Origin of the sequence: Paraburkholderia sp. GAS32 (assembly GCF_050434225.1) — a bacterium.
GTDB classification, from domain to species: domain Bacteria; phylum Pseudomonadota; class Gammaproteobacteria; order Burkholderiales; family Burkholderiaceae; genus Paraburkholderia; species Paraburkholderia madseniana.
In genome coordinates this window covers 1-57,671 of sequence record NZ_JBNPVS010000005.1, presented here as the reverse complement: position 1 = coordinate 57,671, position 57,671 = coordinate 1, and the positions used below count along the sequence as shown (strand labels likewise).

The following is a 57,671-nucleotide window of genomic DNA, read 5'->3' as shown; positions in this document are numbered from 1 at the left end:
CCGTGCGCGGACTGGCACTGCTGCAAGCGGTGGGCTCACTCCCCATACCGCTGCTGGTAGCCCTGGTGTTGTGGCTATCCATCATTTTCGGCGCGTTTGGCATGCTCACCCCCGCCAACGCTACGGTCATTGCAGCATTGTTTATGAGCGCGTTATCCACTTCGGTGGCAATTTTCCTGATACTGGAAATGACCAAGCCGCTCGATGGACTGTTTACAGTCTCATTTGCCCCTCTGCGCGCCGCGCTCGCCATACTTGCTCAGTAGCGCTGATCGCCGGGCAGTGGTCGCTGTCGCGCGCAAACTTGTCGTCATTCTGCACAGGATGTGGATCGGCGGTTCCGGCTTACACGCCCACGTTGTTGAGCCGTCTGCCAGATTGCACATATACTGAAGTGACGCGCGGCCATGCGAATATTGGTTGCGCAGTTCTAGTGCCAGCGGGCCTGAGCGCGAGCATCGCGGCCGCTACTCTTATTGGAGTATGGTCCAATACCGCAGGTGGCAGTTGCGCCAATTGTCAGCGTCGCGTGAGCCTTGAGGTACCGTACCATGGAGGCAGAGATGCAGAGCGAACAGGTGTACTGGGTTTTCACCGTTACCGTCGATCAGATGGACAAGTTCAAGCCGCTAATACCAAAGCTTGTGGCCGCAACAGAGAAGGAGCCGGGCGCGCTGCAGTTTGAGCTCAACATCGCAGACGACCAGAAGACGGTTGACATCTTCGAACGCTACTCGGATTCGAAGGCGGCGCTGTTCCACCAAACGGAAAGCTTCGCCCCATTGTCGACGGAGTTCTTCGCTGTGGCCAAGCTCACTCGCTGGGTGATCTATGGCACGCCCTCGGACGAGTTCAAGAAGGCGAACGCCGACTTTCACCCGATTTATATGACGCGATCCGATGGTTTTGTCAGGTGACGGGATCGGCTCCTGAGCTTAAGGTCGCGAGTTTGGTAGTGGAAATCAAACTGGCCCGAGTTACGTTCGGCGCGCAGCCGTAGCAATATCTCTTTTCGGTCCCGGCCGTGCATACTTGCAACGGCCGACGGCTGTTTTGGCCAAGAACGTGCAGGCCGGCATGACTGCACTAATGTCCGTTTCACTTCGGAAAAACACGGAAAAAAACATCATCGGGTTCCCGGAATACTGTACAGCAGATCGGGCTCGTCAACGGTCAGCTGCGGACTAGCCAGCTCACCCATTAAAATTGGGTGACCTACCACCCGTACTTGAGCTCAATGCCGGCGTAGTCAGCATTGCGCCCACCCGCCTGACGGATCGAGTTCCCCACCTGGAAGTGCACGGCTTCGATCGAACCAATGAGGTTCGCCGCAATCGTCCAGTCCGCGCGCAACTGCACATACATCCCCGTCCACAGGCTGCCTCTACCCGCCGTGCCCGGTACAGCCTGATTCGCCTGCTGATACACGGCGTCGCCGGTCGTCTCGCGCCACTGGAAGCCCAGCGCGCCGAGCAGCGCCAGATTGGTCGTCGGCTTGAGCGTAATGGATGGTTTGATATGAATGAGGTTCGAATAGCCCGTATAGCCCGCGAGCGTGAAGTAGTAGCCGTTCGGAAACAGCGTATTGAAGGTCTCGATTCTGCCGTCGTGCGGGTGCCGATCGCCTGAAGCCGCGTCGACCTGCACAGCAACTTGCGGCGACCAGGGCATGTCGAGCTTGTAGGCCGCGATCGAGCCCATCGCCCACGCGAATATCGTGCTGTTACCGACCGTTCCCGTCTGCAGCATCCCTTCGACATCCCAATTGAAACGACCACGTGTGCCGGAGTAGCGCAAATCCCAGACATCGCGGCGCTCGACGCCGCTTGCATCCAGGTACCGCGCGTTGCTGCGGTTATATCGCGACCAGTAGCCGGACAGATCGCCCGGCCCTACCGACTGCCGCTCGAAACGCACGCCGCTGAACGTGAGGTCGCGATTCGATACGTCGTCGAACGCGGTTGCGTCGCGGTTCTGCACGGGTTGCGTCGCGTAGGCGATAAAGCGCCACTTCTGGTATTCGTAATCAGCCCAGAGCGCGTCGTACGTCTGGCGCACGTTCGGGCCGTCGCGCACAGAGATGAAACGCTGCAGGTCGAATGCCATCTCCTGGCGGCCGACACGAAACTTGAAGGTGCCGCCGCCGAGCGCGCCGGTGTAGGTGACAAACGCCTGTTCGAGATCGAGCGGATTCTTGTCCACCGGGGTGACCACGTTCTTGCCCCACACGCGTGCATCCTCGATCTGCACGAAGAACTGCCAGTGCTCGCCGAGATGCGCATCGGCATGGACTTCGACGCGCTGGATCAGATACGTATCCGATTGCGTGCCGATGCCGAACAGCGGTGCGTTATTGCTTTCGACGCGCTCGCGCATATTCACGCCGAGCGACAGATACGATGCCGGGTCGCCGCCGAACGGAATGTACTTGAGGCCGTCGAGCGGCTCGCGCGGCACGCACGGATTCGCGAGCACCGACCAGTCTTCCTGCCAGCGGTTGAACATGACGACGGGCCGCTTTGCATTGCAGGTGCCTGCCGATGTGCTGCCGCTCGCAGGCGCTACCGTATCGGCGGCATCCGCCGCGAGGCTCATCCCGGTTGCGGGTTGCGCGACCGTATCCGCGAAGCTCGCGTCTGCACCCGTCAGCAGCAGACCCGCGAAGGTCATGACACTGGCGGCCTTTTCGAATCGACTCCCCCGCATTGCAGTCGACACCATGGTTCCCCTCGCCATTGTCCGCGTGGGCTTATGTCAGGCCACCGCTCCGACTAAGAATGCAACGCGTCATTGCGCCGATTTCGCGTGAATCTCGGCGATATAGCCGCCCGGGAACTCGACGATCGCGGCGTCGCGCCCGTCCGAAGTAAACGGCGGCACGAGCACCTGCACGCTCGCGGCCTTCGCTTTCTCCAGCGTCGCGGCGAGATTCGGCACTTCGTAGCCGGTCACTTCCCGCCCAAACGGATAGGGCAGACGGCCATCAGTCACGAGCACGGTCATCTTGCCGAAGCCCGACTCGATACGAATGCGGCGATACGTGTCGTTCGGCCGGCCGATTTCGATACCGGGCGCGTTGCCCACATCGGACACCACCCGGCCGTGCGAGAACTTCACGAAAGCGTGAACCAGCTTGCGCATGTTTTGCGGCGACACATAAACACGGTTCTCGGGAATGGTCTGCAGCGCATCGTAGTGCGGCGCCTGGGTATGCCAGTAGAGCTGCATCTTAAGGCCGCCTGGCCACGAGATGATGGCGTCGCGGCCGATCGGATCGGGGAACGTGTCGACGATCACGTCGGCGCCGAGCGCGCGCGCGGACTTCATCGCCGCGTCCATGTTGGTCACGAGGTAGCCCGTGCGCTCCTCGCCGAAAGGATACGGAATGGGCGTCTTGAAGCCGAACACGGAGATCGTGCCCGACGGCGTAAACACGAGCTGCGACATCGTCTGGCTCGGCGTTGGCGTGACCTGGAATACGCCCTGCTTCGACTTGTTGCCGCCAAACGTCGCGACGAAGCTATCGGTGAAGCGATCGAAGTCTTCCGCCGCAACGTACACGTGCGTCGTATCGTACTGCGGACCGACGGCGACGTACGGCGGCAAGACGGCCGGTGGGGGTGGCGTCGCGAACGCAACCGGCGCGGCGACAAGACCGCTCGCGATCAGCACGGCGAGCAACGCAGAGCGAATCGTTTTCATGACGGAATTTCCTTGTTGTTTCATCGTTCTGTCTGATCAATCAGGTGCGGCTGCCGCCGGCCGCACCTTTCGTATCGCCGAGCATGGTCGCGAGCACAAGCGCCGCGATCAGTCCCAGATGCTCGAAAAAACTGTTGAGCGCCATGAAGCGCGCGGCGCCGGTCTGGTTCCAGAAGTCGTTGGCGACCAGCATGGCGACGACAGTCAGCACACCGAGGCCGCCCGCGCCAATCCACGTGAAGCGGCGAAATACGACGCATAGCGATGCGCCTATCTCGACCGCGACCGCCAGCGCTGCCCAGAGCGCGGGCGGGTGCAGGCCGAAATGCGCCTGCTCCGCGATTGCACTGTCGAAATGCAGCGCCTTGTTAAAGCCGCCGATCAGCCAGGCCGATACGAGCGCGAGGCGCACGAGCGGCCCGACCCATGCCTGCGCAAGCAGCGTGCGGACCCATGCCGGGTCGCTGCGGCCGGAGAATGCCGTCACGTCAGATGGCCCAGCAGGAGCAACCGAGCGCGCCCCAGAAGCCCTTCGCATCCGCGGTCGGCAACGCGCGGCCCCATGCGCGCGCGTGTGCGTGGCCGTGCACATTGCACGCGCTCGCGCATCCGCACATCGCCGCGGTGGCCGCGCGCTGAAGCGGCGCGCCTTCGCGCTGCTGACTTACATCCCCACGACCCCAGCCGCCAAAGCCGCCGTACTGCCGCACCGGCGACCAGTCCGGCATCGCGGCCGGAATCGGCGCATCGTGCTGCGAGAACGGGCCCGCGCCCCAGACAATCTTGCCTCCCACCACCGTGAGCAACGCGGTGGTGCCGGCGATGTCGTCCTCGGCGCATGCGAAAAAGTCGCGGTCCGGCACCATCAGGTCCGCGAGCTGGCCGACTGCGATGCGGCCTTTCCTGCCTTCTTCGTTCGAGAACCACGTGACGTACTCAGTCCACATGCGCAGGGCCGTCTCACGGTCGAGCAGGTTGCGCTGCGGATACATCCGCAGACCCGCGACCGTCTTGCCGGTCACCAGCCACGCAAGCGACACCCAAGGGTTGTACGACGCCACGCGCGTCGCATCGGTGCCGGCCGAGACCTTGATGCCCTTCTCCAGCATCTTCGCGACGGGCGGTGTGGCTTGCGCCGCCTCTGCGCCATAGCGCTCGACGAAGTACTCGCCCTGGTAAGCCATCCGGTGCTGCACCGCGATGCCGCCGCCGAGCGCCGCGATACGATCCATCGAACGCTCGGAGACGGTTTCCGCGTGATCGAAGAACCAGTTGAGGCCGGCGAGCGGAATGTCCTTGTCGACCTTCTCGAACACGTCGAGCGCGCGGCTGATGGTTTCGTCGTAGGTGGCGTGCAACCGCCACGGCCAGCGATTCTGCGCGAGCACGCGCACCACGCCTTCCAGTTCGCCCTCCATCTCGGGCGCCATGTCGGGTCGCGCCACGCGAAAGTCCTCGAAGTCGGCAGCCGAAAAGACCAGCATCTCGCCTGCGCCGTTGTGGCGGAAGTAATCCGTGCCGTCGTGATACCGGGACATGCTGGTCCAGTTCACAAAGTCTTCCTTCTCGGCCTTCGGCTTTTGCGTAAACAGGTTGTATGCGACTCGAACCGTCATCTCGCCCGCGTCGTGCAGCTTGCGGATGACTTCGTAATCCTCCGGGAAGTTCTGCGAGCCGCCGCCCGCATCGATCGCGCCGGTCACGCCAAGGCGGTTGAGTTCGCGCATGAAATGGCGCGTCGAGTTGTACTGGTACTCAGGCGGCAGCTTCGGTCCTTTGGCGAGCGTCGCGTAGAGAATCGATGCATTCGGATTCGCAAGCAGGAGGCCGGTGGGATTGCCCGCGCCATCGCGCAGGATCTTGCCTCCAGGCGGCTCCGGCGTGTCCTTCGTATAGCCGACCACACGCAGCGCGGCTGCGTTGAGCAGCGCTCGGTCGTACAAATGCAGGATGAACACGGGCGTATTGGGCGCCACCGCGTTGAGTTCCTCGATGCTCGGCAGGCGCTTCTCCTCGAACTGGTGCTCGGTAAAGCCGCCCACCACGCGCACCCATTGTGGCGCGGGTGTGATCGCGACCTGCTGCTTGAGCATTTCCATCGCCACGGCGAGCGAGCTCACGCCGTCCCAGCGCAGCTCCATGTTGTAGTTGAGGCCGCCGCGGATCAGATGCAGGTGATTGTCGATCAGGCCGGGCAGCGCGGGCCGGCCGCCCAGGTCGATGACCCGGGTCGCGCCGCCCGCGAGCGGCATCACGTCGGCATCGCTGCCGACCGCGACGAAGCGGCCATCGGTCATTGCCACCGCGGTGGCGACCGGGTTCGAACGGTCCAGCGTCGTGAACCGTCCGTTATGCAGAATGAGATCGGGTTGGGTGCCGGTAGCGCTCATGTGCGTCTCCTCACTTCGCTCAATTCGCAAAATTCGTTTGATTCAATCAAAGACCGAGCAACTGCTTGAGCGTCGGGACGGCCAGAGCGCCGATCAACATGCCGAGCAAGCCGATGAGGGCAATCAGCGGCGGCGCCGGCGAGCGGACCTTGATCACGCTATAGATCACGCCTATCAGCACGCCCGCACCCAGTGACACCAGATACGGTTTCATATGATCACTCTCTGTGACAAATTAACGTGCAGAACCGGGCGGTTCAGCTGTCCGGCGAAGCCAGGGCCGGCGCAAGCGAGGCGTCTGTGCTCAGGTGCTCGAGCCGCACGGCGTCGTGCGCATGAACACCCCGATGTCGTTCGGGTTGGACATGTCGCACTGCGCGCGTCACGGCGTTGCTCGACCTTCTCGTCGAGCATCTCGCTCACGTTCCGCAGACGGTGCGTGAGCGCGTCTTACTTCGCCGGCACGGCCGGCAGCGCCTCATGCGGCGTAGCCGTGCGCTGCGGCGCCTTGTGGACCATCGTGTAGGCATAGTCGATGCCCATGCCGTATGCGCCCGAGTGCTCCCTCGCGATTGCCATGATTTCGTCATAGGTCTCGCGGCGTGCCCAGTCGCGCTGCCATTCGAGCATGACCTGTTGCCACGTGACCGGCACGACGCCGGCCTGGGCCATGCGCTGCATTGCGAAATCGTGCGAATCCTTCGACATACCGCCCGACGCATCGGCCACCATGTAGATCTCGTAGTCGCCTTCGAGCATCGCGCAGAGCGCAAATGTCGTATTGCAGACTTCCGTCCACAGACCCGACACGATCACCTTCTTGCGCCCGTTCGCGGCCAGCGCGTCACGCACTTTCTGGTCATCCCACGAGTTCATCGACGTGCGCTCGAGCAGCTTCATGCCCGGAAACACGTCGAGCAGTTCGGGATAGGTAAACCCCGAGAAGCCTTCCGACTCGACGGTCGTGATCGTGGTCGGAATCTTGAACACCTTTGCCGCCTTGGCCAGCCCGACGACGTTGTTCTTCAGCATCTGGCGGTCGATCGAATGTACGCCGAAGGCCATCTGTGGCTGCTGATCGATGAAGATGAGCTGGCTGTTCTGCGGGGTGAGTACTTCAAGCTTCGGATTGCTCATGACATGCATCTCCTTCGGTGCGGAGAAAACAAAACCTCGCCTCGCCGGCGTGACCGCGAGGAGTCCGATATCCATTGCGCTGGGGCATGCGTCGTCCAGCGTTAACATTTAATACTAAACCCGGCAAAAGAACACCCCGAAAAATGAGTGCGATTCCGAGAATTGCACCTTTAAGTGAACTTAACTACTCTTCCCTTACTGGATCAGACCCGAAACGCTTGTGAACAATCTGTTGCGCAGTGCCTGTCGCCGGCCGACCGTCAAGGAGACTCGCATCATGAAGCCGTATATCCTCTCGTTCCTTGCCGGAATTCTTGCCGGTATCGTTTACAGCGCGATCGGCGTGCAGTCGCCGGCGCCGCCCACCGTGGCACTGGCGGGCCTGCTCGGCATTCTGGCCGGCGAGCAGATCCTTCCCGTCGCACGTCGAATGCTATTGGGCGTCAAGCTCAAAGCGGCATGGAGCGAAGCGAAGTGCAGCCAGCACATGTTCGGCCCACTGCCCGGCGGCCACGTTTCCGATGTAGCCGCAAAGGACAAGCAACCATCGTGACCCGTCATCCTTCACACAATTCCGTGCTGCACAATCTGCCTGCACGCGGATGAGCAACGTCGAGCTCTTTCATTACCTGCTGTTGTTGATCTGCGGCGCGGGCGCACTCACCTGGCTCGCCGAGCGCGTTGCGATCCCGCCCGCCGTCGTGCTGCTGCTCGGTGGCTGCGTGATCGCGGTCGCGGGCAAGCGCGTGCCCGACATGGACCCGAACCTGATGCTCGCGGCCGTGTTGCCGCCGCTCTTGATGTCGAGTTCGTTCTACACGGCATGGAAGGAATTCCGCGAGGAACTCGGCACGATCGTTTCTCTTGTGCTGGGCGCAGTGACGGTCACGACCGCTGCGGTCGCCGTTGCCGTGCATGCGTTCAACCCAGGTCTGCCCTGGGCCGCATGCTTCGCGCTCGACGCGCTCGTCTTCATCCTGATCGGCCTCGCGCTGCACGGCATTCTGGCGCGCGTGAATTACGACGTCGCCGTCTTGATGGCCGGCTTGCGTGTCGCGCTGCCTGCAACAGCGGCTGCGATTGCGGTCCGCCTCCTGTGGGTGTGTGCTGCGATCTGGTTGCCGAGCCGCATGCTCGCGAAGCTTACGGGCAACCCGCCGTGGTCGGCCGGCGAAGCCGTCGTGCTGGGATGGTCGGGCATGCGCGGCGTCGTGAGTCTCGCGGCCGCTCTCGCGTTGCCAGGCAATTTCCCGGGCCGCGACCTGATCGTCTTCAGTACCTTCCTGCTCATCATTGCGACGCTCGTCGTGCAGGGCGGCAGTCTCGCGCCGCTCATCCGTCTGCTGAAGCTGCGCCCGGTCGCGCGACAGACCATGTCCGAGCACGAGACGCGTGCGCGCACCTTTGGGGCTTCGCTCGCCGTACTCGAAGAGATGGGCAAGCACGCGTCCGGTATCGAACGCGCAGCGCTCGAGCGGCTGCTCGCCGAATACCGGATCCGCGTCGCGGCGAACGAAAACGCGCATGCGCTGGGAGTGGAACGGATCGAAGACCGCGCGCACTTTCTGCGTATCGAACTCAAGCCGGTCAGTGTGTCGCGCGAGGCGCTCCTTGGCCTGCATCGCGACGGCAAGGTCGACGATGGGGTCTTGCATCGCATCGCATCGAATCCGAACTCGATCTCGAAGAGCTTCGCCTGTTGCGCCTGCTCGAACCGTAAAGGCTGCGCGCCGGGCGCGTCGCCTTCGAAGCTTCAATTCACGGCATCCCGATCGATGCGCGATCCGCCACCCGTTCAACTCGCCGCACCTGATTCGAATCACCTGAAGCGAGAAACAAAGCAGCTTTGGCAACTTCGTCGGCTTCCCTCATGCGTCCCATCGGGATGGTAAATAAAATCCTCGCAATAGCGTCCGCAGGCTGCTGGCCAATGATCGGCGTATCAATTGGCCCCGATGGCCCTCACGGCTTCGTCGAGCTCTTTCTGGCGACGGCCGGTGATGAAGACGTAGGCGCCCTCGGCGACAAGGAGCTTCGCGTGGGTAAAGGAAATCGCCTCAATGAAACGGGCGAGCCTGGGAGCCGCGAATATCCGCTTGTCATATCGGTCACATCGTTAAAATAACTTTGCCAAACGGCCGATCCTCTATCAGGTGACGCAAGGCTTCGCGTGCTTCAGCGAGGGGATAGACCCGCTCGACGATCGGCTTGACTGATCCGCTTACGACTAACGGAATGATGTGCTGCCACGCAGTGGCGATCGCGGCCGGTGACTGGGCGAACAGGGAGAAGCCGGCCATCCGCGCGCGCTTCCAGATGAGGTCCGTGACATCGATCGTGGTTTTACGTCCTGCGGAGTAGCCCAACGTGATCAGGACACCGCCGTGACCCAGGCTGCTCAACGCCTCACTCGTCACAGCGCTGCCGATGCTCTCGATGACGATATCGACGCCCTTGCCGGCCGTTATTCGACGAACGCCGTCAGCGAGACCTTCCTCGGTGAGGTCAATCACGTCCTCGAAGCCAAGTTCGCGCGCTCTCGCGGCTTTCGCCGCGCTGCCCGCCGTGGAGATCACCTTGCCGGCGCCCTGCGCCCGTGCGAGCTGATAGGTCGCGTTGCCGACCGACCCGCCGATTCCTGGAGCCAGCACCGTCATGCCCGGCTTGAACCCGGCGTCGGTGAGGCTGATCTGTGCGGTCAGATAAGCCACCGGCATGCTGGCCGCGATGACGTCGCCGATCGAGTCAGGCGACGCCAGATGTTCCGGTCTCACCAGCAGCCATTCCTGCCATGCGCCATTCTCGCCAACGCCGTAGGGCCCGGTGAACATCACGCGGCTTCCCACCGCGAGCCCGGAGTCGCCTGCGTCCTCGACGACACCGACGCCCTCGTTGCCGAGCACCAGCGGCGCCTTGGCTCGAGGATGTCCACCCGACAGGAGCGTGTATTCGAGGGGCGTGACACCAGCAGCCGTCACACGAACCAGCACCCTGCCCTTCGCCGGTTGCGGCTTGGGTAATTCAATCTGCCGCAACCCGTCATAGCCCGAAAAGGTTTCCGCTTCGATCACACGCATTGGTATATCCTATAAAGTAACAGACCTGTAACTTTCATACCAGGTACCGATCTGTTACTTTGTCAACCAGAAAATCGAATCAAAGGAGTTTGCGGATATGAAGGCAGGAGCCAGACCTCGGCGGGGAGCCCCGCCCAAGGGCGAAGTAAGCGCGCGCGAGCGGATCCTCGCGACGGCAAGCGATCTGTTCTACCGCGAGGGCATACGTGCCATCGGCGTCGACACGGTCGTCGAGCAATCCGGCGTGTCGAAGACGAGCCTCTATCGCGTATTCGACTCCAAGGACGCTTTGATCTGCGCTTTCGCCGCCGAGAAAGATCGGCTGTTCTGGGCGTGGTGGGATGACGTTGAAAAGAAGCACGCCGATGACCCGCGCGCTTTGCTGCAGGCGCTGCTATCTGGAATCGCGAAACGGATTGCGCACCCCGCCTTTCGTGGCTGCCCCTTTCTTAATCTGATGGCGGAGTTTCCCGACGACAACCATCCTGGCCGGGTTATCGCCCGAGACAACAAAGAGGAAATGCAGGCGAGGCTCGCAGCGATCGTCGCCAAGCTGGGTGTTAGTAATCCCAACCGCACCGCGTCTCAGATAGCACTGGTCATCAACGGCGCGTATGTCACTGGTTCGATAGCGGAGTCGGCCAATCTGAAGGGCGACCTTATTGATGCCGCCACGAAGTTGTTGGCCTAGTCGAACGCGATCACTTGCTGGAATCGGTTCTTGCCTCGAATGCTTGGACGACGGCCGCCATGTCGGATTGCCCGTGCCCCAACGCCAACGTCTCGCCGAATAGCGCGTAGCAGACATCCAGTAGCGGTGACGCGACTCCGCCTGCTCTGGCCGCATCCGCAATCAAGCGATTATTCTCCAGCACATTGACGATCGACGCCTGCACTTCTTCGAAATCGCGTGTCACCAGCTTGTGTATTTTTACGCGCGAGATGCCGCTCGCCATCTGACCGGCGTCGACGATAGTGCGGAACTGCTGCATGTCGAGGCCATGCCGTTCGGCAAAATGAGCCGCTTCCGCAAGGCCGGTGACTGTTGTCATGAGAAACAGGTTCACCGCGAGCTTCATGAGAAGCCCGTTCGGAACCGGGCCGCACATCATCGTCTGCTGGCACATTGGCTCGAGCAAAGGGCGGACGCTTTCGACGGCCGCGTCTTCTCCCGCCAGCATCGCCACGAGCTGCCCCGCTTCGGCGGGCTTGCGCGAGCCCGAGACGGGCGCTTCCACGTAGCTGCCGCCGGCTTTGCGAATGTCGGCGTCGAGTCCGCGCGAGTAGTCGGGCGAGGTCGTCCCCATGTGGACGATCGTGTGGTGCGCAACGTTCGCGCCGAACTGCGATGTGCCGCGGCCGAGGACGGCGTCGATTGCATCGCCGTCGACCAGCATCAGGAATACCACCCGGGTCCGTTTAAATATCTCGGCAGGAGTCGTCGCGACGGTTGCGCCCGCGGCTCGCAAAGATTCGCATCTGTCTGCGGAGCGATTCCAGACAATGAGTTGCGTGCCTGCGCGGGCCAGATTGAGCGCCATGGGCTGTCCCATGACGCCTAAGCCGATGAAACCGACGTCCATGAATATCCCGCCTTCCGGTATCAAGACGAATGGTGTTTCCGGCGCGGCACAACCATGTTCACGACATGCACGAGCACGGCCTCGTCGTCCTGGTTCAGCGTGGTCGTTCGGAGCTTGATCAGGCCCTGCTCCGGACGAGACTTTGACGGTCGCACCTCGATCACCTCGCACTCGACGCGCAACTCGTCACCTGGGCGCACGGGCCGGGGCCAGCGGCACTCGTCGAGGCCGGCGCCAATGAAGCCGCCAGCCGGCTTGAGTTCGGTCTCGATCATCAACCGCATCGTCACGGCGGCGGTGTGCCAGCCGCTGGCGGCCAGACCACCGAAAATCGAGTGGCGCGCCGCCGCCTCGTCGAGATGGAAGGGCTGCGGATCGAACTCGGCAGCGAACGCGAGGACCCGCTCCTTGTCGATGCGTAGCCGCCCTGAGCCGAACGTCTGCCCCACTGCAAAATCTTCCAGATAGCGCTGCTCGTTCAACTGATCCATGACCTGCTCACAATAAAGTGACTAACCTGTAACTAATTTTAATATTACGGACAGGTCTGTCACTTTGTCAAGCGAGAAATCGGAACGAGGGAGCATGCAGGCATGCCCTCTCCTGCCATGCCCAAAACGCATGCCGCCCTGCTTACAAGGTCTTTGTCGCACCCATCACGGAAACCTACAATCGTTGCAGCAACATACATCGAACATTTGTACTGCAAATCTATTTTTTGATTCAGTGACGCGGTGAATCGCTCACGCATACTCCAGGAAATCAAATGTCTGAATTAGCCCAAAAAGTAGCACTCGTTACCGGTGGCTCACGCGGCATCGGTGCGGCAATCGCGAAACGTCTGGCCGCAGATGGAGCGAGTGTGGCCTTTACATATGCGAAGGACGCCAGCGCGGCATCGGCGGTGGTCAAAGAGATCGAACTTAATGGCGGAACGGCTATCGCGATCCAGGCGGACGCTACTGACGTCAAAGCTGTCGAAGCCGCGGTCGAAAAAACTTTTTCGACCTTCGGCCGGCTGGATGTGCTGGTGAACAATGCCGGCACGGCCATTCCGAAACCGTTCGAAGACACGACGCTGGAGGAGATGGATAGAGTAATCGACATCAACATCCGCGGCGTGTTCGCTACGACCAAGGCGGCGCTGAAGCACCTGAGTGATGGTGGGCGCATCATCATGATCGGTTCGGCGGCGGGCGAGCGCGCTATTGCGCCCGGGCTGGTGCCCTACGCAGCCACGAAAGCGGCCGTCAGGATGTTCACTCAGGCGCTGTCCAGAGAGTTGGGAGGCCGGGGCATCACGGTCAACAACGTCCAGCCGGGACCGATCGATACAGACCTGAATCCCGCCTCAGGCGATTGGGCGGTGCCGCAGAAGGCCGCCACAGCGCTCGGCCGCTACGGGCGCGCTGAGGAGATCGCCGCAATGGTAGCGTTCGTCGCCGGGCCGACGGCCTCGTACATTACCGGAGCGAATCTTACGGTGGATGGCGGGATGAATGCCTGAGCGCAATCAATTACTCGACCTACGGATTTGAAGAAGGTCAACGTCCGTGTGGACGCAACGGAGAGTTGATGAGCTAACGCAGTTGGCTCTCCGTTAAAGATCCCGCAAAGTGACCAGGCCGCGCCGATGCAGGTCGCAGGCGCGACCTGTGTCTGAGTCGCTTATCGCGAGACATGAGTTGGACTCAACTAGCGAGCACCGTGTTTGTTCACCCGGAAGATATCATTGTGGCCTTGCGGGGGTGCACGCCAGTATGACGGCGGTGCGTCGACCGACCCACCAAGAGCAAAGGCGGCGTGCCATGGCCATCGCGGATCGTAGAGCATCCCCCTTGCAAGTGCCACAAAGTCTGCCTCGCCATTACTAATGATTTGGGTGGCCGAATGAGGATCTGTGATAAGGCCAACTGCGATCGTAGCTATCCCGACCTCGCGTCTTATCCGCTCAGCGAAAGATGCCTGATAGTTCGGCCCTACCGGGATCTTCTGCTTCGGCGAGATCCCGCCAGGAGAGGCTGTGATCCAATCTGCGCCGCGCTCTTTAAGGCGCTTGCCAAGCTCGATGGTTTCGTCGACGCGCCAGCCACCCTCTACCCAATCTGTCGCCGAAACTTTAACGCCGACAGGTTTTTCGTCTGGAAAGGCAGCACGGACCGACTCGAATACCTCAAGTGGAAATCTCAGCCGATTGACAAGCGCCCCGCCATAAATATCTTCGCGTCGATTGGATACCGGAGATAGAAATTCATGCAACAGATAACCGTGCGCGGCGTGAATCTCCAGTCCGTCGACACCGATCTCGGCGGCGCGTCTGGCCGAATCGGCGAAAGCGCGCGCAATCCTCTCGAGCCCCTCAGGACTCAGTGCGTCTGGCACTTCTTCGCCGTCGATCTGCGGCAACGCAGAGGGCGCAAAGGTCGCCCAGCCGCTGTCAGCCTTCGATATCTGCTGACCGCCGTTCCACGGCTCACGGCTTGAGCCCTTTCTTCCTGCATGGCCAATCTGGAGGACGATCTTCGTATCGAAGGTTTTCCTGACGAACGAGACGACTTCTTCAAGAGAAGCCTGTGTTCTGTCGTCCCAGAGACCCAGGTCGCCGGGAGTGATACGTCCGGCTGGTTCGACAGCGGTGGCCTCTAAAAACAACAGGCCCGCGCCAGAGGCCGCCATAGTGGCGTAATGAGCCTGGTGCCACTCGGTGGCCTGCCCGTCCTTTGCGACGTACTGGCACATCGGCGAAACAGCAATGCGGTTGCTGGTCAACACCCGTCTGAATTGATATTTGGAGAACAATGACGTCATAGCCATTCCTTTTCAAAGACTCAAAGCGACTTACGCCTGGTAGCCACTCGCTCAATCCGCTCGCCGTTCTGCATACCTGCGGAACACCGGAAATGGGCGCGAGGCAGAGAGCCAGAAACTAACGAACCCGAGCGCGACGATGGTGAACGACGCCGTTGTAACAGCCTCGGCGAGTCCCCAGGTCCTCGCCATCCCGCCCAATACAAGGGCGAACATACCCATCGAGAGATACCCGATCAGATAAAACGCGGAAAGAATGCCGCCGCGATGCTCGGCCGGCGCGGAAGAGTTCAATACAGAAAGCGCTCCCATGAACAGGAGTGCATAACCGCCTCCGGCGAGCGACGTAGAGGCGAGGAGCATCGACAAGCTGACCCAGGTCACCGCGAGCCACAACAGGAGTAGCCCAAGTGAAGCCGTTATCGCCCCCAGAAGGAGCAGCAGCCTGGGGGACAGCTTTCTGCAGAGAACTGTGATTACAGCAGATACGATTGCGAAGCTTGCCAGGATCGCACCGTTCGTGAATGCGTTGACGGACCCTACCAGGTCATGCGCCATCTGGCCACCGAGGGATAGCAGAATCGCGCCCGATGCGAACGCAATGACAGCAGCAAGCGATGCGATAGCGAAAGCGTTCCGGCAATCTGCGGGAACGCGCGGCATGCGCACGGACCATCGCGTGTCTTGTCCGCCATGACGTGGCATGAACCAGACTCCGACGATCAGAACGACGATGACGACAGCAAGCACAAGGAAGTTCAACTGCAGAGGCCACGGCGCATACTGAATCAGCGCTCCCCCGAGAAGCAGGCCCGTCGCGAAGCCAATACCCTGAGCGATGTTGGTCGCCGCAGCCGAGCGCTCCGGATCTTCGTCAGAACTGAACTCTAAAATGGCTGCAGTTGACGAACCACTGCCAAGTCCGACACCGATCCCCATCAGCGCGCGTCCAACGAGAAGCCATCGGATATCGGACGCGACGGTCATCACGAGCACACCGACGAGCGAACATGTGAGGGCAATCAACATCGTCATGCGACGACCGACCTGGTCGGACAAGCCACCTAGCAGAACGAGCGTACTAACAACGAAAATGGGATAGATGGCGAATACCCCGGCGGTGTCCACCGGTGAGAGATTCCACTTTTGCGCGTAGAGCCGATAGCTAAGCGCGGGTGCTGCGCTCGTCCATAGCGTATGAGTGCTGACGCCAAACGATACCCAGAAACTCGCCCTGCGACCCAGAGTTCGGCTACGTCGAGCTGCGGTGTTCTGCACATGTCCGTCACTGGCCTTTGATCTGATCACTCGAATCATCCTATTCACTCGCACTGAAGCTTGTTGTGTCGACATGGCCGTCGATCAGCGCGAACCACAGCTTGTAGCCGTCAGGCCTCACTTTCCTGCGTATTAGCCATGACCGATATGGAACTTCCCAGTTGGCTTCGAGATGAGCAGTCGGCAGCGCGCCGAGCAGGCTCGCTGAATATACGAGTGGGAACCCGGTGTTGAAAAAGACTTCGTTTATCTACCGCGATGCCTCAGAGGCATGCAATTGGCTCTGGCGGAAGACAGCATTTCGCGCGCGTGTCGAAACATCCGTCGGCGCCGGAGGGCGAGCTTTGAGTTCTGAAGGGAGCGAAAATGCGTATGAGCGAGCGTTGCTGTGTCGTGGCAGCTATGCCACGGATGCCTGATTTTCGGCCGCTATCGATCTGCAGCGGGCGAGTAGATGGTCGATTCTGGAAAGAAACAAACTCAATATCGGCGAAGTGTTGGCCCGGCTATAGCCGATGACGAGGTCGATAGTCGGCGGTTCAACAGCAAGTGGACGGCTTGTCACCGACGAAGGAAGGAAATTCCTGGCGTAACACGGAAGCAACGCGAGACCGCGCGTCGATGCCACCATTGACACCGCCATCGCGAGGTTATCCACTTCGTAGCTTGCACGTATGTCGAGGCCTGACTGCAGGATAAACTCGTCGATGACGGTCCGGACAGTAGGAGCCGTGTGCGAAACGGTGATGAACGTCTCGCCAATGAACTGCTGAAGAGCGATCTTTTCGCAAGCTGCGAGAGGGTGATCACTTGGCAAAACCACAAACAATGGCTCCTTGACAACAAGCCGGTACTCCAGGTCCGGTACGTTTGGCTCCGGCCGCATGAATGCGAGGTCGAGATCGCCTTTCACCAGCGCATCGCGAAGCGACGGCGAGTATTGGCTGGAGACCGTAACCTCAATCTGAGGAAGTTCGTCGCGGAGAACCCGCATCGCCTCCGGCAACCACTCTATCTCCTGCCCAGTAAGGAACCCAAGCGCAAATACGGGCTTTAAACGACGCGCCGCCCGTCGAGCCGCTTCAATGGCGGACTGCGCTTGCGCTAACGTTCCACGAGCGTGCTCGAGGAAAGCCTGACCTGCCGCTGTCAATTCAACTCCGCGGGCGCCGCGTATCAGCAAATCGACACCCACCTCCTCTTCAAGATCGCGGATCTGACGGCTGAGGGAGGGTTGGGCCGTATGCAGCCGCTGTTCGGCCGCCGTCGTGAAGCTACCCGTCTCCGCGACAGCGACAAAGTAGCGAAGATGTCGAAGCTCCATTGTTCTCTCCCCATGCCTGCCGAATATGGCTCCAGATATACAAAGTCTTATTCCGAGCCGCCGAAACATTCTACGCTTAAGCCACATCTGAGTTTCAACCCAGAATTGACCGCGAATTTGGCCAGGTGACGCCATGCGAACCCGAGCAACAACGGCCAACCCATACCTCTGAGGACTTAACGTGACGAATCGTGTTGTTCTAATTACCGGCGCCCTGACGGGAATTGGCCGGGCCGCAGCGTTCGCTTTTGCGCAGGATGGGGCACGGGTGGTGATTTCCGGTCGCAGGAAGGCCGAAGGCAAAGCGCTGGAAGAAGAATTGCGCCGCCTCGGTGCCGAGGCCGAGTTCGTCATTGCTGACGTACGTCGCGAGGACGAAGTGAGCGCCCTCGTTGACAGGGCGGTGACGCGCTTCGGCCGGCTCGATGTCGTCGTCAACAATGCGGGCGTCGAGGGCAAGCCAGGCCCTGTTACCGATGTATCTGCCGACGCCTACACAGCTTTGTTCGACACCAACGTGCTGGGAACGCTATGGGGGCTCAAACACGCTTTACGCATCATGCAGCCGCAGGGCAGCGGGAACGTCGTCAACATCTCATCGACGTTCGGAGAGCGTGGCGCCGCCAACTTCTCGCTCTACGCGGGCAGTAAGCACGCTGTGGAAGGAATCACGAAGTGCGCCGCGATCGAGGCCGCGGCTTACGGTGTCCGCGTGAATGCGGTGGCTCCTGGGCCGACCGAGACAGCAATGCTGGACCGCCTCACTGGTTCAACCGAAAAGAGTGCGACGTTCTACTCCGCCGTACCGCTCAAGCGCGGCGCCACGCCTGAGGAAATCGCCGACGCGGTCGTCTTTGTCGCGTCAGACAAGGCGGCCTTTATCACCGGACAAATCATCAGAGTGAACGGCGGCAAGACGGCGAGTTGACGATAGTCGGTTCGATTCTGACGCGCCTGGAAAGCGTCGCTGTCCACGTTATTTACAGGAACTTGTATGTCAAAGCTTTTCTCACCGATCCGCATCGGCGCAGTCGAACTGTCGCACCGTGTGGTGCTTGCGCCGCTCACGAGAATGCGAGCAGACGTCCCCGGCAACGTGCCAGGCGACCTGATGATCACATACTACGAACAGCGTGCATCTCAAGGAGGGCTTCTGATAGCGGAGGCTACGTTCATCACGCCAACAGGGAATGGGGGTTATGGATCACCTGGAATCTATACCGACGAACAGGTGGCAGGATGGCGGAGAGTTGTCGACGCAGTACACGCGAAGGGTGGACGGATCTTCCTGCAACTTTGGCACGTTGGGCGACAATCGCATGTCGACCTTCAGCCAAACGGCCAGGCACCGATTGCGCCGTCCGTGACCCATGCCGAAGTTCGGGCCCTTCTGGCGAGCGGCCCTAGTGCCGCGTCTGTCCCGAGAGCAATCGAACTCTCCGAAATACCGGGGCTTGTCGACGACTATCGTCAAGCGGCCCGACGAGCGAAAGAGGCCGGCTTCGACGGTGTAGAACTACACGCCGCGAATGGCTATCTCATCGACCAGTTTCTTCAGGACAACTCCAATCTACGTACAGATGCATACGGTGGCTCTGTAGAAAATCGCGCCCGCTTTCTCCTCGAAGTTGTCGATGCAGTGGCAAGCGTCTGGGGTCCTGATCGTATCGGTGTTCGCATTGGTCCAAGCAACAAGTTCGGTGGCATGGGCGACAGCTCACCCGCAGTGACTTTCCCTTACGTTGCCCGCGCGCTATCGGCATATGGGTTGGCTTATCTTCATGTCATTGAACCGCGGGTCACAGGAAACGTCTCAGACGACTCGCAGAGCCCTGTGGCTGCAGGGCAACTCCGACCTCTATTCGGTGGTCCGGTGATCGCCGCTGGCGGCTTTGACGCAACCGGTGCTGAAGCAATCATTCGAGCGGCCGACGCGGACCTTGTCGCGTTCGGCAGGCACTTCCTCGCAAATCCGGATCTTCCCGAGCGGATGAAGCGCGATCTCCTACTCAATCCCTACGACCGCGACACGTTTTACTACGGTGGGAAAAAGGGCTATGCCGATTACCCCATATACGAGGCCAAATATTGACCAGGGAGACCAGGTGCCTTGGCTTTCGCAAGCTCGCGGCACGCGACGCCGACGCCGACGCCGACGCACCTGGATCAGAAACTCGAGTGTGGCCCGAGTGTGACCTTGGCCAGATGCCCTGGAACTAGAGAATGATCTTCGATCACCGTACTTACACCATCAAGCCGAACCGGCTCGCCCGATTTCTGGAGACCTACGAGCGCCTGGCGTTGCCGCTTCAGCGAAAATATCTTGGTGAGCCCTATGGTTTCTTTGTGACCCACATCGGGCCGCTTAGCCGGGTTGTTCATCTCTGGCAATACGATAGTTTGGCAGACCGCGAGCAACGCCGCGACGCCATGGAGGCAGATCCGGACTGGCAAGCATACCGGCGCGTCGCGTTAGAAGAAGACACGCTTGTCGATATGGAAAATCTGATTCTTAAGCCTGTTCCCTTCTTCCAACCGCGTTCAGTCACAAGTCAATAGCTGGCCTTCTCCGACTATATCGTCGCCCCCGACGCTGCAACTTCAGTATGCCGAAATGGACCTTTCCATGGTGCACGACTTCGACCCACCAACGTCCGTTACCTCATCAGACATAAGGGATTGACAAAATGCCAATCGAAACACCTCTCCTGTACGAGTCTAAAGGCTCACCAAACGCCCGTCGTGTTCGTGTCTTTGTCGCCGAGAAGGGTATCGAAATTGCACAACGAACGATTGATCTTGGTAGCAGAGAGCAATTTTCAGACGCTTTCAAGGCGGTGAATCCGCGAATGCAGGTTCCTGCGTTGCAACTCGCCGATGGAACAGTAATCACGGAAGTGCCCGCAATTTGGCGCTATCTTGAGGAAACCTATCCACACAAGCCCCTTCTTGGTGCGACAGCCAAGGGCAAGGCACTCGTCACCATGTGGGAGCGACGCGCGGAGCTGGATGGTTTCGCCGCGGTCATGGAAGCCGCTCGAAATGCTCTGCCCGGATTGAAGGGACGAGCATTGTCGGGGCCGCACGATTACGAGCAGATTCCCGCATTGGTCGAGCGTAGCAAGCAGCGCGTGTTGAACTTCTTCGCAGATTTCAATGCACGACTCGAAAGTGCCCCGTTTGTCGCTGGCGACGAATTCTCAGTAGCAGACGTTACGACCCTCGTTACCGTCGATTTCGCGGCAAATGCTCTGAAAATGCCGATTCCCGAATCTCACCAATCGTTTAGGCGGTGGTACGAAAGCATCTCGTCCCGGCCAGCTTCGAGCGCATGATCGCGACGTCGCCGACAGTTCAGATTCAGCGCAAGTTCGTGCGCAAGCCTCAATTCAAAAGACTACTCGAACGTAGAAATAATCCTTTTACTTTGTCAGTGTTGCGTAAGTCCTCCTGGGCCAGTATGGGATTGCTGAACGCGCCCGCTGGCCGCCTCTTTCGTGCCTGAGCGCGTTCTATTAGTCAGTCTGACGACCTTAGGCCAGTGCTGCTTCGACTTGCTGAGGACGGAAGGTTGACCGGGTCCCGTGGCAGCCGAAATCGTCGCCGCTTCCTCAAACAATCAACAGGAAATCTCCATGCGTTTGAAAGTCACCCCAAACGTCGGCGCCAGATACTGGGCGGCGATCATGATTGCGAGCATCTGCGGAACGAACCTGGGTGACATCATTCCCGACGTCCTCAAGCTGGCACCGGCCAAAGGCCTGATCGTGCTAGCGCTTATGTTTGCGATATTGGTGCTTGTTGAGCGTGCAAGCGCCAAAGGCAGCGAAGCCTTTTACTGGATCGCCATACTCCTTGTGCGAGCGGCAGCAACCAATATTGCGGATTATTCGATAGACCACGCGCGTCTAACCTACTTCGACGTTGTTACCGCCTTGGTGATAGTCTTCATCGGAATTGTGACGCTACGACGTCGATCGACACTCGAACAAACAAAGGGCGCATTGCAAACAGACGGCTTTTATTGGCTGACTATGCTGATCGCGGGAACCCTTGGAACAGCAACAGCGGACGCAATTGGCCACGCCTTCAATTCAGTCAGGATCGGCGTTCCAATATCCGCGTCAATCGCAACGCTAGCACTGCTTCTGATCCTGATTGCGAGAACACGCTTAATGAAGTTCGGTGCCACAAGCTACTGGGTGGCTGTCGCCGCCATCAGATGGTGGGGCACCAATGTCGGCGACATTTCGGCATTTTTTCTTTCGCTGATCCCAAGTGCTGCAATAAGCGGGTTTGCGCTCTGGGCCCTGTTGTCAGCTTCGGCCATCATTTCTTCAGCCGCGACCCGGCGCGAGATCGAAGAGCATTCGTAACACGCCAGCCATCGTCCGGATCAGCAGTGGGTGTCACGATTGCACACGCCAGAATTACACGCGGGAGCTTACTTTAAAGATGGAAACAGTCTCGTCGAGGCGCGTCGCCTGTTCGTCGAGCGATTGCGCAGCGGCCGCCGCCTCTTCGACCAGCGCCGCATTTTGCTGTGTAACCTGATCGATCTGACCGATGGCCACGTTCACTTCCTCGATGCCATGACCCTGCAAATCCGACGCCGCAGCGATTTCTTCGACAATGCCTGCGACCCGGCGTATCGCCTGCTGCACCTCAGCGGTAGCGCGCCCCGCTTCTTGCGCCTGCTGCGAGCCCGATCGAATCGTTGCTACTGATTGCTCGATTAGATCCTTAATCTCCTTCGCAGCAGACGAAGAACGTTGCGCAAGACTGCGCACCTCCGCCGCGACAACCGCGAAGCCCCGCCCTTGTTCGCCCGCCCGCGCCGCCTCAACCGCCGCATTCAATGCGAGAATGTTGGTCTGGAAGGCGACTCCTTCGATCATCGATATGATTTCCGCGATCCGCGAGGAACTCGACGCGATTTCATTCATCGTGTCGACCATCCGTTCGACCGCCATATTTCCTTCATCAGAGATTCGAGTCGTGCTGATAGCAAGCGCGTTGGCCTGGCGCGCTGCGTCGGCGTTTTGCTGCACTGTTGCCGTGAGCTCGCCGAGGTTGCTGGCCGTCTGTTGCAGCGACGCGGCCTGCTGTTCGGTACGCGAAGACAAATCGAGGTTGCCGGCAGCAATCTGTTTCGACGCCACACCGACCGCATCGCTCGATGAACGCACCTCGGCGACAACGCCGGCCATCTGCTCAAGCAGGCTGTTCAATGCCGTTGCCGTGTGACCGATCTCGTCCATTCGCACAACGCTTGCGCGCTGCGAAAGATCCAGTGACTGGCTGACCCGCTGAAGCGTTTCCTGCATCTGACGCATACCCTGGCTGATAAGCGCATAGAGGCGGCTCCCCAGTACCCCGGTCACCACGAGTGCTGCGCCTGCAACGGCGAGCATCAGGCTGAACGCAAATCGGTAGGCATTTGCGTTTTCTTCGCGCACGAGGTTGCTGCGAGCGATGTCCTCGCTCAGATGCTCGTGCAGCCCATCGTTCAGCGCCAGCGCAGCGTTATGAACGGCGCCGCCGTCGTGAAGCATCGCGAGGGCGCCATCGCGCTCGCCCACCTGCATCTTCTCGAAGAACGTTTGACGGGCGTCGCGATACGCGGCCATGCGAGTGCGATCCGCTTCGAACAGTTTTCGATCGACGTCGTCGGAGACTTCGTGAGCCAGCGCGCGAGCAATCACATCGTCAAACTGACGGTCTGATTCGGCAATTTCCCGTTTCATGCCTGACCGGCTGGCATCGTCGACGCCGTCGACCACATAGCGGTAAACGGCAAGCCGCATTGCGGCAACGTTATCAAGCGCGGCTGATATCGATTTCAGGCTCGGCACCGTGCGCGTCTCCAGCCCTTCGATACGCTGATAGGATGCGCGAAGTTGCATTAATCCGTAGCCGCTGACCACCGCCAGCGCGAGCAACGCGCCACCGAGTGTCATAGCGAGCCAGCGAACAATCGTCATTTTTTTCATTATCCTTACGTCCCCTGCGATTGCGTGCGGTGGATCCCGAGAGCATCGGTGTATAACGGCTCACCGCGGACGATTATTCAGCGCTGCCGGCATCAAATTAATCAAAAGGCACGATAGGTAAAAGTTATGTGTTGCGCACGAGCTGGCGCTGCTGTGCCGGTATCAACTTAAACCAACCCGCCTCCACGATTCCCGGGGCGGTTCAATTGGCGGCAGGTCTGCGGCAACGCCTCATTCGCCTGTCGTTCTGGCAATGGCGTCCAGTTGATAGAGTTCCAGCTTGCGATATAGCGTGCTACGCGAGACACCCAATGAGCGGGCCGCCTGGGCGAGATTGCCGTGAGCATCCTGCACTGCCCGGACGATGGCCAAACGCTCCGTTTCCTCCAGACTGCCCGATTGCTTGTGCACAGGCAGTACAACGCCTGCGGTGCCGGTTTCGTCGAGCAGCTCAGCAGGCAGCTCATCGAGCGTCACCACCTCTTCGCTGGACGTCAGGAGCAGATTTTCGATGACGTTGCGCATCTCCCTGACATTGCCGGGCCATGAATAAGCGCGTAGCACCGCCATGATTTCGTCGCTTAGTCGTCGCTCGGGCACTGCGTGGCGTTGCGCGAGTCGCCGGTTGAAAAACGCGACGAGGAGATCGATGTCGATGTCCCGTTCGCGCAGCGGCGGAATGCGGATACGCGTCACGCTGATGCGGTAATAGAGATCGCGTCGGAAGTGGCCCGAGTCGACCTCTTCGCGCAGATTGCGATTGGTCATTGCCAGCAGGCGCACGTCGACGCGCCGCGGCTGAGTGTCCCCAAGCCGGTAAATGACGCCCTCCTCGAGGGCGCGCAGCAGGACCGGTTGAAGTTCGAGCGGCATCTCTCCGATTTCGTCGAGACATAGCGTGCCGCCGTGAGCCAGTTCGAATCGGCCCGGCCGCCCTTCGGCAGTCGCGCCCGTAAAGGCACCACGCACGTGGCCGAACAACTCGCTGGCGATCAGTTCTTTCGACGCCGCTCCGCAGTTGTACGCGACGAAAGGCCCGCCGCCTCCTTCTTCGCCATGTATGGCGCGCGCGAAGAGTTCCTTGCCGACCCCGGTTTCGCCCTCGATCAGAACCGGAACACGCCTGCGGGCAAGTTGACGACCCCGGTTGATGGCGGCCAGCATTGCTGCACTTTGCCCCTGGATCTGCGCGAAGCAACTGCGCTGCGGATCGGCCTCGCCACTGCGCTCGGCGATCCGGGCGTTGATGGGCTGCGATCGCACAGGAACAACAAGCATGGCACCGATCGTATTGCCATCGACCACAACCGGGTTGAGCCAGTCGGCATGCAAGCCTTTGGGCAGATGTTGCGCCCAGTCCTCCACCGCGGAGTTCTCATCCATACCGGGGAAGCGTTCTCCGATGCTGACCGGCAATGGCACCCGGCCGGTGGTATGCACAAGCCGCCCGGCCCGATCGATCGCGATCATCCCGGTTGCATCGGATGACGACAGGCGCTGCAAACAGAAGGCCAAGAGGCGCATATGCTCGCGAGCCGCCTGCTCGGCCAGCACCATTTCAATCTGACGCGCAGCCGTTACCGCTAAAGTGAGGTTGTTGATCTGATAGGTGGAAGGCGGCCCGGAAATGTCGAGCACGCCGAGAATCTTGCCGGTGCCAGGTTCGCAAATCGGCGCCGCCGCGCAACTCCACGATTTGATCCCTTCGCAGAAGTGCTCAGAGCCGTGGATATAGGTGGGGTGGCCGGTGGCGAGCGTGGTGCCAATGCCGTTGGTGCCAGCCTGGCCTTCGCGCCAGTCGCCGCCCATCGTCAAATGAATTTTTTCGCCGGCCGCCAACGTCCGCAAGTCTCCCGCGGCCTTGAGAATCACACCATCCTGATTGGTGAGCAGCAGGATCGAATGCGAATCCGCAAAAAGATCAGCGGTCACGGTGAAAAGACGATCAGACGCCGCCAGCAACTCGCGGTGCCGCCAACGCAACGCCTCGACTGCGTCGCCGTGAACCGCGAACGGTGCCGATCCCGCAGTGGGATTGACCCCGGATTGCAGACTGCGTCGCCAGGAGTCGATCAGGGCCGAAGGCGCGGACGTGGACGGCTCGCCCGCGAGAAAACGCTCCCATGCGAGCATCGTGACCCTGTCCGAGTGACGGTCGTTCGCACGCTGCGCGTTAGCCACTACCCGGCGCATAGCGGCCTGATTGCCAAGACCCGACATGGTGCTGAGCTGCTGTCTCGTCACAACTCTCCTCCTATGCGATGGGTCAGCCCGGAACCTGCTCTGCGGCTGGCTTCGGCGTGACTCGCAAGTATGTCGCGGCGTGCTTTTTTGTTCGACTGTCAGTCAAACCCAGCGGCGCGATCGCTGATTAGTATATGCCTGCAACGCGAATTCAGCCTGGCAAGCCAGGAATCTCGACGCCGAACGTTTGCAGTATCAACACGACATTGAACAATAAGACCACGAATGCCGCCAGCGTGGCGATCACGGCGATGAACGCGCGATTTTTGTATATGCCCATGACGTCCTCGTGGCAGGTGAACCATAGCAACGCGGCCATCGGCAGCGGCAACGCGAGGCTCAATACAACCTGACTGAGGACGAGCGCCTGAGTCGCATTGACCCCAAGCGCCACCACGACGAAACTCGGCACCATCGTGACGGCCCGGCGCAACCATAACGGAATGCGAAAGCCCACGAACCCTTGCATGATCATCTGACCCGCCATCGTGCCGACCACGGAACTCGATATGCCCGAAGCGATCAGCGACAACAGAAAAATCCCCGCCGCCCCAATGCCTAATAGCGGCGCCAGCGTGTGATAGGCCGTTTCGATCTCCGCCACCTCAGGATGCCCGTGATGAAATGCACCTGCGGCCATGATAACCATCGCCATATTGATGAGACCGGCGATGGTCAATGCGATAACGACCTCGATATTCGAGAATTTCAGCAACGTTGCCCGCTCGCGCTCCGTTCTCGCGGGTGCTCGCCGTTGCGTTAGCCCGGAGTGCAGGAAAAGCGCGTGCGGCATCACCGTTGCACCCACGATACCGACGGCGATCGTGAGCGCATTCGCGTCGGGCAATTGAGGGGAAAACGTATGGACTAAGACACTCGGCCATGCGATCGGCGCAATGAACAGCTCGGCAAGGTAGGACAACCCAATGATGCCGACGAGTGCCCCGATCGCCAGTTCAAGGGGACGGAAACCGGCGCTCTCGAACAACAGCAGGCCGTACGTCACTACCGCCGTGACCGCCATGCCGCTGAGTAAGGGCATGTGAAACAGTAGTGACAGTCCGATCGCGCCGCCGAGAAATTCCGCCAGATCGGTTGCCATCGCGGCAATTTCGCTTACCCCCCACATGATCAGCAAGACAGGTTTCGGAAACCGTTCGCGACACAGCTCTGCGAGGTTTCGCCCCGTGACGATGCCGAGCTTCGCCGAGAGTGCCTGAAACAGCATCGCCACAAGGTTTGCCAACAGCACCACCCAGAGCAACGTGTAACCGTATCTGGCGCCCGCCTGAATATTCGTCGCAAAGTTGCCCGGATCCATATAGGCAACAGAGACCACCACTGCCGGCCCGGCAAACGGCAGCAGCATCAGTGCGCCGCGCCGGCGGCCTTCCAATACCTCTCTGACCGCAAGCGTTGTGCGCTCGGTTCTCGTCGCCGGTCTGGCTGCCTTACGAACGCGATCATCCAAGCTCTGGCTCCTTGCTCATGAAAATGACAGGCGTGCCCGATTTAACGGGCAGGCATGGCATTCACGGCATCGCACTGCTGATTGCACCGAATATGCCTCGCAACAGCGGAGCGGCCGCCGTGCCCATATCGGACACAATAATCAATGTACCGCAGAATGTGATTGTCCCCCCCGACGCGAGCTTGAGCAGGCGAATCGAGGACATTGCACCAAGGTACCGAGCCGCCATCGCGACGGCATTGAATCGGGGAGTCGCGCCGATATCCATTGTTGTCTCCGTCTATTGATGGCCGCCCGAAACACGCCGGCAACGGCCGTTTTTTAGCCGGTCCTCGACCCGACGACCGGTTGTAGTGTCACTATTTCCGGCCGAGCAATTCGGCGCCGGCGCCAAGCGCCGGGCCGGCGGTCGGATCGATCGTGTCCGGCTTTTTGGCAATCAGTGTCTGGGTGGTCAGAATCAAGCCGGCGACCGAAGCAGCGTTGCGTACCGCGCTATAGCTGACCTTGACCGGATCGATGATGCCCGCCTCCATCAGATTGACGAACTTGCCCGTGCGGGCGTCTAGACCCACGCCCGGTTTCGCACGCACCGCCTCGGACACGATCGCCGCGCCGTCAAGGCCGCAATTGGTCGCGATGTGATAGAGCGGCTTCGCCAGCACGCGCTGCAGCAATCTCGCACCCTGTTGCACACTGCCGTGGGTCCGCGCAATCACGCCTTCGAGTTCGGCGGACACGCGCAGCAGCGCCATCCCGCCGCCTGGCACGATGCCCTCGGCAATCGCCGCGCGTGCCGCATTGATTGCATCCTCGATCAGATGAAGCCGGCGCTTCTGTTCGACCGGCGTGGCGCCGCCGGCGAGGATCATCGCGGTACCGCCGGACAGCTTGGCGAGACGCACCTGAAATTTGTCGCGCTCGACATTCTCCGGGGCCATCTCATACTGCCGCGCGACCTGCTGACGGCGTGCGGCAACGGCAGCCGGATCGCCGCCGCCAGCGGTAATGATGGTCTGGTTCGACGAGATGCGTACCTGCCGTGCGCTGCCAAGATCGCGCAGTTCCGTGGCTTCTAGATTGCCGCCCAGATCACGGGCGATCACCCGCCCGCCTGTGACGATAGCGATATCCTCGAGCATGGCCTTGCGCCAATGGCCGTACTCCGGCGGATGAATCGCCGCCACCGGCACCCCGCCGTTGTCCCGCCACGCCAGCAGGGCCATGACACAGGCCGGGGCAACCTCCTCCGCAATGATCAGCAGCGGGCGTTTGCTGTGTGCCGCAAGCGCCTGTAGAGCCGCCACTTCCTCTGCCGACTGCAGCCGCTGATCGGTCATCAGAATGAGCGGATTGTCGAGCACCACCTGCATTCTCTCGATGTCCGTGACCATATGGTGAGAGAGGTAGCCGCGATCGAACGCCATCCCATCGACCACTTCGAGACGGGTTTCGACCGTCGTGCCGTACTCGACATCGACGATGCCATCGGGACCCACTCGCTCGAGCGCTTCGGCCACCATCGCGCCGGTGACCTCGTCATTGGCGGCGACCACGGCCACGGCGCGCACCTCTTCGCTCCCGCGCAGCGGTGTCGCTGCCCGCCTGAGCGCCGCGATCACCTCGTCTACCGCGATCTCCAGCCCCTGAACCAGTTCAACGGGGTTGGCGCCGTCCGCGAGACTGGCGAGACCCTCCTGGACCAATGCATCGGCCAGCACGGTGGCTGTGGTGGTGCCGTCGCCGGCGACTTCATTGGTCTGCTTCGAGACTTCGCGCACCACCTGCGCACCGATGTTTTCGAATGGATCTTCCAGCTCGATCTCGTTGGCGATGCTCACACCATCGCGCGAGATGATCGGCGTGCCAATCGGGCGGTCGATGATCGCATTCATTCCGCGAGGGCCGAGCGTGCCTCGTACCGCTTTGGCCAGTTTGGCGACACCGCGGCCGAGCGCCATGCGGGCCTCGTCGTCGTGCAGCATGATATTCGGCATGATTCATCTCCTCCTGTTGGAATATTCTGGATTGCTACATTTCGAACTGATACCGCAGTGTTGCCGAATTACGCCAGCCCGACGGCCCTCTTCCAGTCGCCGACCGGCACGAAGTGCACGGGCTTGATCTCGACTTGTGGCGCGGCTGCGGCTGCGTCCGCCTCGCCGTACCGCGCCGCCAGCAAGCCGCGACACAACGCACTGTTGAATTCCGCATTGACGCCGACCCGCCGCAAGGCACGCAGGTAGGCGCCAAGCCCATCCGCATCGAGCAACGCACCCTGGCTGTCGACGAAAGCCGCTTCATCGGCCTGCGCGGCACCACTGGCACAGCCTCTGACGACGAAGCGCCGCTCCAGATAGCGTTCCACGAGTCGTCGGCTTGCGGAATCGTCAGGCAAGCCAGCGAGTTCCGCCACGCTCATGCGCACGAGCCGCGCAGGTTCAAGGCCGCGTTCGAGCAGTGACGTCAGGAGCGCTTCCTGTCGCCGCTGAAAAGCCTTGACCATGAAGGTCCGGCGGATGTCCTCGAGTTCACCGCTGGCCTCGGCTCCAAAGGTGTCCTGGAATGACCGCCCGGCCGCCACGCCGCGGTTTATTTCGTCGGCATACATATGTTCGCCGAGTCCGATCGTCACCTTCGTCACCCACGGTAAGCCCGCGACAGCAATGCGCATGTCGTCGGCCATCAGGAAGGCGAAGTTGGCGGCGCACCAGTAAGTCGGCAAGCGGAAGCCAATCTGCACGCCGCCGCCTGCGTCCACCTCCACGCGGGTGACGAAACCCAGCTCGGTCACCGATTCGTCGAGTTCAGGGTCGGCGACCGATGCGAGTTGCGCCCACACCTCGGCGGTCCGATCGACGGCGGCCGTTGCGGCTTTCGCGTTCGTGGCGGCCATGGTATTCATGCCCCGACCGCAGCCGGCTGCCGGACATCCTTCAGCAACTTCTTCTGCGCCTCGACGTCAATACCGTACAACCGCGCCGCGTTGAGCCCGAGAATCTTCTTCTTCGCCGTCAGCGACAGTTGCACGCCAGTTTCCTTGCTGACGGACTCCGGCAATTCGAAGGCCATGAACTTCTCGATCAGCCACTTGGGCGACCAGATGCCGTAGTCGCTGCCGTAGAGGATCTTGTCTTCGCCGATCCAGAACAGCAGCTCCGAGATCACATGCGCGAAGTACTCCGGACGCGTGTGAATGAACGGCAGCACCACCGCAAGACCGCCGTAGACGTTCGTCTCCTGGGTCGCGATCCAGCAGAAATCATCCAGACGCGGCAGGCCGCAGTGCTCGACGATGAAGTTCAGGTTCTGGAAGCTGGTCGCCACGTCGTCGACATCGGCAACGTCGAAAGCGTCGCGATTCAGCGGCAGAATCGTCGGACCCTTGTGGACGTGGATGTTCTTGATGCCGAGCTTCTCGCAGCGCTCCAGGTACTTCTGCACGCTGGGGTCCGACAGCTTGTAACCCTTGCTGTCACCGCGCCACTCCGCCGTGTAGAGCTTGACGCCCTTGATCCCATACGTCTCGGACAGCTCGTCCAGGTAGTCGAGTCCCGCCTCGCCGTCGCGCGGATCGAACGCGCCATTGACGATGAAACGGTGCGGGTGTTTTTTCTTCAGCTCGTAATTTTTCTCAGTCGTGTTGAATCCGTTCTTGTAAAAGTCCGTGAGGTAAGTCGGCTGGCAGATCGCCATGTCGTCGTAACCTTTGACGAACAGGTCGTCATACATGACTTCCGGGCCGTAGTTGTCGAACTTCTCCTTCGGCCACAAATACTCCTTGGGACTCAGGTTCGAGTGATACGCGTAAAAGCAATCGATGAACTGCTGGCCATGCACGTTCTTCAAGTTGGCCTTGCTGCCGTCCCATAGATGGACGTGTCCGTCGATGATGAAGATGTCTTCACCGTCCGTGGTTCGATACATGGCATGTGTCTCCGTAGTTGTTGCGAGCGGCCCGCCACCCGTCAGGGCGGCCGGACGCCTCATCAGATAGCGGGCTGCACGGTCACTCGTAGGCCATCGCGTCGTCCATGTTGCCGAACAGCACGACGGTCTCGTCATCGACCATCACCATCCGCCCATAGTGAGTCGAGGTGGATATCTCGAACAGATGCGGGGTCATCTCCCGGCCCAGCGCTTCGCTGATCTCGCCCATTTTGAATTCGATCTTGCCCTGCCCATCGATCCGGATCATGGCGGGCAGATAGGTCACCGTGATGCCGGGTTTATGGGTCATCAATTCGGCGATAGCACGAGCCTCGACGCTGTCGTTCATCGTGACGCCGCACTGATGGGAAATGGTCTGCTCGAAGCGAACATCTTTCATCGACTTGAAAATGTTGTCGTTGTGCACTGACATTGCGTACTCCTCTTCGCGGTTGGGTTGTGCGGTTAGCTTGCGCGGTTGGATCAACTGGGCAAGGAACCCGTCAGGCCTGGAGTGCCAGCGGAAAGTGGACGCCAATCTCTCTGGCGATCATCTCCGCCCGCTCGATCGAACTGTTCAGGCAGTCGTTGAACTGCGCCGTCTTCACATGCGGAATCGACCAGATCGGCTGCAGGTGCTTCGCTGCTGAGGCGGCAAGCGCACCGTGCTTCTCCAGCCACTCGCCGAACAGTTTCCGATTGGCCTCGCCGTGCCTGGGATCGTTGGCCAGCATGTGAAACAGTTCAACTGCATTGGCCAGATTGCGCTCGTAGTCCCCCTCCGCTGCGGACACGACCGTGGGCGTCAGGAAGTCGTTCTGCGAAGCGGCGACCTGCATGATGAAACCGCTGCGGAACAGGTCCGCCACCATCGGCTCGAACACGACATTCACCGCAAAGTACTTTTCAAGGAAGTCGGTAGCGCCGCCAATAGCCTCGACCGCCCGACGCGTTTCCTGCCAGATGGGATCGTTCAGCCAATGCTCCTTGCCGGCGTCAAGGTCCATATTCGCCAGGTCCAGTGCGATCTCACCCAGGTAGAGCGTCAGGTCCTGAGCGAAGCGCAGCTTGTAGGAGGCGTTGGTCAGGATCGCGCTATTGATCATCTGCGTGTAGCCGTAGCGCTGAGCGTGCATGGTGGCGGTGCCGAGGCCGAACTCCGCATGCTTGTACGCGCCAAGATGCTGCTCCAGCACCTTGACCCAGGTCTTATCGAAGCGCTTCACCGCGCCCGAGCGCCGCGCGTTGTTGACGGCGCCGGTGATCATGCCGACGATCGTCGACTGACGCTGGTAATGCGTGCGTTCCCACTCCTCGTCGACCGCACGGAATTTATGCCAGTCCGTGCTTTTGACTGCCGTCCACGTTTCCGAATAGGTCGGCGTACCATCCGCGAACGCGAGAATCCAGTCCTGAAGCAGATAGCGCTTCGGGTCCGGCTGGACATCGACGGTCATGTCCTCGTAGTGGGTCGCCTTGCGTCCCTTGGGTTCGAAGTAGTTGTATTTGCGGCTCTCCGAGCCCGCAAACTGGGCCGCGCCGGCTGCGCCTGACTTCAACGGTGCGACTTCCTGTAGCGACGTGCTCATGTTGCTCCTCCTTCCTCTTTCGGTTATCGGACTTTCGATCTGGCGCGATGCCTTGGCTTCCGTCAGCGAATAGCCTGGGTAAATTTGTCGAAATAGAGCCGCTCGGGCGCGACGCCCGCCATCTGCAGGACCGGCATCACCGCGTCGATCATCGGCGTCGGACCGCATGTGTACGCGTCGATCTCACCGTCCAGCGATTCCTCGCGCAATGCGCGGCCCAGCACTTCGTGAATGAAGCCGGTCGCGCCGGTCCAGCCATCGCCCGGCTCGGCGTCGGAAAGCGCCGGAATAAAGCGGAAATCAGGCAGCCGGTCCTCCAGTTCCGCGAAATCGTCGAGATAGAACAGATCGCGACGGCTGCGAGCGCCGTAGAAGAAACGAATCGGTCGTTCTTCGCCGCTTTGCACGTGATCGTTGAGGATCGACCACAGCGGCGACATTCCCGACCCTCCGCCTACCAGCACCAGTGGCCCCGGTTGGTCCTCGCGCCGGAAACATGTGCCGTACGGTCCCTTCGCCACCAGCCTGTCGCCCGGCTTCAGACCGCCGTCCAGTTGCGACGAAAACGCGCCGTTGGGATACTTCTTGATGATGAATTCGAGCTTTCTCTGACAGTTTGGCGTGCTCGCCATCGAGAACGATCGCGTAATGCCGAGGCCCGGAATCGTCAGGTCCACATACTGACCCGCCCAGAAGCGCAGCGGCCGGGACAACTCCACTTCCAGCAGCCTGATGTCATGCGTCAGCGCGGTGATCTTCGTTAGCGTTGCGTCGTATTCACTCACGGCTATCGAACGGCGCATGAGGTCTTCGTCGTAGTTCAGCAGTTCGACTGTCAGATCGCTGAAGGCGAGCGCCCGGCACAACAGGATGTGATTGGTCTCGCGCTCGTAGTCAGGCAAAGCGAAGGTCGAGTACTTCTTCATTTCGACATCGCCCTCGATCAGCAAAGACTTGCAACTGCTGCACTGCCCCTCCTTGCACCCATGCATCACCGAGATACCCTGGCGAAAAGCGGCATCGAGCACGGTCTCGCCCTCCTCAACCGTCATCTCCACGCCGACCGGTTCGAATCGCACGGTATGAAGTACCTTGTCCTCTTCTGCGTCCGGCATGTCGGCCCTCTTCTCTTGCGTGTCACTCATGTCCATGTCGCCCACCTCACGCTTTTCGTTCGTCCGGGGCAGCCGCACCGCTGCCGCCGGACGACATGGCCTCGTCAGTTCACCGGATTGATCCTGAAACCGGCGCGATACTCGGCGATGTGCTTCTCGCGCTGTTCCGGTGTCATGTTGCGCAGCAAAACGATCGGGCTCTGGATGGTGTGCCCGCGAACATCGTCGAGCGTCCACATGTTCCTGTCGTCGAACCGCAGATGCGGCTGCGGCACCAGCGTCTTGCCGTCACTGCGCACGAAGCCGAGATCCTTGATGCAATCGGCCAGATCCCAGCCGTGGTAGCACTCTTCCCATTCGCGGCGTCCGCTGAAGCGCCCCATTGCCGGAGTCGGCCGCCCCTCGTATTCCGAGGCGAACGCCACCTTGTGAGTCCAGCGGCACAACTCCGAGCAGTACGTGTAGAGCTGACCATCGACCTCGTCGACCACGAAGTCTTCACGGATCAGGCACGGCACCAGACAGCTCCAGCAGCGGTGCGGATACACATAGCCGTTCTCCTGGTCGAACAGCATGTTGGTCTCGCCGGGCACGCTCTTCTTCGCGTACCACTTCCAGAAGTCGCCGAATTCGGCGTACCAGCCCGGGTACTTGTGCTCGAACCACTCGAAGTCTTTTTCGGTCTGCGCTTCGATGCGCCAGAAGTTGACCGGCCAGCCCACGGCAAAGAACTGCGCGACCTTGTGGACATAGTTCTGTTTGACGATCCGATCCCACGCGGCGGCGACATCGTCGTGATGGATCTTGATACCGTACTTTTCTAGCGGCAGCATGTAGGTACGGTAGTAATCCTCATAGATCCACCGGTGCCACAGCTCGGCATACGATTCCTTGTTCTTGTCGCGATCCGCGGTGCCGTATTCGATGAAGGTACCGATGGCCGCGTCGACGATCGCGTGGTTTTGCCAGAAGGCGTAGCGCAGGTCGCGCTCGAGCAGCAGGTGGTTGTCCGGGTCGTTGATGATCGACATCACCAGCGAATGGCCATTGCCGATGTGCCGGCTTTCATCGGACTGCACTGAAAGAAACACCGTCGGCAGCGCATAGTCGCCGTTGCGTGCGGCTTCCGACGGCATGGCGACAAACAGCGTATTGGTGAATGCCGTTTCAGCGACCACCTGCAGAAACACGTTGGCCGCAGTCACCGCATCGCCTGTGAGGAAGCCTTCGGCAAACTGACGACCGATGGTGGTTGCATAGCATTTACCGAATGCCGCCTCGGTAATATCAAACCCGGCGGGGTCGATATAGTTCTCCATGTACCACTTCTTCAGATTCATCTGGATCGTTGAGTGCCGGAACTCGTCGACCATCTGCATCGTGAAACCGGTTCGCAACTCTTCGCCTGGCGCGAGCCGTCCAAGCATCGCCATCGAACGTGCCGCCGAAATTTCCGGGAACGGGATGATCGCAAGGAACAACTTCATCCATTCGACCCAGCGCGGCTCGACATTGCGGAACATGTCGCCGCGCAACGCCGCGTCGAGTGCGCCATAGACGCGGTTATCCTTTTCCTCCTGCATCGGAAAATACGAGCGCAGCACCTGCTTCATCGGGTCGCGCGGCGCCTTGCTGATCTTGTAGTCGGTCGGGAAGGTCATCGCTTCCTGGACGTAACTGGGTGTCCAGCCGAGATCGGCGACGCGACGGGCCGCCTCGCCGATACTGATCCCTCGCTGCGAGGTGATCTTGTTTAGCGTTAATCCATCAGACATTGGGCTCTCCTTGTTCCATTTCACGATAACCGTCGTACGGCGACGCTTCGGGGCAGGGCTGGCTCGTGCCGCGGCCAGAGTCAACAACGCGGGTGTAGTCGCGCACGCTAGCGAAAATTGGCGGGAGCAATGCTGAAGGACGTATGTCCAGATTCGTTCTTCATGAACGTGTCTCCTGCCATTTCTGTTTTGCGCTTCGGGACTGCAACGCTTTCCTTGTGACTTGCCCTAATAGAGCGATAAGCGTGCCAGGCAACGTTGGCTCAGGGTTGACGAGGCTGAGCCGTGCAAACAGGTCTTTGTGAAGCCATCAGCGCAAGTGTTCTGTTGTGTTATGCGACATTCGTGTTTGATGGACCTGTCCGATATTGGGACGCATCCTCTGCCGAATAAATAATCTGGTGTACTGATCTAACTTCGTGAATGACGGCCAGAGGAACCGCAAAAAATTCAGGTGCGAACTGCTACTACAGGCCGATCCCCCCGTGACTCTCGCCCTTATAGATCACGCTGGGAGAGTTATCGCCAGGCGGCTTGCCCTCGGCGACAAAGCGCGCGGCGAGGATCATGGCGCCCATGGCGAAATCTTTGCCATAGGCCGCGATCATCGCGTCTGCGAGCGAGCCTAACCGCTCGAATAACTGGTCCTTGGACGGGTATTGCTCATTCATAGCTGCCTCCTTCCTCGCATGTGATGAATCTCGTTACACGCTCATCCCGGACTTCTGAAGCGGAACAACAGGTCCGGCAAGAACACGAGCGCAAGCTCGCCGGCCTCCGTGCCCAACGCCAACCGTGCGCCGTCAGGGGACCATGCAACGGTGCTGACCGGACTGCTGCCGGAGTGCTTGATGACCAGGACATCGCCGCTGCCCGGCTGGCACAGCAGCACCGCGCCGCTGTGGTAACCCACCGCAATCAGCGGATGCGTGGGATGGCAGGCGACCTGGCTGACCGGCGTCTTGCTGGCCACGCCGCATTCGTGCGGCTGGTCATCGCCGCCGGGCGGATCGAACCGCCAGCAGACGGGCCGCAGACCACCGCTCGTCGCAAGAAACCGGCTGTCCGCGGAAAAAGATAGCGATCGAGGTTGCCCGGGGTACCCTCCCATTTCGATGTCGCCGCCGTCGGAGAGCCGCCAGCCGTGCAGCGCGTTTTCTTCCATACCGCTCACTAGATAGCGGCCGTCAGGGCTCCACGCGACGGTGCGGTGATAACCGGGCCACGCCAGATGACGTTGTTCATGGGTGTCGGCGGACCATAGCGTGACTCCGCCCTGATGCGAGATCGCCACATGCGTGCCGGTGGGATCGAAAGCGAGGGCCGTCGCAGAGCCGGCTAGTGTCAGACTGCCGGGCTTCGTCCCCAGCAGGTGGACCCGGCGGCCGGTTGCATAGGCGCGGACGCCTGCAGGACTCGCTGCGACCAGGTCGATCCACTCGCCGGCCTTGTCCACGAGGACTTCGCTGGCGCCATCGACGGCCAGGTGGACTAGGCGGCCGTCGTCTCCGCCGCTGAGAAATCCTCCTGCGGGGTCGGCGGCAAGCCCAAGGCAGGTGCTCTCGTGGACGCTAAAGCGCGTCAGTGGCGTGGGCGGCGCTTGCGCCTGCACGAACTCGACACCCCCGCTCTCGCGCGGCGTGAGCCGTGGCCCGCCTTCCCATGTGCCGGTTGCGAGCGCCAGCGTGCCGTCACCCAGCGCGAAGCCGGCGTATAGCCCGGTGGCGTCCCAGACGGCCGCGACAACGGGCGCCTCCGCCACCCAGCGCGCGCCGAGCAATTCGATCAGAGGCGGGGGCGCATTCATGAGTCGATCTCACAGTGTCGGATGCTCTCGCGCAAGCCGCGCCGATCGAGATTGCGCCCGATGAACACCAGCCGGCTATCGCGATGTTCGTCCACGCGCCAGGGCCGGTCGAAGTCCGTGTCCATCGTCATGTGCACGCCCTGAAATACGAAGCGGCGCTCCGATCCGGCCAGATCGACGATGCCTTTCGCCCGCAGCAGATCCTGGCCTTGCTCTACCACCAGTTGCTGCAGCCACGACAGGAAGCGGGTGCGCTCGAGGGGCTTGTCGACGCGCAACGACACGCTGTCTATGTCGTGACTGTGTCGTCCGCGATGCATGGAAGCGCGAGTATCAACGCGAGAATCGACGGGAACATAGCGGTAGCTGCGGTCGCCACGCGGCAACGCGCTACCCTCGTCTTGCGACGGAGCGAGATGCATACGCTTGAGATCGAACGCACCGCGATCGAGCAGCGCAGCGAGTGGCACCGCACATCTGACACTGGGCAGCAGTTCCGCGGTCGGGTTGATGCGCCGGATTTCCTCCTGTACCGCCGCGAGCCCTGCCATGTCGACCAGGTCGGTCTTGTTGAGCAGCACGATGTCCGCTTGCGCGAGTTGCTCTGCAGCCTCGCGGCTGTCGCAGAGGCGCGCTTGCAGGTGGCAGGCATCGGCGACGCAGATCACGCTGTCGAGGCGCGTGTGTTGCCGGATGAGATCGTCGATAAAGAATGTTTGCACCACGGGCGCGGGGTCCGCCAAACCGGACGTTTCGATCAGGATTCCATCGAAACCGCCCTTGCGTCTGACGAGCCCCGACACCACGCGAATCAGGTCGCCCCGTACCTTGCAGCAGATACAGCCGTTATTCAGTTCGACGACTTCGTCTTCAGCGCCCACGACGAGATCGCCGTCGATACCGATCGCGCCGAATTCATTGACGATCACCGCATAGCGCCGGCCGTGCTGCTCACGCAGAATGCGATTGAGCAGCGTGGTCTTACCCGCGCCGAGAAAACCGGTGAGAACAGTGACCGGGATTCGATTCATTGCCAGCCCCCCTGGTTTGCGCCCGGAAGCGTCGCATCGAGATTGACCAACTCGTCTTCGAGCCGGGCGCGCTCGGATTCGATCGCCTGCAACGCGCGCTCGGCGTCGCTCAGCCGTTCACGCAATTGCGCGATGTTCCGCGTGCCATCGGGCGAGACGCCGTCGCGCTTCTCGCATGCCAGCGCGCACGCCAACTCGATCTCGGCGCCCGCACGGCGGCTCTCGCCGCGCAAGTGGTGGGAGTTGACCTCAGTCAGTGCGATGACCAGTCGCATGCGCTCAAAGAGCCGCATTGCGTCTTGCTGCGCCACGGTGTTCTCCCTTCAGGCCGAAGCCGATCCGCTACGGAATCAGCACCGCACGGCCCTTGATCTTGCCGTGGTGCAGATCCTTGAGCGCCTGGTTCGCGTCGCTCAAGCGGTATTCCCGGGTCGCCAGATGAACCAGTCCACGGTCGGCGAGCGCCATCAATTCGACCAGCTCGGGATAGGTGCCGACCAGATTGCCGACAATCGTTTTCTCGCTGGTGATCATGTCGATGGTCGGCAACTCGATCTTCCCGCCATAGCCGACGATGTAATAGAACCCGGCGTTGCGCGTCATGGCGAGTCCCTTGGCGATCGCGTCGCCTTCGCCGACAAAATCGATGACCGCCTCCGCGCCGTTGCCGCCAGTCAACTCAAGCACGCTCTCAACTTCGTTTCCATCGCCCTTGACGGTATGGTGCGCGCCGCATTCCTTCGCAAGCTGCAGCGCGGTCTCAGACCGATCGACCACGATGATTTCCGCCGCGCACAGTGCGTTCAATACCTGAATGCCGATGTGACCCAGGCCGCCGGCGCCGATCACGACCGCGAACTGGCCGGGAAGCAGGTGGCGCGACGCCTTTTTTGCCGCGCGATACGCCGTGAGTCCGGCGTCGGTATAAGGTGCGACGTCTTTAGGCGCGAGCGACTTCGGTAGCTGAATCAGCGAGCGTTCGCCGGTCAGCAGATACTGGGCATAGCCGCCATTCGCATTGATGCCGGGAAACCGGCTGTCGGTCGCGTGCATATCGTCGCCACGGCGGCATGCAAGACAATGGCCGCTCGTCACCAGCGGATGGCAGATCACCGGATCACCCACCTTCACGCTTTCGACGCCGCGTCCGACCGCTTCGACCCAGCCGGCATTCTCATGGCCCATGATGTAGGGCAAAGCCACGTCGACCTTGCTGCGCCATATGCCTTCAACAACGTGAAGATCGGTGCGGCACACACCGGCGCCGCCGATACGGACGATCACGTCGGTGGGGCGTTCGATTTTCGGATCCGCGAACTCTTCGTAGCGCACGAATTCGTCGCGGGACAATGACTCGTCGTACTGATGCAGCACTGCGGCTTTCACGTTTCGCCTCCTCCAATCGTTGTGTTTCGAGTTCGAGCATGTGGCCGGCCACTGCACGACTCGCCTCGGACGCTTGCGACTTTTTCTATCTCTTTCTGAGCAAGCCCTGTGCCAATGATCCTGAAATCACCAGGAGTGGGCGCAGTTTGCGTGATGGACAAGGAGGGACTGCTGCGCGCAGAACATAACGCCGATCGTGAACGGCCCGTACTGTCGCAAAATCGGACATAGGGTTAGAGACAGACCGCCGCGTCTGTTTCAAAATGGGACATATCGCTTTTGCTGAAGTGCGCGGCTTTTCAAGGCATCGCGCGGCGGAGCCAAGCGCATGGCGCACCTGGCAGGGCCGCGCGTGTACGCCCAGCGCCGAACGTTCGCTCGTTCATCTCGAGTCGGTTCGGCGCTGAGCCATCTCACTGCGCGCGAACTTCGATAGAAACCCGCCTGTCCGGTTGAAGGCAAGCGATAACTGCCCTGCTCTCGCCGACTGGACATTGGGTTGTTGAGTCACGAGAGCCCACTCCCGTCGCGTGAATCACCTCACCGTTCAGCCCATGATTGACCATGTATTCCCGTATCGTCTCTGCACGGGCCAGTGACAATGGCTGGTTGAGCGTTTCCGGCCCGAGGCGGTCGGTATGGCCGACTACCGAAATGGATTGAATACCGCTTCGTTGCTTGATACGCGCGATGACCTGCTCGAGGTTGGCCGCGCCGCCCGGCAAGATCGAAGCCAGACTGGACTGCCCAAAGGCAAACAGGGTATCGGTTTGCAGCACGAACTGGGCGACCGTTTGCTCGGACGCGCCCGGCTGCGCGGCCGCTGCAGGCGCGGTATCAGGCGCTCCACCGCACGCGAAGGTGAGTCGTCGCGTTACATCGGCGTCGTCATTATCCGCCTGGAGGCGCCCGACCTTCTGCACCGCTCGAACAGGTTCTCCGCGGCATATCTGCTGGGCCACCTTCATGCATGTGGCAGGCCCCTCGAAGAGCCCATGACATTCGACCTGATGAAGCCTCGTACCGTCCTCGGCCGTGACCGTGTAAGCATTAAACGTCGGCCCAGAGGCACTCGAACATCCGGCAAGCAAAGCAAGGCTCAGCGATAAGCCCCATCCAGAAAGCTGCTTCATTGTGTTCTCCATACTGTTTTTCGTACGTCCGGTTCGGAGCACGATCATGTTGTCCGCACTTGAGCGAGGGCGTCTGCGCTTTACCATTGCATGGCCGCGCCCATCCCGAAGGTCGTGCCGCCGGGACTCATGCCCACACCGGCTTTCATCTTGATGTTCTCGGTGATGCGCGCGGTTCCGCCCAGCGCGACGGCCTGATAGCCGCGAAAACCCGCCGTGCCGACGCCAAATGACAAGGTTCTGTCCTTGTCGACCTCCGGAATCATCGTCAATGCCGTCGCTGCGGCGATACCGGAATAAGCGTTGCGCGCGACGGAGTTGATGCCCGATTGCAACTGGTCCACCCGTTGATCGGTATAGGCATTCGCCTGCGCGAGCCCGGCATTGAGCTGGTTCACGTTGACTGCATCCGTCCCCTGCGTACCCGCCGCCACATTCGCCACCTGCCGCGTATCGTTAAGTGCGCCGACGGATACCACGTTGCTGCGGCCCCCGTCCGTGCTATTGGAACCCAGCGCCACCGAGTTATTCCCGCTCGCGGCTGCGCCGACACCCACAGCGGTCGCGCCATTCGCGCTGGCTTGCGAACTGTTGCCGACCGCCGTGCTATTCGAGCCGGAAGCTACCGAGCCCTGCCCGCCCGCCGAAGAATTCGATCCGGTGGACGCGGGTGAAGAACCAGGAGTGGACGAGAAGGGGGCACCGCCGCCCCCGTTTTGATTATTGATCAGCGTGGTCAACTGCGTGGTGACTGCGGCAAGCTGGCTTACGTTCACCGCGTCGGTTCCAGCCTTGCCGGCTGCCACGCCGGTGATCTGCCGATTGCCGATATTGACCTCGCCCGCGGACGACTGCGGACTGCTCAACCCGTACGCAATGTAATTACTCAAGGCACCAACCGTCGTCACCGATCCCGCGCCTAGCGCAACGCTGTTTGCCATCGACGCGCTCGCGCCTGAACCCATCGCGACCGCATCGATGGCGCTGCTTTGCGCCCCCGAACCGATAGCAATGCCGCCTGCATTCGCAGCCTTTGCGTTCGCCCCTTGTGCGATCGACTGGGCGCCGCTTGCGATGGAGCCGCTGCCGAGCGCAATTGCGTCGGCCTGTGCCGCATTCGAGCTTTCGCCGATCGCGACGCCACCCGGCGCCGTCGAATCGACGATTGCCCCGTTGCCGATACCCACGCCGTTGTCGCCGTTGACCACCGTTGTCGGCCCGACAGCAATCGACTGCGCGCCGACCGCGAGCGAATCCGCCGCCGTCGAGTTCGCGTGAAAGTACATCTGTCCGCTAACGGCGAACGACGACAGCGCGCCGGCAAGCTGCCTGATGGTCACCGCATCCTGCGCCTGCGTGCCGTCCGCGACGTTGGTCAACTGGCGATACGTATTGCCGGTCGCGCTGCCGAAAGATACTGCGCCGAGCAGTGTTTGATCCGACGTGTTGAAGGGAATCGCATGGGTGCCGTTGGCGATCGAACCGATGCCGGAGAGAACCGCGCGGTTGGACACCGAGCCAGAGCCGATGGCGACCCCGCCGGCCACCGATGCGCTCGACAGAGCACCCAGTGCAAGCGCGTTGTCCGCCTGTGCGGCAGCGCCGTTGCCGCCGGCGAAGCTGCTCACGCCGCTTGCGGTTGCCCCCACGCCCGCCGCCAACGCATTGGTGCCGGTGGCGCCATCGTTGTTGTAGTTGCCGCCCTGCGTGCCGCCATCGTTGACACTGTAGTAGTGCGTCTTGCTGGCCGTCACTACGCTGGCGAGGCTGCCGACCGCCTGATCCGTCGCGTACAGCTGCGAGCCGTTCACCGCGTCGGTACTGGCCGCACTCACCCGGCCAGCTGCCACGTTGGTCACCGTACGCTCGTTACCTGCGCTGCCCACGCTCACCGTGCTCGTCGGGGCAGTCCCTGCGTACGTGTAGGCCGTGCCGTTGATCGTGTCGCCGGTCGTTACCACTGCCGCAGCCGTGGTCGAACCGCTGCCCAGCGCCACGGCATTGGCGTTATTGGCCACCGCGCCCTGACCCAGGGCTGTGCTGCTGGCGCCGGCCGCGGTGGCGGCCACGCCCGCCGCAAGCGCGTTGGTGCCGGTGGCGCCGTCGTCAGCGTAGTTGGCACTCTGAGTACCGCCGTCGTTGACGCTGTAGTAGTGCGTCTTGTTGGCGGTTATCGTCGTGGACAGACTGCTGACTGCCTGATCGGTCGCATACAGCTGCGAGCCGTTCACTCCGTCGGTGCTGGTCGCGCTCACCCGGCCTGCCGCCACGTTGGTCACCGTGCGCTCGTTACCCGCGCTGCCCACGCTCACCGTGCTCGTCGGGACAGTACCGGCGTACGTGTAGGCCGTGCCGTTGATCGTGACGCCTGTCGTCGGCACCGCCGCGGCTGTTGTCGATGCGCTGCCCAGCGCCACACTATTGGCGAACGTCGAGCTCGCCCCTGCACCAAGCGCTACGGCGTCCGTGGCGCTACTCTGCGCGCCTGAGCCCACAGCAACGCCGCCCTGGTTAGCGGCATTCGCGTTGGCACCTTGCGCGATCGACTGCGCACCGCTCGCGACTGCGCCGCTGCCGAGCGCCATGGCGTCGGCCGCGGCCGAATGCGTTTGCTGGCCGATTGCGATCCCACCAGGCGCCGTCGTATCGACCACTGCCCCGTCGCCGACACCGACGCCGTTGTCTCCGTTGACGACGGTCGTCGGTCCGACAGCGATCGACTGCGCACCCACGGCCAGCGAATCGGCCGCCGTCGAATTCGCGTGAAAATAGTTCGTGCCCGTCACCGAGAACGATGACAATGCGCCCGCGAGTTGCCTGACGGTGACTGCGTCTTGCGCCTGCGTGCCGTCGGCGACGTTAGTCAACTGACGGTAGGCGGTGCTACTGCCGACGGACACCGCACCCAGCAAGGTCTCGTCGGAGGTATTGAACGGAATCGCGTGGGAGCCGTTGGCGATAGATCCGACTCCGGGCAGAACCGTGCGATCTGAAACCGATCCCGATCCGATCGCCACACCGCCGACGATCGAAGCAGTCGCTTGCAGTCCGAATGCTGTTGCGTTGTTTGCCAACGCCTGGGCGCCGTTGCCCAGTGCCGTACTGCTTACCCCCGAAGCCAGGGCGCCGACACCCGCAGCGAGGGCGTTAACGCCAGTGGCGCCGTCGTCGGCATAGTTGGCGCCCTGTGTACCGCCGTCGTTGACGCTGTAGTAATGCGTCTTGTTGGCGGTTACCGTCGAGGACAGAGTGTCGACTGCCTGATCGGTCGCATACAACTGCGAGCCGTTCACGGCGTCGGTACTGGTCGCGCTCAACCGGCCCGCAGCAACGTTCGTCACGGTGCGTTCCGCGCCCACCTTGCCGACACTCACCGTACTCGCCGGCGTGGTGCCCGCAAACGTGTAGGCGGTGCCGTTGATGGTTGCCCCTGGCGTCCCCACCGCTGCGGCCGTCGTGCTTCCCGCACCCAGTGCCACCGCGCCGGCATTGGTGACCGTGGCTCCGGATCCGATCGCGACACCTTGCGTCGCCGCGGCCGACACCGTAGCAGCGTCGCCGAACGCAACCGAACCGGCATTGTTCGCTTGCGATGCATTGCCGAGCGCGACAGCGCCCTGCCCAGTCGCTGTATTGGCATTGCCGAGCGCCACCGCGCCCTGGCCGTTGGACGTATTGTTCGCGCCCATGGTTATCGCACCGGTCCCGATCGCCGAGTTCGGATCGCCGATGGCGACCGCGCCATTGCCGCTGGCAGTATTGCCAACGCCAATCGACACGGCCTTACCACCTGTCGCCGTTGCCGTCTGACCAATCGCTATGGCACCGGCCGTGTTCGCGGTTGCCCCGGTACCCTGGGCGATCGAATCGCCGCCCGTGGCTTGAGCCCCGTTGCCCAAGGCAATATCGTTGGCCGTCGTCGGCGCGCCATTCACGCCGGCTACCGCATTCAGGCCCTGGGCGATTGAATCGTTGCCGAAAGCATTGGCAGCCGGCCCCACTGCAATCGCGTTGGTGCCAGTTGGAACGCTGTCCGCCAGCACCGAATTGGTGTGGAAATATTTGATCCCGGCGCCATTGTTGATGTTGGAGATCGCCGTGGTATTGACCGATACCTGCTGGTTGGTTGCAAACAGCTGCGAACCGTTCACCGCGTTCGTGCTCGTAGCGCTCAGTTGCCCTGCCGCCACATTTGCAATCTGCCGGTCAGCGCCTGCCGTGCCCACGCTCACGACACCTGCCGGCGCACCGCCGGCAAATGTATAAGCCGTGCCGCCAATGATCGCACCGGTGGTGGCGACAGCGCCAGTTGTCACAGTGCTGCCCTGGCCCAGCGCAACATTGCTGCCGGTCGTACCAGCGGCAATGCTTGCACCCTGGCCCAATACCGTCGCATTGGCATTCCCGTTGTCAGTAGACTGGTTGCCCAGCACCGTGGAGGATGCACCCGTTGCGCTCGCGCCGAAACCACCGGCACTGGCATTGGCTCCGCTCGATACCGGTTGTACTGCCGTCACACTGTTGTTCGATACAAATGGACCAGACTGGCCGTTGACGATAGACGTCAGATTCTGGTTCGTTGCAAACAATTGCGACCCATTCACAGCGTCCGTGCTCGTTGCGTTCAACGCAGCCGGCGCCATGTTGGTAATCGTCACCGGGGACCCGGCTCCCACTCCGCCAGTCGCACCGAGGGTGATCTTCGTACCACCAGCCGCGTCGTATTTGACCGCGATATTCGCCGTGTTATCGATATTCGTGTTCAGCGCAGTCAAAGCACCCGCAACCGTCGTCTGCGCCGAGGGTCCGGTTACGGCCCCGGTACCGCTAACGCTGTTGATCGGCTGGCTAAAGCCAGTGAGATTGCCGGTAGCTGCGCTATAGCTGGCGCCGCCGCCTAATGTGCTCGCTGTCGACGTGCCCAGGTTATTGACGCCGGTGACGACAGTATTCAGCTGCGAGCCGTTGATAGCATCGGTGCTGGTCGCCGAAATCACGCCTGCCGCCACATTCTGCAGTTGCCGTTCCTGCCCGGCAGAGCCGACCGACACCACGCCGTTGGCCGCGCTCGCGATGCCGGCCGCGGTGCCGCCATAGAGCGCAGTGGTACCCGCGTGCGGCGCTGCGGTCGTACTTCCCGCACCCAGGGCAACGTCATTCGCGTTGCTGGCCGACGCGTTCGGTCCGATCGCGACACTGTTGGCGCCCAGCGCCTGGCTGTCCGGTGCACTCGAGTTAGCGTGGAAGTACTTGATGCCCGGCGTCGTGCCGCCACCGGTCAAGGCGTTGACCAGATTCTGCACTGAGGTATAAGTATTGCCGCCGTAGCTCAGGCTGGTGGTCAACGCACCGGTCGTGGTGTTATAGGTGCTGCCACCGCCCAGGCTGGAGGCCGCACTGTTGCCCAGACCGGTCACCTGGCCGCTCAGCGTATGGCCCACGTTGTACAACTGGCTGCCATTCACCGCATCGGTGCTGGTGGCGCTCACCTCGCCGTCGGCCAGTTGGGTAATCTGGCGCTGACCGACCGCCACCGCACCGTTGGTCGGCGCCTGGTGTACGGTGAAAGTCTGGCCGTTCACCACGGCATTGGCCGTCGTGTAGGTGGTGGTCGCGTCCGCTCCGTTGCTGGTCGTGCCGTTACCGAGCGCGACATCCCCCGCGCCGTTGGCCACCGCCCCCGAACCCACCGCTGTGCTGTTGGTGCCGGTCGCCGTTGGCGCCGTATATGTGGTCGGATTACCGGTGATCCACCTGTTTGCCGCCGAGGTGGTCGAGCTGGTCAACTGACTGACGTTCACCGCATCGGTTGGATTGACCCCCGCGGCGAGGTTGGTGATAGTGACGCCGCCCGCGGGTGCGCCCACGCCGCCGGTCGCACCGAGGGTGATCTTCGTGCCACCCGCCGCATCGTACTTGACCGCGATATTCGCCGTGTTATCAATGTTCGTGTTCAGCGCAGTCAAGGCACCCGCAACCGTCGTCTGCGCCGTAGGTCCGGTCACGGCCCCGGTACTGCTGACGCTGTTGATCGGCTGGCTAAAGCCGGTGAGATTGCCGGTGGCTGCGCTATAGCTGGCGCCGCCGCCTAATGTGCTTGCTGTCGACGTGCCCAGGTTATTGACGCCGGTGACGACAGTATTCAGTTGCGAGCCGTTGATGGCATCGGTGCTGGCGGCCGAAATCACGCCCGCCGCCACGTTCTGCAGTTGCCGCTCCTTCCCAGCCGAGCCGACCGACACCACGCCATTGGCCGCGCTCGCGATCCCGGCCGCCGTGCCGCCGTAAAGCGCAGTGGTGCCCGTATGTGGCGCTGCCGTTGTACTGCCCGCACCCAACGCGACGTCGTTCGCGTTGCTGGCTGACGCGCCGGCACCCAGCGCGATCGCACGGGCCTGGTTGGCCACCGCCGAATCGCCAAGTGCCAGCGCGCTCGCGCCGTTCGCGTTGCTCGCGTTGCCCAGCGCGACGGCGCCTTGACCATTGGCGGTATTGCCGTTGCCCTGCGCTACCGCGCCATCGCCCGTGGCGGTATTGTTCGCACCCACAGCGACAGCACCATTGCCGGTCGCGGTATTGGGATCGCCAATCGCGACCGCGCCGTTGCCGCTGGCGGTCTGCGCCTGACCGAGCGCCACTGCGCCCGTCCCGCCAAGTACCTGTGAGTTGTGCCCGCCGGCGAATGAACCCGCGCCGGCTGCGGCAGCGACGGTGCTGCCGTCGCCGATGGCAACCGTGGAGGCGGCGAGCGCACGTGCGCCATTGCCTATGGCAGAGGCATTGGTCGCGTTAGCCGTTGCTGAGGTACCCATGGCGACGGCATCGGTATTGGCTCCCGTCTGAGCCGAATCGCCTATCGCAATGGACGAGGAGCCAGCCGAACTCGCGCCAGAGCCAATCGCAATGGCGCGGATGCCCGACGCCGCGGCGCCCGCCACCGTCGCTGGGGCAGACGAGCCGCCTTCCGCGACAGAATCCGCTCCACCCAACGCTATTGCATTAGCACCACTTGCATTCGAGCCGTTCATCATGCCGAGCGAGTTGAGCCCTGAGGCGGCGGCGCCCGCCCCCAATGCCACCGCATTCTGTGCCGAGGCTTTGGACACTGTGCCGGCGGCCAGCGAAGAGGGACCGGATGCAGTCACGTCCGTGCCAATGCCAATCGCACCCGCCGCCGTTGCGCCCGTGCCTGCGACGGAACGCGGCCCAAGATAAACAGCGTTGAGGCCGCTGGCGATGGACTGAAAACCGACAGCGACGGCATGCGTCCCGGAGGCATTGGCGACATAACCCATTGCGACGGATGCAGGCCCGCTCCCCACCGCCTGGAAGCCAATCGCGGTGGCATAGTCGGCGTTAGAGGTAACGTCAGTGCCAATGGCAATGGACGCCGTTCCCGTCGAACCGGTGCCCGCCGCAGTGCGCGCTCCCAGATAAACGGCGTTGGCACCGGTGGCACTGGCTCCCGAGCCAACGGCTATACCGTTGGTCTGGGAGCCTGTGGCTCCGCCGCCCAATGCGACCGCACCCGACGCGGCAGCGTTGGCACTCGCACCCATTGCAACGCTGTTGTCTCCAGTTGCTTTCACCGAGGGGCCGACGGCAGTTGACAGGTTGCCGCTCGAGACAGCGTCAACGCCAATCCCGATGGCCGCCGAGCCGTTAGCGACGACATCCGTACCGATGCCAATCGCCGACTCTGCGGTCGCGCCGGTACCCGCAGCAGTGCGCGCGCCCATGTAAATGGCGTTGGTAGCACTCGCAATGGCTTGAAAGCCGAAGGACAAGGCATTAAGTCCCGTACTGCTGGCGGCATAACCTACCGCAGTGGCTCCGCCTCCAGAGGCCGTGGACTGAAAGCCCACGCACGTGGTGCTGCCGCTATAGAAGTTGAAGGGTGCCGTAGCGCAGCTCACCTGCGCCTGCGCCTGCGCGGCCCACCCCCCCAAACCCATCAACAACAGTACGGTGACGACACGCGGACTGGAACCGTGCAGCGCCGAAGCACCATGTTCACCGCTGCGCCCATCGCATAGGGAGGCAGCCGCTCCTGACTTTCCCTTGCCGCGCGATGTGTCCAACTCCGACGCGGCTACGAAGGCGCCCAGCGCCTTGTTCCAGATGGTCCGATATGCTTTGTTCATGTCGTTGCCTCACCAGATAATTGAAATGAGAAGTTCATAAGCACGAGCGTGTGCATGCACCCTATTTACTAAGGATGCCTATTTATAGTGTTTAAGACGTCTCGCTACGGCGCGAGTTGCTTTAGCGCTGGAGCTCCGGCAAGTTGTTTCCGCCCTCGGTGAATGACGAATTCTGAGCGCGAGCGAATACCCACGCAGACGATGTAATTCGCATGACTAATTAGGCGATGAGGGTCGGTCCGATGGCCGGATTTCGGCGGAGCTGGCCGCTGATGCGTTCGACGAATGTCTGGGTTATGAAGGTCCGAAGGGGGGACGCAGAGGAAAGGCGGTCGCGTGGCGGAGCGCCAATTGCCGGCCAGACTGATGCGCTTTTTTCGCCGAGCCAGTGCCCGGCTCTGTTCCGACTGGGATATTCATCGTTACTGCCCCTCAGTAGCCTGTTGCAACGTTCCCTCGGCTCGTGGCATGACAAATAGTCTTGCGCCAGGCTACACGCACCGCTTTTCTTTCTCGCAACATCTTGAGCACTATGTGAGACGAAGGCCGCCAAGCTATTCGCATCGAATGCGACATCTCTCTTTATTAAATCGTGTAATGGAAAGAAAGTTAAGTGCTCGCGGGGAACTTTCTCATAGGTCTTTTCATTTGTCTACAAAAAGCCTTTGCGACATCTGGGCATTGCGAAATTTAACAATTGGTGAGCCATGAACCTATTGCGAATTCGCCTTTGGACTGCGTCGCGCTCGACGCGGCATGGTGTTTGCATTGCGGCCATAAATTGCTACCAGCGGGCTGCCGAGCTTTGCTGCGAAAGTCATCGATACGCCGAACGTAATTTATTTCATAATCCTTTCAACGCCATACAGATTAAATACGCATCGGGATTTCCTTACGGAAAACTAAGGATTTCCTGTACTTTCCCCGGTATTTTTTAAGTCAGTTTTGTGAAACAATTCTTATTAATTAAATTCATGCAAGACAGATAACGAAGACTCTTCCAGTCTCGCCATTGTTCTCACGCCCTTGTGAAAGCCAGGGAGTGAAAATGAAATGGAAATTCATTCGATACTGCTGTGTTCCCAGACGCTTCTACTCCTTCAACGTCCGCCCGCGCCGACTGATTCGTTTTTCGTAGATGCGGGAGCGGATTATTGAAGCATTTTCTTTTCGTGCCAGTTCGCACTTTTATTAACATGCTCTTCCTCTGCAACTTTCCCCGGCGCTTCGCCCGCTGCCGCGACACAAGGGCGGCAGCAGCGGGATACCGACAAATTACTTACCAGCGATAGCCAACGCCCGCGCCTGCACCCACGGAACCGTGACCGGAAACACCCGTAGTAATCGAGCCTTTGACCATCCACTTTTGCGTCGCGACCGACAGACCCAGAGCCATCGCAGACTGCCCGCCGTAGTTGCCTGCTCCGAGTGCTACAACCTTCTCACCCGGCAACACAGCTTGCGGCAAATTCGCCATGGCGATTGCGGATGCTGTACCCGCGCTCGCGTCACGGCGATATTTCTGCATGTCATCGCGAACGCTGTTGATTGCGCCATTCAACTGCCGCACGTTGACTGCATCAGTCGGAGCCGTACCGTCTGCAACGTTGGTAATCTGACGCTCAGCACCCGGCGCACCGACCGAAACCGTGTTGTCCCGGTCTGCGACCGAATTTGCACCCAGGGCAACCGAATTATTCGCGGTGGCCTGGCTGTTGGTGCCGATTGCGGTCGAATCCGTGCCTGTAACTTTGGAATTCGTGCCGATGGCGGTTGCACGCAAAGCCGTGACTGTCGAGTTCGTGCCGATTGCCGTACCATCTTGACCCGAGACATTCGAGCCGTTACCAACAGCCGTTCCGTTGGGAACGGATACGACCGAATTGTTACCAACTGCCGTACCTGTCGGGTCTGCAACCGTGCCATTCGAGCCGGATGTCGAGATCTTGTCGACCGTGGTGGTGATTGACGTCAGATTGGTCGAGAGTGCCGAAACCTGCGAAGCAATTGAGAAAAGCTGCGAGCCGTTCACCGCGTCCGTACTCGTTGCGCTAATCTGCCCTGCGGCGACATTTTGCAACTGGTGTTCCTGACCCACCGCGCCGATACTCACGACACCGGTCGGCGTCGCGCCTGCGAAGCCACCGAACGTAACCCCGTTCAATGTGACGCTACTCACGTTCGTTGCTGCACGTGTGACAGCGCCGGAACCGAGCGCCGTCGATTCGGCGGTCGAAGCCACGGCCGCGTTACCGATCGCGATTGAATTGGCGCCCGTCGCCTGTGCGAGACCGCCCAGTGCAACCGTACCCGCTACTGCCGCATTAGCGCTCACGCCCATGGAAACGGAGCCGTTGCCTTGCGCAAAAGCGCCATTTCCGAGGGCGACGGCTTCGCCGTTTAGTGCCTGGGCGCCCGGGCCGATTGCAATGGGCGAGGCAGGCGTAGTCGACGTTGCAGTCGCGTTTGCCCCAATCGCAATTGCGGAGTTGAAGGATGCACCGCCGTTTGCGACTGCGCCCACCCCTGCTGCAAATGCACCGTTACCAGTTGCAGAAGCGTGATTACCTATCGCGGTTGAATTTGCTCCGGTGACCGACGCTTGTGCGCCCAAGGCGGTTGCGCCCGATCCGACTGCACTCGCGCCACCGCCATAGGCTACAGCGTTATTTCCGCTTGCAACCGAATTAGCGCCGACTGCCGTGGCATTCTGACCGCTCGCCGTAACCGTATCGCCCAATGCGGTTGCGGCCCCGCCCTGCGCTGACACATTAACGCCAACGGCAGTATTCTGGCTTGAGCCGTCGGCACCAGCCGCAGCAACGAAACCACCTCCGCCAGTACTGGCGACCGGCGCCGTTGCACCACCAATCGTTACGACGGTAGTTCCGGTTTCACCGCCCACTGCAAGGTTGTCCGCATGCGCATATCCCGCCGACAGCATGAGTGCTGTCAATACAACCAGCGGCACTTTGGACGTGAGCGGACCACCACCCTGCCCCATTTCCGTTTGTCCCGCTTCGCCCTGCACGCCGCGCTGCGTCTCGGCTGCCGCGACCACCGCGCCAAGTCGACGATTCCAAACCAACTTATATCTGCTCTTGTTCATTACGTTCCGCTCTCGCTTGTCTGATGATCAATAAAGGGATTCATATCTGGTCTCCGTCACGCTCAATTTGATGAGTCTTTGGCTTGCCCGCGCCGTCTGTTTTTCCCGGCGTGCCGTTCGATAGCGCCTGTCGCTACAGGGCGTCGACCGTCGCAGTCAAGCCGCTGATTCCTACACTTACGAATGTATGAATTAGCAACTTTGTGTAAGGACGCGAGGAATTATGGGCAGCGTTACTGCCGCAATCGTTTTGCTCGAGGGACGAAATGCTTTGCCGGAGGGAAAATTCTTTTGCTATCCGTGTGGAAACCGCTCGATTTAAATTGAATTAACAATCTGGTACGCTTCGCGGCTTTATGCTGGCGACCGATCCCCGCGAGCCTCAAGCTGAGCAATCAGCCGCCGTTAACCAGGAACGTACCCGTCAGCTCCTTTCGCCTACACGATGTCGCCCCGAAACACTGCCCTCACGGATGCCCATCTTCTTGTGGTAGACGACCAGCCAGACCAGCTTCGATTGCTAATTGATGTGCTGCGCAACGCTGGATGCCGGATCAGCGTCGGATTCGACGGGTCACAGGCGTATCAACGAGCACTGGCGATTTCACCCGACCTGATCCTGATGGACGTACGGATGCCGCGGATGGATGGATTCGCCGCCTGCCGGCTGCTTGCCGCTGACCCCCGCACCTCTGCGATTCCCGTCATATTTCTGACCGTGGCTGGGGACCTTCACGATCGGATCAACGGTCTGGAAATCGGTGGCGTGGACTACGTGCTCAAGCCATTCGAGGCGGACGAGGTACTTGCACGGATTCGCGTACACCTCGCCCGGACGCGCGGTAATCGGCACACCGACGATGAGGTATCCGCTTCGGACTTCACAGGCAACAGCGTCATCGTTCGCGCGGCCATTCGACATTTGTCGCAAAGGCTGAACGATGCGCCAACGGTCGAACAACTCGCCCGCCTCGTGGGGACCAATGAAAAACGACTGTCGCGTGCGTTTCGGGACAACCTTGGCCAAACAGTATTCGAGTATCTCCGCGACGAACGCTTGCGGATTGCACAAAAGCTATTGAGCAGCACCCCGTTGAGTATCGCCAGCATCGCCGAAGAAATTGGCTTTTCCAGTGCCGCGAATTTCGCCACGGCGTTTCGCGAGCGATTTGGTATGCCCCCGTCAACCTATCGGGAGGAATTTCGCAGTCGGGATCTGGCTGATACCGTGGAACCCGCCCTCGAGGCAGAGTAACGACATCATGACTACGACTCGGTGGCTCCGCTTACTGTTCTTATGTCTGAGTTGGTGGGCCACTCACTCTTTGGCCGTCGGTCTCGACGCCACTGGGAAACAGACACAACGGGTCCCCACCCTGGACCAGGTGCAGGTATTCGAAGACGTCTCGGGCAAGATGAGATTGGACGACATACTCACACTGTCCGCCGGAGCCACGCAAGGCTTCCTTCCCATGCAACGGAGTCGACTGAAGCCAGGTTTCACCCACTCGGCATGGTGGCTCCACGTATCGGTGAGCAACCACAGTTCAACGGCCCTCCCGCTCGTTCTCGTGCTCCCGGACGCGCGCCTCGAGAACGTAGACTTTTACACCGGACGCAGCGGCCACTGGACACATGACGTCATCTATCCCGCCCGCCTCGCATCCCAGCCCTTTTCGTCCCGCTATCCATTGGCGGATTTCACGCTCGCTCCCGGTGAACAGTGCCTTTTCCTCATCCGGGTGGCCAGCGATACCGCACTCACGCTCGAACCGAGGCTGTATTCCGCAGCGGCATATGACGCGCTGGAGAAACGCGCAGCGCTCTGGGACGGAGGATTGATTGGCGGCACACTTGCACTGGCGTGGTGCGCGCTGCTCATCGCCTATTTTTCCCGCAGTTTCTCGTTTCTCGTCCTGACAGCACTGTGTGCCATGACAGCGCTGTTCGAAGCTGCGGATCGCGGCTATACGAAGCTATATTTGTGGCCGTTCGCAACCGAGTGGAGTGCGAGAAGTGTGACGGTGCTCGGATGTACTGCCGTGCTGCTGTTCATTGTCTTTATCCTGCGCATCTCTCACAGCGAAAAAGCAAACCTGCCAGCACGCTACATACTGTTCGGGTTTGCGTTGCTGGAGTGCGTTGCCGCAATAGGCGCCGCATTCGGCAATCTGTTCGTGTTCGCGCAAGTCGGCGTGTATGTCAATGCGCTGTTCGGTGTCTTCACGGTGATTATCGCTGCACGCCTCGCGCGTCAGTCGACCCCCACCGCGCGGATCATGCTGCTCGTCATGATCTTCTCGCTGTTCAGCTTTGCGTTGCGCATGCTCGAAACGCTCGGGTCCTTGCCGACAGCTCTCGCCTGGCTGAAGTCCGACATTCATCCGAACCCCGTCGTTGCAATTATTGGCTTAGCCACCAACCTTATTGTGCTTGCAGCGTGGATAAACCACGTCGGAAAGCAGCGAATAGCGGCAAGGACCGAACTTGCAGACTGGCAAAGAACCGAACACGACCGACTACGCGAACAGGTTGCGCAGCGCACATTGGAGCTGAACGAAGCATTGCTTTACGCCGAGGAGAAAAACCAGCAACTGATCGAAACCTTGGGTTATGTCAGTCATGACCTCCGTGCGCCGCTCGCTACGATTACGGGTTACGCCAGACAGCTACGGGATCTGGCGGATTCGAAGCAGGTGAGACCGATCCAGGCAATCGAGCGCAGCGTAAACTATCAACTCGGCCTGATCGACGAACTAGTCGGGTACGCGAAAACTGAGTTGCAGCCGTTGGATATCGCCCCGGTCGCAACCAACCTGCCTGCACTTCTCGATGACATTGCCGAATACGCGCTCGCACTCTGCGCGCAGTTGAACAACCAGTTCAACTATCGGGCACTGACGTCGTTGCCCCGTCGATTGACGATCGACGGCCGCCGGTTGCAACAGGTATTGCTCAATCTGCTGTCGAACGCGTCCAAGTTCACCCGCGACGGCTTCGTCACGATGACCGTGAGCGCGCGCCTGCAGGACGATCAATGGCACATGAGTTTTGAGGTCGCCGATACCGGCATCGGTATCGACATTGAAGCGCAATCGAAACTCTTTACGGCTTTTCGCCAGATACAGGCGGTGAACGGTAGCACTGGCCTCGGCCTCATTATTGCGCAGCGCATTGTCAACACAATGGGCGGCGACTTGCGCGTTTCAAGCGCGCCGCAACGTGGCACCTCGTTTTCTTTCGGACTCATCGCTCCCATTACGGAAGATGCGGATGCTTCGCCGTCGAACGTCGCACAGTATTCTTCCGGCGGCTCTGCTCATATCCGCCCACAACGCAAACACGGGTTCGCCGTTTCCGCTCCTCCTGAGAGCGACCGCCGGGAACTGGCAGTTCTCGCGAAGGACGGACGCCTGACGGACATAGAGCGATGGATAGAAAACATGATCAGGATTCACCCCTCGTGCGCAGCGTTTCTGACTGAAATGCGGCGCTGCCTCGAAGCGCTGGATTTCGCAGGCATCGAGGCTCTTGCTCTCGCACCGCACGAAACAAACGATGTCTCGCGCCCCTGGTAACGTAACAGGATGCTGTCACCGGTGTTGGCCGCGCAACCTGGAATGGGAGCGACGGCCGGACGGTTGTCGCTCATTGAAAAACGGGCCGGCCGAGCAGGCGGCCAGCTAGATGGAGTAACAGAAGATGGGGTGGGCAACGGGCACGGGGCGACGTGCGATCACGGTTGCTGCGAGGGGGATATTTTGCGCAGCGGCTACCGGCCACGCGCACGCGCAGGTGACGCAACCAGCGAATGATGCGCAAGCGAAGGACACCGCGGTACAGGCGGATGTGGCGCCCGGCGTCACGCTGTCGGAGATAAAAGTGAAAGACGTGGCGAACCTGTCGTCAGTCGGGCTCGTCGGCAAACGCACCACAACCGGCACGAAGACCGACACGCCGATCACCGAGGTTCCTCAAACGATCAACGTCGTCACTGCGCAGCAGATCGAAATGACGGGCGCGACCGACCTCAACCAGGCACTGCACTACGTGCCAGGCTTCGCATCGTTTGGATCCGACAGCCGCACCGATTTGTATGCAGCACTACGCGGCTTTACGCCGACTTTGTTCGTCGACGGATTGCAAGCGCCGAATACGACACCCATCGCGAGTTGGCGCGTCGACCCGTACATGATCGACAGCATCACTGTGCTACGCGGGCCAGCGTCGGTTCTGTATGGGGCCGGAGATCCGGGCGCGATCGTCGACGTGCAGACGAAGCAGGCCGACGGCGAGCGCGTGCGCGAGGTTGACGTGCAGATCGGCAACTACGCGCGCAAGCAGACGATGCTCGACATCGGCGACAGGCTCGACGACGACGGCAAGTACGCGTATCGCTTCGTTGGCGTCGCGCGCGACGGCAATGCGCTGAGCGGCCCGAATGCGGACCAGCGCGTCGCGCTGGCACCGTCGCTCCGCTGGCGGCCGGATTCTGACACCTCGTTGACGCTTACTGCGACCTACCTGCAGGACTGGAATGATATTTCACACAACTTCCTGCCCGCGCAGGGCACCGTACTGCCAAACCCGAATGGTCAACTGTCACATGACGTCTACACGGGAGAGCCGACATTTAATGACTACCGGAAGAAACAGTGGTCGCTCGGCTACCAGTTCTTGCACGATCTGAATTCGATCTGGACGTTGCGCCAGAACCTGCGCTGGATGCACTTGTCGCTTGACGACGCGTCGGTCTTCGGCGGCGGTCTTGCCGAGGGCAGCACGACCGACATTACTCGTTACGCAGGGCTGTTTCAACTGAACTACAGCCGCTTCGACATCGACAACAACGCGCAGGCGCGTTTCGGCACGGGGCCGCTCGAGCATTTGCTGCTGCTCGGCTTTCAGTACAACCGGCAGACGACGACCGACAGCATATGGCTCGCACTGGCGCCGGACCTGAACCTCTACAACCCGGTCTACACGCCGGTCACGACCGCGATCTTCTCGGGCACGACGTCGTTCGGCCGCCAGGACTTGCACACGGCAATGAACACGTTCGGCGTGTACGCGCAGGACCAGGTCAAATGGAACCGCTGGGCCTTGACGCTCGGCGGCCGCGAGGATTGGGTCAACATGCAGCAGGACGACCACGAGGCCAGCACACAGACGAAACAGGATGTCAGCGCGTTCTCGGGCCGCGTCGGCCTCACGTACCAGGGCGACTACGGGCTGTCACCGTACGTCGGCTATTCGACCTCGTTCAATCCGGTTATCGGCGTGAGGATGTTCGGCGGCGGATTGCCCGAGCCGACGCGCGGCAGGCAGATCGAGGCGGGCCTGCGCTGGCAGCCGCCGCGCAAGAACCTGATGTTGAGCGCAGTCGTCTATCAGATCAACCAGACGAACGTCGTGACACCGACACCGACGAATCTCGACCCGACCGGCACGTCCTCCGTGCAGACTGGCGAGGTGCGTTCGCGCGGTATCGAGCTGAACGCGGTCGGAGATGTGTCGCGCGAACTGTCGATTATCGCGTCATACATCTATTCTTACTGTGTCAATAAAAAGCGATACCTGGTAGTATGAAGTAATAGAGACTGCGGGCGATCGCAATGACAGAAGAGATCGATGAATTTGAAGCG

At 60.9% G+C, this 57,671-nt stretch carries 45 protein-coding genes and 1 pseudogene (1 of these 46 running past the window's edge); 15 read left to right on the top strand and 31 right to left on the bottom strand.

The features are described 5' to 3' along the window. Positions 1 to 266, top strand: partial view of a DUF4239 domain-containing protein gene (locus tag P3T25_RS07795; RefSeq protein ID WP_168435744.1) — the 3' end only. 496 nt of this gene lie to the left of the window's left edge; the window shows 266 of its 762 coding nt (coding positions 497–762); the start codon falls outside the window, past its left edge; it ends in the stop codon at positions 264 to 266. A gap of 297 nt (positions 267 to 563) precedes the next feature. Next, positions 564 to 917, top strand: a complete 354-nt coding sequence (locus tag P3T25_RS07790) for a putative quinol monooxygenase (RefSeq protein ID WP_154561407.1) — start codon at positions 564 to 566, stop codon at positions 915 to 917. 298 nt (positions 918 to 1,215) lie between these two features. Here P3T25_RS07790 and P3T25_RS07785 read toward each other — a convergent pair whose 3' ends face one another. The 6 genes from P3T25_RS07785 to P3T25_RS07760 form a co-directional block, all read right to left on the bottom strand. Then, positions 1,216 to 2,721, bottom strand: a complete 1,506-nt coding sequence (locus tag P3T25_RS07785; RefSeq protein WP_429357836.1) for an alginate export family protein — start codon at positions 2,719 to 2,721, stop codon at positions 1,216 to 1,218. Positions 2,722 to 2,787: 66 nt separating this feature from the next. Further along, positions 2,788 to 3,702, bottom strand: coding sequence for a glyoxalase (locus P3T25_RS07780; protein WP_171926429.1), 915 nt, complete (start codon positions 3,700 to 3,702; stop codon positions 2,788 to 2,790). 40 nt (positions 3,703 to 3,742) lie between these two features. Next, positions 3,743 to 4,189, bottom strand: a complete 447-nt coding sequence (locus P3T25_RS07775) for a DoxX family protein (RefSeq protein ID WP_171926428.1) — start codon at positions 4,187 to 4,189, stop codon at positions 3,743 to 3,745. Between the two features lies 1 nt (position 4,190). Continuing rightward, positions 4,191 to 6,092, bottom strand: a complete 1,902-nt coding sequence (locus P3T25_RS07770; protein ID WP_429357835.1) for an amidohydrolase — start codon at positions 6,090 to 6,092, stop codon at positions 4,191 to 4,193. Between the two features lie 46 nt (positions 6,093 to 6,138). After that, a complete protein-coding gene (locus P3T25_RS07765) occupies positions 6,139 to 6,306 on the bottom strand; it encodes a DUF1427 family protein (protein WP_171926426.1) in 168 nt (55 codons plus the stop codon). Positions 6,307 to 6,542: 236 nt separating this feature from the next. Further along, positions 6,543 to 7,229, bottom strand: a complete 687-nt coding sequence (locus P3T25_RS07760; protein ID WP_154561419.1) for a hydrolase — start codon at positions 7,227 to 7,229, stop codon at positions 6,543 to 6,545. Positions 7,230 to 7,506: 277 nt separating this feature from the next. Between P3T25_RS07760 and P3T25_RS07755 the strand changes: the two genes are divergently transcribed. The 3 genes and pseudogenes from P3T25_RS07755 (at position 7,507) to P3T25_RS07745 (ending at position 9,354) form a co-directional block, all read left to right on the top strand. Further along, entirely contained in the window at positions 7,507 to 7,782 is a 276-nt protein-coding gene (locus P3T25_RS07755; RefSeq protein WP_154561421.1) for a XapX domain-containing protein, read from the top strand. A 49-nt stretch (positions 7,783 to 7,831) separates the two neighbouring features. After that, positions 7,832 to 8,949, top strand: a pseudogene (locus P3T25_RS07750) (cation:proton antiporter). Between the two features lie 210 nt (positions 8,950 to 9,159). Continuing rightward, complete coding sequence (locus P3T25_RS07745; RefSeq protein ID WP_168435745.1) at positions 9,160 to 9,354, top strand: hypothetical protein; 195 nt, start codon at positions 9,160 to 9,162, stop codon at positions 9,352 to 9,354. Here P3T25_RS07745 and P3T25_RS07740 read toward each other — a convergent pair. Continuing rightward, positions 9,338 to 10,306: a quinone oxidoreductase family protein gene (locus P3T25_RS07740; protein ID WP_154561425.1), complete on the bottom strand. Its 969-nt coding sequence runs from the start codon at positions 10,304 to 10,306 to the stop codon at positions 9,338 to 9,340. The genes P3T25_RS07745 and P3T25_RS07740 overlap by 17 nt on opposite strands. Before the next feature lie 97 nt (positions 10,307 to 10,403). Between P3T25_RS07740 and P3T25_RS07735 the strand changes: the two genes are divergently transcribed. After that, entirely contained in the window at positions 10,404 to 10,997 is a 594-nt protein-coding gene (locus tag P3T25_RS07735; RefSeq protein ID WP_171926422.1) for a TetR/AcrR family transcriptional regulator, read from the top strand. A 10-nt stretch (positions 10,998 to 11,007) separates the two neighbouring features. Here the strand turns inward: P3T25_RS07735 and P3T25_RS07730 are convergent, their stop codons facing one another. Both P3T25_RS07730 and P3T25_RS07725 read right to left on the bottom strand, forming a co-directional pair. Next, positions 11,008 to 11,889 (bottom strand): NAD(P)-dependent oxidoreductase, encoded by an 882-nt coding sequence (locus P3T25_RS07730; RefSeq protein WP_429357834.1) that lies wholly within the window; start codon positions 11,887 to 11,889, stop codon positions 11,008 to 11,010. A gap of 20 nt (positions 11,890 to 11,909) precedes the next feature. Then, positions 11,910 to 12,380, bottom strand: a complete 471-nt coding sequence (locus P3T25_RS07725; protein ID WP_154561432.1) for a MaoC family dehydratase — start codon at positions 12,378 to 12,380, stop codon at positions 11,910 to 11,912. Between the two features lie 275 nt (positions 12,381 to 12,655). Between P3T25_RS07725 and P3T25_RS07720 the strand changes: the two genes are divergently transcribed. After that, complete coding sequence (locus P3T25_RS07720) at positions 12,656 to 13,396, top strand: SDR family NAD(P)-dependent oxidoreductase (RefSeq protein WP_429357833.1); 741 nt, start codon at positions 12,656 to 12,658, stop codon at positions 13,394 to 13,396. A gap of 188 nt (positions 13,397 to 13,584) precedes the next feature. Here the strand turns inward: P3T25_RS07720 and P3T25_RS07715 are convergent, their stop codons facing one another. From P3T25_RS07715 to P3T25_RS07705, 3 genes are all read right to left on the bottom strand, one after another. Next, positions 13,585 to 14,697, bottom strand: a complete 1,113-nt coding sequence (locus P3T25_RS07715) for an NADH:flavin oxidoreductase/NADH oxidase (RefSeq protein ID WP_154561436.1) — start codon at positions 14,695 to 14,697, stop codon at positions 13,585 to 13,587. Positions 14,698 to 14,748: 51 nt separating this feature from the next. Beyond that, complete coding sequence (locus P3T25_RS07710) at positions 14,749 to 16,014, bottom strand: MFS transporter (RefSeq protein ID WP_429357832.1); 1,266 nt, start codon at positions 16,012 to 16,014, stop codon at positions 14,749 to 14,751. Positions 16,015 to 16,375: 361 nt separating this feature from the next. Continuing rightward, complete coding sequence (locus P3T25_RS07705; RefSeq protein ID WP_154561440.1) at positions 16,376 to 17,299, bottom strand: LysR family transcriptional regulator; 924 nt, start codon at positions 17,297 to 17,299, stop codon at positions 16,376 to 16,378. A 181-nt stretch (positions 17,300 to 17,480) separates the two neighbouring features. Between P3T25_RS07705 and P3T25_RS07700 the strand changes: the two genes are divergently transcribed. The 5 genes from P3T25_RS07700 to P3T25_RS07680 all read left to right on the top strand — a co-directional run bounded on the left by P3T25_RS07700 (position 17,481) and on the right by P3T25_RS07680 (position 21,675). After that, positions 17,481 to 18,227, top strand: a complete 747-nt coding sequence (locus P3T25_RS07700) for an SDR family NAD(P)-dependent oxidoreductase (protein WP_429357831.1) — start codon at positions 17,481 to 17,483, stop codon at positions 18,225 to 18,227. 66 nt (positions 18,228 to 18,293) lie between these two features. Then, a complete protein-coding gene (locus tag P3T25_RS07695; protein WP_154561442.1) occupies positions 18,294 to 19,391 on the top strand; it encodes an alkene reductase in 1,098 nt (365 codons plus the stop codon). A 131-nt stretch (positions 19,392 to 19,522) separates the two neighbouring features. Beyond that, the gene (locus tag P3T25_RS07690) at positions 19,523 to 19,858 is read left to right on the top strand and encodes an NIPSNAP family protein (protein WP_154561444.1); all 336 of its coding nucleotides are present in this window, start codon (positions 19,523 to 19,525) and stop codon (positions 19,856 to 19,858) included. Between the two features lie 128 nt (positions 19,859 to 19,986). Continuing rightward, positions 19,987 to 20,634 carry a glutathione S-transferase family protein gene (locus P3T25_RS07685; protein WP_154561446.1) on the top strand — a complete coding sequence of 216 codons (648 nt, stop codon included), beginning with the start codon at positions 19,987 to 19,989 and terminating at the stop codon, positions 20,632 to 20,634. A 249-nt stretch (positions 20,635 to 20,883) separates the two neighbouring features. Next, positions 20,884 to 21,675: a hypothetical protein gene (locus tag P3T25_RS07680; RefSeq protein ID WP_154561448.1), complete on the top strand. Its 792-nt coding sequence runs from the start codon at positions 20,884 to 20,886 to the stop codon at positions 21,673 to 21,675. A 54-nt stretch (positions 21,676 to 21,729) separates the two neighbouring features. Here the strand turns inward: P3T25_RS07680 and P3T25_RS07675 are convergent, their stop codons facing one another. The 19 genes from P3T25_RS07675 to P3T25_RS07585 all read right to left on the bottom strand — a co-directional run bounded on the left by P3T25_RS07675 (position 21,730) and on the right by P3T25_RS07585 (position 52,026). Next, positions 21,730 to 23,283: a methyl-accepting chemotaxis protein gene (locus P3T25_RS07675; RefSeq protein WP_154561450.1), complete on the bottom strand. Its 1,554-nt coding sequence runs from the start codon at positions 23,281 to 23,283 to the stop codon at positions 21,730 to 21,732. Positions 23,284 to 23,523: 240 nt separating this feature from the next. Continuing rightward, a complete protein-coding gene (locus P3T25_RS07670) occupies positions 23,524 to 25,536 on the bottom strand; it encodes a sigma-54-dependent Fis family transcriptional regulator (RefSeq protein ID WP_323138137.1) in 2,013 nt (670 codons plus the stop codon). Between the two features lie 151 nt (positions 25,537 to 25,687). Continuing rightward, entirely contained in the window at positions 25,688 to 27,007 is a 1,320-nt protein-coding gene (locus P3T25_RS07665) for an Nramp family divalent metal transporter (RefSeq protein WP_429357830.1), read from the bottom strand. A gap of 61 nt (positions 27,008 to 27,068) precedes the next feature. Further along, entirely contained in the window at positions 27,069 to 27,275 is a 207-nt protein-coding gene (locus tag P3T25_RS07660) for a hypothetical protein (RefSeq protein ID WP_154561454.1), read from the bottom strand. A 91-nt stretch (positions 27,276 to 27,366) separates the two neighbouring features. Then, positions 27,367 to 29,004, bottom strand: a complete 1,638-nt coding sequence (locus P3T25_RS07655) for a molecular chaperone GroEL (protein WP_429357829.1) — start codon at positions 29,002 to 29,004, stop codon at positions 27,367 to 27,369. 68 nt (positions 29,005 to 29,072) lie between these two features. Further along, positions 29,073 to 29,912, bottom strand: coding sequence for a metal-sulfur cluster assembly factor (locus tag P3T25_RS07650; RefSeq protein ID WP_174825318.1), 840 nt, complete (start codon positions 29,910 to 29,912; stop codon positions 29,073 to 29,075). Next, positions 29,909 to 30,934, bottom strand: coding sequence for an amidohydrolase family protein (locus P3T25_RS07645; protein WP_093632509.1), 1,026 nt, complete (start codon positions 30,932 to 30,934; stop codon positions 29,909 to 29,911). Before P3T25_RS07645 ends, P3T25_RS07650 begins: the two co-directional genes overlap by 4 nt. Before the next feature lie 82 nt (positions 30,935 to 31,016). Beyond that, complete coding sequence (locus P3T25_RS07640) at positions 31,017 to 31,370, bottom strand: MmoB/DmpM family protein (RefSeq protein WP_093632508.1); 354 nt, start codon at positions 31,368 to 31,370, stop codon at positions 31,017 to 31,019. Positions 31,371 to 31,440: 70 nt separating this feature from the next. Then, positions 31,441 to 32,526 carry an aromatic/alkene monooxygenase hydroxylase subunit beta gene (locus P3T25_RS07635; RefSeq protein WP_171926412.1) on the bottom strand — a complete coding sequence of 362 codons (1,086 nt, stop codon included), beginning with the start codon at positions 32,524 to 32,526 and terminating at the stop codon, positions 31,441 to 31,443. Positions 32,527 to 32,588: 62 nt separating this feature from the next. Further along, a complete protein-coding gene (locus tag P3T25_RS07630; protein ID WP_429357828.1) occupies positions 32,589 to 33,671 on the bottom strand; it encodes an NADH:ubiquinone reductase (Na(+)-transporting) subunit F in 1,083 nt (360 codons plus the stop codon). Between the two features lie 74 nt (positions 33,672 to 33,745). Continuing rightward, positions 33,746 to 35,416, bottom strand: coding sequence for an aromatic/alkene/methane monooxygenase hydroxylase/oxygenase subunit alpha (locus P3T25_RS07625; RefSeq protein WP_429357827.1), 1,671 nt, complete (start codon positions 35,414 to 35,416; stop codon positions 33,746 to 33,748). Positions 35,417 to 35,883: 467 nt separating this feature from the next. Further along, the gene (locus P3T25_RS07620; RefSeq protein WP_429357826.1) at positions 35,884 to 36,087 is read right to left on the bottom strand and encodes a hypothetical protein; all 204 of its coding nucleotides are present in this window, start codon (positions 36,085 to 36,087) and stop codon (positions 35,884 to 35,886) included. Positions 36,088 to 36,128: 41 nt separating this feature from the next. Then, positions 36,129 to 37,223: a WD40 repeat domain-containing protein gene (locus P3T25_RS07615; RefSeq protein ID WP_429357825.1), complete on the bottom strand. Its 1,095-nt coding sequence runs from the start codon at positions 37,221 to 37,223 to the stop codon at positions 36,129 to 36,131. Continuing rightward, on the bottom strand, positions 37,220 to 38,254 hold the full coding sequence (locus P3T25_RS07610; RefSeq protein ID WP_429357824.1) for a CobW family GTP-binding protein: 1,035 nt from the start codon (positions 38,252 to 38,254) through the stop codon (positions 37,220 to 37,222). Before P3T25_RS07610 ends, P3T25_RS07615 begins: the two co-directional genes overlap by 4 nt. After that, positions 38,251 to 38,565 carry a hypothetical protein gene (locus tag P3T25_RS07605; protein WP_233465011.1) on the bottom strand — a complete coding sequence of 105 codons (315 nt, stop codon included), beginning with the start codon at positions 38,563 to 38,565 and terminating at the stop codon, positions 38,251 to 38,253. Before P3T25_RS07605 ends, P3T25_RS07610 begins: the two co-directional genes overlap by 4 nt. 31 nt (positions 38,566 to 38,596) lie before the next feature. After that, a complete protein-coding gene (locus P3T25_RS07600) occupies positions 38,597 to 39,640 on the bottom strand; it encodes an NAD(P)-dependent alcohol dehydrogenase (protein ID WP_093632502.1) in 1,044 nt (347 codons plus the stop codon). A gap of 413 nt (positions 39,641 to 40,053) precedes the next feature. Then, entirely contained in the window at positions 40,054 to 40,785 is a 732-nt protein-coding gene (locus tag P3T25_RS07595) for an OmpA family protein (RefSeq protein ID WP_429357823.1), read from the bottom strand. A gap of 68 nt (positions 40,786 to 40,853) precedes the next feature. Continuing rightward, complete coding sequence (locus P3T25_RS07590; protein WP_429357822.1) at positions 40,854 to 48,917, bottom strand: ESPR-type extended signal peptide-containing protein; 8,064 nt, start codon at positions 48,915 to 48,917, stop codon at positions 40,854 to 40,856. Between the two features lie 1,279 nt (positions 48,918 to 50,196). Continuing rightward, complete coding sequence (locus tag P3T25_RS07585) at positions 50,197 to 52,026, bottom strand: YadA family autotransporter adhesin (RefSeq protein ID WP_429357821.1); 1,830 nt, start codon at positions 52,024 to 52,026, stop codon at positions 50,197 to 50,199. Positions 52,027 to 52,471: 445 nt separating this feature from the next. Between P3T25_RS07585 and P3T25_RS07580 the strand changes: the two genes are divergently transcribed. The 3 genes from P3T25_RS07580 (at position 52,472) to P3T25_RS07570 (ending at position 57,615) form a co-directional block, all read left to right on the top strand. Continuing rightward, a complete protein-coding gene (locus P3T25_RS07580) occupies positions 52,472 to 53,281 on the top strand; it encodes a response regulator (protein WP_429357820.1) in 810 nt (269 codons plus the stop codon). A 7-nt stretch (positions 53,282 to 53,288) separates the two neighbouring features. Then, a complete protein-coding gene (locus tag P3T25_RS07575) occupies positions 53,289 to 55,604 on the top strand; it encodes a sensor histidine kinase (RefSeq protein WP_429357819.1) in 2,316 nt (771 codons plus the stop codon). A 124-nt stretch (positions 55,605 to 55,728) separates the two neighbouring features. Further along, a complete protein-coding gene (locus tag P3T25_RS07570; protein ID WP_429357818.1) occupies positions 55,729 to 57,615 on the top strand; it encodes a TonB-dependent siderophore receptor in 1,887 nt (628 codons plus the stop codon). The last annotated feature ends 56 nt before the right edge of the window (positions 57,616 to 57,671 follow it).

Coding starts and splice junctions, on each gene's coding strand:
- P3T25_RS07790 (WP_154561407.1), top strand. CDS start 564: ATGCAGAGCGAACAGGTGTACTGGGTTTTCACCGTTACCGTCGATCAG.
- P3T25_RS07785 (WP_429357836.1), bottom strand. CDS start 2,721: ATGGTGTCGACTGCAATGCGGGGGAGTCGATTCGAAAAGGCCGCCAGT.
- P3T25_RS07780 (WP_171926429.1), bottom strand. CDS start 3,702: ATGAAAACGATTCGCTCTGCGTTGCTCGCCGTGCTGATCGCGAGCGGT.
- P3T25_RS07770 (WP_429357835.1), bottom strand. CDS start 6,092: ATGAGCGCTACCGGCACCCAACCCGATCTCATTCTGCATAACGGACGG.
- P3T25_RS07765 (WP_171926426.1), bottom strand. CDS start 6,306: ATGAAACCGTATCTGGTGTCACTGGGTGCGGGCGTGCTGATAGGCGTG.
- P3T25_RS07760 (WP_154561419.1), bottom strand. CDS start 7,229: ATGAGCAATCCGAAGCTTGAAGTACTCACCCCGCAGAACAGCCAGCTC.
- P3T25_RS07755 (WP_154561421.1), top strand. CDS start 7,507: ATGAAGCCGTATATCCTCTCGTTCCTTGCCGGAATTCTTGCCGGTATC.
- P3T25_RS07745 (WP_168435745.1), top strand. CDS start 9,160: ATGATCGGCGTATCAATTGGCCCCGATGGCCCTCACGGCTTCGTCGAG.
- P3T25_RS07740 (WP_154561425.1), bottom strand. CDS start 10,306: ATGCGTGTGATCGAAGCGGAAACCTTTTCGGGCTATGACGGGTTGCGG.
- P3T25_RS07735 (WP_171926422.1), top strand. CDS start 10,404: ATGAAGGCAGGAGCCAGACCTCGGCGGGGAGCCCCGCCCAAGGGCGAA.
- P3T25_RS07730 (WP_429357834.1), bottom strand. CDS start 11,889: ATGGACGTCGGTTTCATCGGCTTAGGCGTCATGGGACAGCCCATGGCG.
- P3T25_RS07725 (WP_154561432.1), bottom strand. CDS start 12,380: ATGGATCAGTTGAACGAGCAGCGCTATCTGGAAGATTTTGCAGTGGGG.
- P3T25_RS07720 (WP_429357833.1), top strand. CDS start 12,656: ATGTCTGAATTAGCCCAAAAAGTAGCACTCGTTACCGGTGGCTCACGC.
- P3T25_RS07715 (WP_154561436.1), bottom strand. CDS start 14,697: ATGACGTCATTGTTCTCCAAATATCAATTCAGACGGGTGTTGACCAGC.
- P3T25_RS07710 (WP_429357832.1), bottom strand. CDS start 16,014: ATGATTCGAGTGATCAGATCAAAGGCCAGTGACGGACATGTGCAGAAC.
- P3T25_RS07705 (WP_154561440.1), bottom strand. CDS start 17,299: ATGGAGCTTCGACATCTTCGCTACTTTGTCGCTGTCGCGGAGACGGGT.
- P3T25_RS07695 (WP_154561442.1), top strand. CDS start 18,294: ATGTCAAAGCTTTTCTCACCGATCCGCATCGGCGCAGTCGAACTGTCG.
- P3T25_RS07690 (WP_154561444.1), top strand. CDS start 19,523: ATGATCTTCGATCACCGTACTTACACCATCAAGCCGAACCGGCTCGCC.
- P3T25_RS07685 (WP_154561446.1), top strand. CDS start 19,987: ATGCCAATCGAAACACCTCTCCTGTACGAGTCTAAAGGCTCACCAAAC.
- P3T25_RS07675 (WP_154561450.1), bottom strand. CDS start 23,283: ATGACGATTGTTCGCTGGCTCGCTATGACACTCGGTGGCGCGTTGCTC.
- P3T25_RS07660 (WP_154561454.1), bottom strand. CDS start 27,275: ATGGATATCGGCGCGACTCCCCGATTCAATGCCGTCGCGATGGCGGCT.
- P3T25_RS07655 (WP_429357829.1), bottom strand. CDS start 29,004: ATGCCGAATATCATGCTGCACGACGACGAGGCCCGCATGGCGCTCGGC.
- P3T25_RS07650 (WP_174825318.1), bottom strand. CDS start 29,912: ATGAATACCATGGCCGCCACGAACGCGAAAGCCGCAACGGCCGCCGTC.
- P3T25_RS07645 (WP_093632509.1), bottom strand. CDS start 30,934: ATGTATCGAACCACGGACGGTGAAGACATCTTCATCATCGACGGACAC.
- P3T25_RS07640 (WP_093632508.1), bottom strand. CDS start 31,370: ATGTCAGTGCACAACGACAACATTTTCAAGTCGATGAAAGATGTTCGC.
- P3T25_RS07635 (WP_171926412.1), bottom strand. CDS start 32,526: ATGAGCACGTCGCTACAGGAAGTCGCACCGTTGAAGTCAGGCGCAGCC.
- P3T25_RS07630 (WP_429357828.1), bottom strand. CDS start 33,671: ATGAGTGACACGCAAGAGAAGAGGGCCGACATGCCGGACGCAGAAGAG.
- P3T25_RS07625 (WP_429357827.1), bottom strand. CDS start 35,416: ATGTCTGATGGATTAACGCTAAACAAGATCACCTCGCAGCGAGGGATC.
- P3T25_RS07620 (WP_429357826.1), bottom strand. CDS start 36,087: ATGAATGAGCAATACCCGTCCAAGGACCAGTTATTCGAGCGGTTAGGC.
- P3T25_RS07615 (WP_429357825.1), bottom strand. CDS start 37,223: ATGAATGCGCCCCCGCCTCTGATCGAATTGCTCGGCGCGCGCTGGGTG.
- P3T25_RS07610 (WP_429357824.1), bottom strand. CDS start 38,254: ATGAATCGAATCCCGGTCACTGTTCTCACCGGTTTTCTCGGCGCGGGT.
- P3T25_RS07595 (WP_429357823.1), bottom strand. CDS start 40,785: ATGGAGAACACAATGAAGCAGCTTTCTGGATGGGGCTTATCGCTGAGC.
- P3T25_RS07590 (WP_429357822.1), bottom strand. CDS start 48,917: ATGAACAAAGCATATCGGACCATCTGGAACAAGGCGCTGGGCGCCTTC.
- P3T25_RS07585 (WP_429357821.1), bottom strand. CDS start 52,026: ATGAACAAGAGCAGATATAAGTTGGTTTGGAATCGTCGACTTGGCGCG.
- P3T25_RS07580 (WP_429357820.1), top strand. CDS start 52,472: ATGTCGCCCCGAAACACTGCCCTCACGGATGCCCATCTTCTTGTGGTA.
- P3T25_RS07575 (WP_429357819.1), top strand. CDS start 53,289: ATGACTACGACTCGGTGGCTCCGCTTACTGTTCTTATGTCTGAGTTGG.
- P3T25_RS07570 (WP_429357818.1), top strand. CDS start 55,729: ATGGGGTGGGCAACGGGCACGGGGCGACGTGCGATCACGGTTGCTGCG.